The sequence below is a fragment of the Pseudonocardia sp. NPDC049154 genome (assembly GCF_040648315.1).
GTDB lineage: Bacteria > Actinomycetota > Actinomycetes > Mycobacteriales > Pseudonocardiaceae > Pseudonocardia.
The window spans coordinates 57,385-114,434 of sequence record NZ_JBEZDN010000006.1; the positions used below are offsets into that span (position 1 = coordinate 57,385).

Sequence of the window (57,050 nt, forward strand, 5' to 3'; positions counted from 1 at the left end):
GCGCGAACAGCGCCGCGGAGATCACCGGCAGCGGGACGGCGTGCTGGATGGCCTCCTCGATCGTCCACCGGCCCTCGCCGGAGTCGTCGACGTAGCCCTCGAGGTCGGCCAGGTGCGGGTCGTCGCGCAGCGCGTTGACCAGCAGGTCCAGCAGCCAGGACCGGACGACGGTGCCGCGCGACCACGCCTGGATCACCCCGGGCACGTCCTCGACCAGCGGCGAGGCCTCCATGAGCTCGAAGCCCTCGGCGTAGGCCTGCATCAGGCCGTACTCGATGCCGTTGTGCACCATCTTCGAGAAGTGGCCGGCGCCGACCGGGCCGGCGTGGGCGAAGCCCTCCTCGCGCGGGCCCTCCGGGCGCAGCGCGTCGAAGATCGGCATGGCGAGCTCGATGTGCTCCGGGGCGCCGCCCGCCATCAGGCCGTAGCCGTTGTCCTTGCCCCAGATGCCGCCGGACACGCCGCAGTCGACGTAGCCGATCCCCTTGCCGTGCAACAGCTCCGCGTTCGGGGCGTCGTCGGTGTAGCGGGAGTTGCCGCCGTCGATCACCAGGTCGCCGGGTTCGAGGATGTCAGCCAGCGCGCGAACCGTGGAGCGGGTCGGCTCGCCGGAGGGCACCATCACCCAGACCACCCGCGGCGCGGAGAGCGCCTTCGCGAGGTCCTCGAGCGACGGCACGTCGGTCACCTCGGGCCGCGGGTCGAACCCGACGACCTCGTGACCCGCCGCGCGCACCCGGTCCCGCATGTTCCCGCCCATGCGGCCCAGGCCGATCAGTCCGAGTTGCACGTCCCGCTCCCTACAGCTCGCTCGAGGGTCCCGCGCCGGCCGGCGCCGGGACCCATCGTGCCGCATCGGACGGCGCGACGATCAGTCGGAGCGCGCTCCGCTCACGCGCTGACAGTCGCTCCGCGGGCTCCGCTCAGCCCGGCAGGCGGACCGGCATCAGCAGGTGGAGGTACCCCGGATCGCCGGGTACGTCGCCCGCGTCCTCGCCGTCGGCCGGCGGGACGACCGGGCGCACCAGGGCGGGCCGGTTCGGCGTGGTGAAGGTGAGCTGCGCCTTCTCGGTGTGCAGCGCGCCCAGCGAGTCGAGCAGGTAGCCGGGGTTGAACGCGATGGTCAGCGCGGAGCCGTCGAGCGCGCACGGCAGCTCCTCCTCGGCGCTGCCGACGTCCTCACCGCCGGCCGCGAGCCGCAGCCCCTCCTCGCCGAACTCCAGCCGGATCTGCGCGACCCGGTCCGCGACCAGCGAGACGCGCTTGATCGCCTCGACGAGCGCCGCGACCTCGAGCTCGGCCGCCGTGGTGTGCTCGGCCGGGATCAGCTGGCGGAAGCGCGGGAACTCGGCGTCGAGCAGCCGCGTGGTGGCGCGGCGGCCGCCGCCGGTGAGGCCGAGCATGCCGTCGCCCGCGGAGAGCGCGATCTCGACGGTGCCGGTGCCGGCCAGCGTCTTCGCGACGTCCGAGAGGGTCTTCGCCGGGATGAGCACGGCGGTGGAGACGCCGGAGTCCTCGGGCTGCCAGTCGAGCTCGCGGACCGCGAGGCGGAACCGGTCGGTCGCCGCCAGGGTCAGCCGCGAGCCCTCGATCTCGAGCCGGACGCCGGTGAGCATCGGCAGCGTGTCGTCCCGGCCCGCGGCGACGGCGACCTGGGCGACCGCCCCGGCCAGCTCGGCGGCGTCGACCGTGCCGGCGCGCTGCGGCATCGCCGGCAGCTGCGGGTAGTCCTCCACCGGCATGATCGGCAGCGAGAACCGGCTGTTCCCGCAGTTGATCGTGGCCCGGGCGCCGTCGACCACGAGGTCGACCGGCTTGTTCGGCAGGGCGCGGGTGATGTCCGCGAGCAGCCGGCCGGAGACGAGCACCTGGCCCGGGTCGCCGATCGTCGCGTCGAGCTCCACGCGGGCCGAGGTCTCGTAGTCGAACCCGGAGACGGTGAGCCGGTCGCCGCCCTCCCCCGAGGCGGCGTCGATCAGGACACCGCCCAGGACCGGAACCGGCGGCCGCGCGGGCAGGCTGCGTGCCACCCAGGCGGCAGCGTCGGCGAGGACGTCGCGTTCGACCCGGAACTTCATGGCGAGGGAGACCTTTCACCGGTGGTCACTGGGTGTGACCAGGAGGCGGGCACACGGGACGGGCTGTGAGGAGCCCGGACGAGGTGGGTCCCCGACGGGTCCGGCGGCTGGGCCGCGAACGGCTCCCCCGGGGATCCCGCCGACGACCCGGCGGTCCGGGATCGGCCGACTCACCGTAGAGCCTCCCGCGGCCGGGTGTCACGTCGCCCGGTCGCCGTCCGGCGAGCGGTGGGCGGAGATCCGCTCGTGCCCCGTCCGTGTCCTCCATCCACCCCCTTCTTTCTCTTGTAGTTCTTCGAAGAGAGAACTCCAGAAGCAGAGACAGGTCCTGTGCACAGTGTGGATGGGCGACGTCGTCGCAGGTCGCGCGGTGCGGCGTCCTGGGGACCGAGCCTCGGGACCGAGTCGGGACGGACGCGGCGGGCCGTGGATGGCCGGCGTTCTCGCGAGGTTGTCCGACGCCCATCCCCGTCCCGGCGGGGAGTTGTCCACTGTTCTCGGGGCGTCCGTCCACGGGCTCCGGCACGACAATCCACAGAGTTGTCCCCAGATGTGGGTGAAGCGTGGCCGTGCGTCCACGCTGTGCGACCGGTCGGCGTCGTCGCGGCAACCCGGTGGCGACGGGCGGCACCCTCAGAAGTCCCGCCCTGCACACGTTCCGCAACGGAATGTGAGCGGAGCGGTCACGCTGGGAGCGCGCCGCTGGGCCGGCCGTGCGCCGAACGCCCACTACCGGACGACGAGCGGTGAGTGCGGGAGCGACACGCGGGCGATTTCGATCTCTACCGGATGGAGATCACGGCCGGGAGGTGTGGGAGGCGCCGGAGCGGAAGTGGATCTCCGTGGCGGTCACTCCGCATGCTGCGGAGAGGCGCTGAGACGGCCGCTGGGGCCCGTTCGCGATGAGCCGTGTGGGTGCAGGTGGTCCGGCGCAGGCGGTGACGGTGCGAGATCGGGCGGCTCGGGCCATCGGGTGGTGTCCGGCGCTCCGGAAGCTGGGGATGGCTGGGGACAACTCGGCATCACGGCTGCTCGGAGGCCCTCCCGAGCCGGGAGTCGTGGGGCCGCGAGTCGGGAGAAGCGGGGCCGCGAGTCGGGAGAAGCGGGGCCGCGAGTCGGGAGGTGCGGGAGCGCGACTCGGGCGGGCGTGGCGTCGGTGATCACGGTCGGGCGCACTGCCCGGACGGCGCTCGCGAACGCCGGCTCGGACACGGGCGTGAGGAGGGTTCCGGACGGTGCTCGCAGAAGGTGTCGTCGCGGTCGATCGGTCGCGCATCCACACGGCGGTCGAGTGGAGGCGGCACCCGCGGACGGTCAGTGCCGGGCGCGCTGCTTGATGCGGGCGGTGAGCTCCTGCACCTGCTCGAAGGTCTTGCGACGCAGCGAGATCTCGTTGCGGATCTTCTTGTCCGCGTGCATGACCGTGGTGTGGTCGCGGCCGCCGAAGGTCTGTCCGATGCGCGGCAGCGAGAGGTCGGTGAGCTCGCGGCACAGGTACATGGAGATCTGGCGGGCCTGCGCGAGGGCCTTCGTCTTCCCCGGCCCGCAGAGCTCCTCCATCGTCACGTCGAAGAACTCGGCGGTGACCGCCATGATCGTCGGCGCGGTGATCTCGGAGGCGGCCGAGTCGGGGATGAGGTCGCGCAGCACGATCTCGGCGAGCTGGGTGTCGACCGGCTGCCGGTTGAGCGAGGCGAAGGCCGTCACGCGGATCAGCGCGCCCTCGAGCTCGCGGATGTTCCGCTCGATGCGCTCGGCGATGAACTCCAGGACGTCCCCGGGCACCGCGAGCCGGTCCTGCGCGGCCTTCTTCCGGAGGATCGCGATGCGCGTCTCCAGCTCGGGCGGCTGGATGTCGGTGATCAGGCCCCACTCGAACCGCGTGCGCATGCGGTCCTCGAGGGTCTCGAGGCGCTTCGGCGGCCGGTCGGAGGAGACGACGATCTGCTTGTTCGCGTTGTGGAGGGTGTTGAAGGTGTGGAAGAACTCCTCCTGGGTCCCCTCCTTCCCCTCCAGGAACTGGATGTCGTCGACCAGCAGGACGTCGACGTCCCGGTAGCGACGCTGGAAGGCGACCTTGCGGTCGTCGCGCAGCGAGTTGATGAAGTCGTTCGTGAACTCCTCGGTACTGACGTACCGCACCCGCATCCCCGGGAAGAGCCGCTGCGCGTAGTGCCCCACCGCGTGGAGCAGGTGGGTCTTGCCCAGCCCGGACTCGCCCCAGATGAAGAGCGGGTTGTACGCGCGCGCCGGCGCCTCGGCCACCGCCACCGCGGCCGCGTGCGAGAAGCGGTTCGACGCCCCGATGACGAAGGTGTCGAAGGTGTACTTCTCGTTCAGCCGGGTCTGCGAGCGCGGCGCGACCGGGTCGCCCGCCTGCGGGGCCGAGTAGGTCGGCCACACCTCGGGACGGCCGGGGGTCAGCGGGCCGGCTTCGCCGGGGACAGGCGGCTCGGCGTGGTCGACGCCGGCGGGCTCGGGGAGCGCCGCGGCCGCGCCCGGGTCCACCGGGATGCCCGACGGCGGGGTGGGCGCGTCCTGCACCGCGCCGTCCGGCCCGTGCGGTGCAGGGGGCGCCATGCCGGGCAGAGGGGCCGCCGCGACCGGGCTGCGGCCGTCGGCGATCTCGCCGAGCGACGGGGCGCCGGGCCGCACGCGCGACGGCGGGTCCGGGACGTCCGTCCCGCCCGAGGCGGCGTTGGCGTCGACCACGACCGCGAGGTTCACCTGCACGCCCATGTGACGGCCGATGGCGTCGCTGATCGGGCGCCGGAGGATCCGCTCGATCGCGTCCTTCGCGAACTCGCTGGGCGCGGCGAGCAGCGCCGTGCCGTCGAGGAGCCCGAGCGGGCGGGTCAGCCGCAGGAAGGCGCGCTGCTGCGCGGACAGCCCGGGCGAACCCGGATCCGTCGCGGGTCCGGCGAGGTCGGCGATGACCAGGCTCCACACCTGGGCGAGGTCACCGGGTTCGGCCACCGCTCGGCCCCTCTCCGCGTGCCGACCGTGGGGAGCGGTGGGCACGACCTCGTTCGTCGTCTCGTCGGCATGGGCTGGGCATCCCCAGACTTATCCACACATGTGCGTAGACCGTACGCAGGGGAGTACGGCGGGCCGCGACCACCCTCCTGTCGGGCGCGCGCCCGCAGCGTCCGTCGTGGTGACAGTCGGAGAAGCCCCGATCCCCCCGGATGGAACTGCGAAGCCCGCACGCTAACAACGACCGGCCCGAGGTCACAAGATGCGCAGGTCGGGAGCCTGTACGGACCCGTCCGACGCCCCCGTCCCAACCTGCGGCGATCACGCAGCGCACCCTCGTCGTCACAGGGCTCGGGGCCGCCGCGGGGGTGGTTTGCACCGCTCGGAAGCGGCTGCGTACCCTGGTCTGCAGGCGCGGCCCGTCGCCGGCACGTCCGCGTGCCCCGACACAGCAGACGCTGCCGCCGCGCACGACCGAGATCAGAAGCTACCGACGGCCCGAGCACCCCGCGGCGCCGTCGACCGGGAGAGTCGACCGTGAGCAAGCGCACCTTTCAGCCGAACAACCGCCGCCGGGCCAAGACGCACGGCTTCCGGCTTCGGATGCGCACGCGCGCCGGGCGCGCGATCATCTCTGCGCGCCGCCGCAAGGGCCGCTCGCAGCTCTCGGCCTGATCCCCGCGCCGTCGGAGTGCTGCCCGCCGGCGCCCGGCTGACCCGTCGGGACGAGTTCGCCTCGACGATCCGCCACGGCCGCCGTGCGGGTCGCTCCCGGCTCGTCGTCCATCTGGACATGGCGTCCACCACCGACCCGGCCTCGCAGGCTCCGCCGCGGGCCGGGTTCGTCGTGAGCAAGGCCGTCGGGAACGCGGTGGTCCGCCACCGCGTGGCCCGGCGGTTGCGTCATCTCGTCGCGACCCGGCTCGGCACCCTGCCGACCGGGTCGTCGCTCGTCGTGCGGGCGCTCCCGCCCGCCGCCGCGGCGACCTCCGCCGAGCTCGGCGCGGACCTGGACTCCGCGCTGCGCTCCGCGTCGAAGAAGCTGCGGGGCCGGGAGCCCGCCCGGTGAGCCCCTCCCCCCTGGCCCGCGTCCTGATCGGCGCGGTGCGCGTCTACCAGCGCTGGATCTCCCCCGCGCTGCCCCCGACCTGCCGCTTCTACCCGAGCTGCAGCGTCTACGCGCTCGAGGCCGTGCAGGTGCACGGCGCGGCGCGCGGCACGTGGCTGGCCGTGCGACGGCTGCTGCGCTGCCACCCGTGGCACCCTGGCGGGGTGGACCCGGTACCACCCCGGGCCCCGGAACAGGCCCCGGAGCCCGAGGAACCCGATCGCCCCGCCCGCCCCGACGACCGTCGAGCCGCCGACTGCACTGAGAAGTGCGAGGAGCAAGCGCCGTGCTGAACTTCATCTACTACCCCGTGTCGTTCATCATGTGGGTCTGGCACAAGGCGTTCGGCTACGTGTTCGGCGCGGACTCGGGCATCTCCTGGGTGCTCGCGGTGATCTTCCTGGTCTTCACCCTGCGCGCCATCCTGTACAAGCCCTTCGTCGGGCAGGTCCGCTCCATGCGGAAGATGCAGGAGATGGCGCCGGAGATGCAGAAGCTCCGGAAGAAGTACGCCAACGACAAGCAGAAGCTCGCCGCGGAGATGCAGAAGCTCCAGTCGGAGAACGGGGCGAACCCGCTCGGCGGCTGTCTGCCGGTCCTGGTGCAGGTCCCGGTGTTCATCGGTCTGTTCCACGTCCTGCGCGAGTTCAAGCCGGGCAAGACCGAGAACTACTTCTTCGGCGCGGACGAGGTCCGGTCGTTCGTCGACTCGACCTTCTTCGGCGCCAAGCTCGGCGCCACCGTCATCAACACGCAGTACTCCACGACGACCCTCGCCGAGCTCGGCGGCAACCTCACCAGCCAGCTGATCGTCATGATCCCGCTGATGATCCTCGCGGGCATCTTCACGCACATCACCGCGCGGCACTCGGTCGCTCGCCAGGCGGCCAACCCCGCGGCCATGGCGAACCCGCAGACCGCGATCATGAACAAGCTGATGCTGTACGTGTTCCCGATCGGTGTCGTGGTCGGTGGCCCGTTCCTGCCGCTGGCGATCCTCTTCTACTGGGTCGCGAACAACCTCTGGACCCTCGGCCAGCAGTACGTCGTCTACAAGAAGATCGACGCCGAGGAGGCCGAGAAGAAGGAGCAGGCGACCGCGCAGCGCAACTCCCTCGCCCCGAAGCCGGGCCAGAAGCCGCAGCGCGACGTGCGCGGCGTGACCGACGGGGCCACGAACGGTGCGGCGCCCGCCGACGAGGTGGAGATCGACTCCAACGGCAGCGGCGACGGCGACCCGTCGGCCGCGCCCGCGAAGAAGCCGGGCGCCAAGCCCGTGAACAAGCCGAAGCCGGGAGCGAAGCCCGTGGGCGGGAAGCCGGCGAACCGGCCGGCCGGCCAGGGCGGGCGCCCCGGTGGCGGCGGCAACCGGACGCAGGCCCGGAAGGGCAAGAAGCGTCGGTGACACGAGGTCGGCGGGCGCGGCGACGCGACCCCGACCTCGACGGACCTTCGAGCGGGCGGCCGGGCGACGCCGCCCGCTCACCTCGTCCGACCCGCCCGGGCGGAGCGGACGAGCGCAACGTGGAGAGGAGACACACGTGCCGAAGACCGCGGAAAGCGGGTCCGAGGACCAGCTGATCAAAGAGGGTGACATCGCGGGCGACTACCTCGAGCGCCTGCTCGACATCCTGGACTACGACGGCGACATCGATCTCGACGTCGAGGCCGGCCGGGCCATCGTCAGCATCGACGGCGGCGAGGACCTCGTGAAGCTCGTGGGCGACCGGGGCCAGGCACTGGAGTCACTGCAGGAGCTGACCCGGCTCGCCGTGCAGCAGGCGTCGGGCAATCGCAGCCGGCTGATGCTGGACATCGCCGGCTGGCGGCAGACCCGCCGGGACGAGCTCACCGAGCTCGGCACCCGGACCGCGCAGGAGGTCAAGGACTCGGGGCAGTCGGTGCGGCTCCGCCCGATGACCCCGTTCGAGCGCAAGGTGGTGCACGACGCGGTCGCCGCGGTGAAGGGCGTCTCCAGCGAGAGCGAGGGCGAGGAGCCGCGCCGGCAGGTCGTCGTCTTCCGCGACAAGTGAGGCCGGGTCCCCCGGGACCCGCACCCCAGCACCCGCCCGCGCCCTCCGTGTCCGCATCGGACCGGAGGGCGCGGGCGTGTCCGGCCCCTCCAGAATCTGGACGGTTTCACGTGGAACATCCCCCCGCCCCGGCGGAGAAGGTCTTCGGCGACCGCCTCGACCTCGCCGCCCGGTACGTCGAGCACCTCGCGACGTCCGGTGTCGAGCGCGGCCTCATCGGCCCGCGCGAGACCGACCGCCTGTGGGACCGGCACGTCCTGAACTGTGCCGTCGTCGCGGAACTCGTGCCGGACGGCGCGAAGGTCGTCGACGTGGGTTCGGGAGCGGGCCTTCCCGGGATACCGTTGGCGCTGGCTCGCCCGGATCTTCGGATCGTGCTCGTGGAGCCGCTCGCCCGCCGGGTGGAGTGGCTCGGCGAGATCATCGACGATCTGGGCCTGTCGCTCACCGTGGAGCGGGGGCGGGCCGAGGAGAATGCGATCCGGCGTCGATGGGAGGGGGCGGACGTGGTGACCGCTCGTGCCGTCGCGCCGCTCGCCCGGCTCGCCGGCTGGTCGATCCCCCTGCTCCGGGTCGGTGGCAGGCTGCTCGCCGTGAAGGGTGCCTCGGCGCCGGACGAGATCGCCCGGGACGTCGACGAGGTCCGCAGGCTCGGCGGCGGCACCCCGGTGATCGAGCGGTGCGGGGCCGGCGTCGTCGACCCGCCGAGCACCGTCGTCTCGGTCGAACGGGAGAGCCGGCCCGCCGGCAGGCCGCGGAGGAGGCGCTCGTGATCCCGCCGTTCCACGTGACACGTCGTCAGGAAGGCCCCGCACGATGAGCATCGGCTGGACCCCCATCGCCGAGGAAGCGGAGCGTGCCGCCCGCCTGCGGCACCCCGACCGGCACTCGATGCCGAAGCCGGCGCACCGGCGGATCCTCACCGTCGCGAACCAGAAGGGCGGCGTCGGCAAGACCACGAGCACCGTCAACATCGCGGCGGCGCTCGCGATGCACGGCCTCCGAGTACTGGTCGTGGACCTCGACCCGCAGGGCAACGCGAGCACGGCCCTCGGCGTCGAGCACCGCGCCGGCACCCCGTCGATCTACGAGGCGTTGCTCGGTGAGATCGGGATCGTCGAGGCCGCGGCGGTGAGCACGGCGTCGGACAACCTGCTGTGCGTGCCCGCCACGATCGACCTGGCCGGTGCCGAGATCGAACTGGTCAGCATGGTCGCCCGGGAGTCCCGGCTGCGGCAGGCGCTGTCCGACGAGGTACTCGACGAGCTCGCCGTCGACTACGTCCTGATCGACTGCCCGCCCTCGCTCGGCCTGCTGACGGTCAACGCGCTCGTCGCGGCCGCCGAGGTGCTGATCCCGATCCAGTGCGAGTACTACGCGCTGGAGGGGCTCGGCCAGCTGCTGAGCAACATCGACCTCGTGCGGTCGCACCTCAACACCGCGCTGCACGTGTCGACGATCCTGCTGACCATGTACGACGGCCGCACCAAGCTCGCCGACCAGGTCACCTCGGAGGTGCGCCAGCACTTCGGCGGCACCGTGCTGCGGACGGTCATCCCGCGCAGCGTGAAGGTCTCCGAGGCCCCGGGCTACAGCCAGACGGTGCTCGCCTACGACCCCGGGTCGCGCGGCGCGATGAGCTACGTCGACGCCGCCCGGGAGATCGCGCAGTACGGCTCGCGGATGGGCGGGCCGGAGACGAACGGGGCGTAGATGGCCGAGCGCAAGGGCGGGCTGGGCCGCGGCCTGGCCGCGCTGATCCCCACGGCGCCTCCGGGCGAGCCCCCGACCCGCCTCTCTCCCCCGACGCCGTCGGCGCACGTGCCGGAGTCGTGGGACCGGGGCGCGCCCACCGACGGGGCCGCACCGATCGGGGCCGTCGCCGAGGCGGGCGCGGTCTACCGGGAGATCCCGGTCGCGTCGATCCGGCCGAACCCGAAGCAGCCGCGCAGCCAGTTCGACGAGGAGCACCTCGCCGAGCTGGCGCACTCGATCCGCGAGTTCGGGCTGCTGCAGCCCATCGTGGTGCGCGAGAAGGGCTCCGGGAGCTACGAGCTCGTCATGGGCGAGCGGCGGTGGCGGGCATCGCAGCAGGCCGGCCTCGAGGTGCTGCCGGCGATCGTGCGGCGCACCGGCAACGACGAGATGCTGCGTGACGCGCTGCTGGAGAACATCCACCGCGTCCAGCTCAACCCGCTCGAGGAGGCCGCCGCGTACGAGCAGCTCCTCGCGGAGTTCGGCGTGACCCAGACCGAGCTGGCCGACCGCATCGGCCGCAGCAGGCCCGTGGTCACCAACATGATCCGGCTGCTGCGCCTCCCCGTGGCCGTCCAGCGCCGGGTCGCCGCGGGCGTACTCTCCGCCGGCCACGCGCGCGCCCTCCTCGGGCTCGACGACGCCGAGGCCCAGGAGGAGCTCGCCGCGCGGATCGTCGCCGAGGGCATGTCGGTGCGCGCGACCGAGGAAGCGGTCGTGCTCGCGCGCAACGAGCGGTCGCCGGGCAAGCAGCGGCAGTCCCGCTCCCGTCCGGCGCCGACCGAGGGGATGACCGAGCTGGCCACTCGCCTCTCCGACCGCTTCGACACCACCGTCAAGGTGGAGATGGGCGCCCGGAAGGGACGGCTCGTCGTCGAGTTCGGGTCCGCGGAGGACCTCGAGCGCATCGCCGGGTTGATCGAGCGGGGCTGAGCCCTCGCACGGGGAACGGCGCGGCGCCGTTCCCCGTGGAACATCATCCCCGCTCGACGGCGCGCTCCACGAGGGCCGCGAAGACGGTGCCCAGGTCGCTCCCCTCGGCCGCGACGGCGGTGGGGAGCAACGACGTGTCGGTGAGGCCGGGCGACACGTTCACCTCGAGGATCTGGACGCGCCCGTCGGCGTCGACGACGGCGTCCATACGGGAGACGTCGCGGAGCCCGAGCAGGGCGTGCGCCTGGAGGGCGGTCTCGCGGAGGCGGTCCAGGACGTCGTCGGGCAGCCGCGCCGGGCAGTGGAAGCTCGCGGCCCCCTGCGTGTAGCGGGCGGTGTAGTCGTAGACGCCGCCGGGGACGTCGACCTCGACCGGCGGCAGCGCGCGCGGCTCGGCGCCGTCGTGCACCACGGACACGGCGACCTCGGTGCCGGTGGCGAACCGCTCGGCGAGGACCGTGTCGGCGTAGGCGAGGCAGCTGACCATCGCCGACGGCAGCTCGGCGGCCGAGCGGACCACCTGAGCCCCGAGAGCGGAGCCGCCCTGGTCCGGCTTGAGCATCAGCGGCAGCCCGAGCCGGTCCACCATCGCGTCGAGCACGGCCTGGGCGCCCAGCTCGCGGAAGGTCGTGTGCGGCAGCGCGACCCAGTCCGGGGTGTCGAGGCCGGAGCGCGCGAGCTCGGCCTTCGCGGTCGGCTTGTCCCAGGCGCGGCGGCACGCCGAGGACGTCGTGCCGACGAACGGCACCCCGAGGAGCTCCAGGACGGCCTGCACCGCCCCGTTCTCGCCCTCTCCCCCGTGCAGCGCGACGATCGCGGCGTCGGGGCGCTCGGTGCGCAGGCGCTCGAGCAGCGCGGCGTCGGCGTCCCACTCGCGGACCTCCAGCCCGCTGGCGCGGAGTGCGCCGGCCAACCGGCGCCCGGATCGCAGGGACACCTCACGCTCGTGGGACAGCCCACCCGCCAGCACGGCCACGCTTCGATCGCTCACCGGGGCATTCTGCGCCACGCCTCCGGCCACCCCCGCGCCCGGTCCGCGCTGTTTCACGTGAAACGGCGCGGCCCGGAGGCAACACGGCATGCCCGTGGGCGAGCCCCGCCCACTCCACGGCAGCGTTTCACGTGAAACACCGCTTCAACGCCGAACGCCCCGCGGAGGGGACCGCGGGGCGTTCGGCGGAGCGGAGATCAGGCCGTGTCGGGGCTCGGAGTGTGGGACCCCCTCCGGAGCTCGGGCGCCGGCGCGGCGGGGAGGCCGAAGGTGCGCCGCACCTCCAGCTCGGCCTCGATGACCCCGGCGAGGCGGCGGACGCCCTCGGTGATGCGCTCCGGCGTCGGGTAGCAGTACGAGAGCCGCAGCTGCCGGCTGCCGAGCCCGTCGGCGTAGAACCCGGTGCCCGACGCGTACGCCACGCGGGCGGTGACGGCGCGCGGCAGCATCGCCTTGGCGTCGACCCCCTCCGGCAGCGTGACCCAGACGTAGAAGCCGCCGTCCGGCACGGTCCACGTGCAGCCCTCGGGCAGGTACGTGTCGAGCGCGGTCAGCATCGCGTCCCGCCGCTCGCGGTACTGCTCGGTGTAGGCCTTCACCTGCGCCCGCCAGTCGTGCTTCTCCAGGTACCGGGACACGACCATCTGCGTGAAGCTCGGCGGGCAGAGCGTGGCGGACTCGGCGGCCAGCACCAGCCGGTCCCGGACCGCCGGCGGCACCAGCGCCCACCCGACCCGCAGGCCGGAGGCGAACGTCTTGGAGAAGGACCCGAGGTAGATGACCGAGCGGTCCATCGACCGCAGCGCCGGGTACAGCGTGCCGCTGAAGCCCAACAGCCCGTACGGGTTGTCCTCGACGACGCCCACCCCGTACTCCGCGCAGAGGTCCAGCACCCGCTGCCGCCGCTCGACGGCCATGGTCACGCCGGCGGGGTTGTGGAAGTTCGGGATCGTGTAGAGGAACTTCGGGGTGATGCCGCGCGCCGCGAGCGAGCGCAGCGCCTCCTCCAGCAGCGCCGGGACGAGCCCGTGCTCGTCCATCGCCACGTGGACCACGCGCGCCTGGTAGGCGGCGAAGCTGCCCAGCGCGCCGACGTACGAGGGTCCCTCGGCGAGCACCACGTCGCCCGGGTCGCAGAACAGCCGGGTGACGAGGTCGAGGGCCATCTGCGACCCGACGGTCACGACGACGTCGTTCGGGTCGGCCTCGATCCCCTCCTCACGCATGACGTCGCAGATCTGCGCGCGCAGCGCCGGCACGCCCTGGGCGGAGCCGTACTGCAGCGCGACCTGCCCCTCGCGGGCGACGAGGTCGCCGATCTCGGCGGACAGCTCGTCGAGCGGGAGGGCGGCGAGATTGGGCATGCCGCCCGCGAGCGAGACGACCTCGGGCCGGCTGGCGACGGCGAAGAGGGCGCGGATCTCGGAGGCGACCATCCCGGAGGTCCGTGCTGCGAACCGCTCCGTGGGAGGGACCGGCGCGGCTGCCGCCGCCCGCTCGACGGAGACGTCGGGCTGCTGCGGGGACGGCGGGATCGTCACGGTGGATCCTCCAGGTCGACGGCTGAGCGGAGCTCGCGGAGCGAACATCGGCGCCGATCGCCGCCCTGCGGCCACGCGCGCGCAGCCTCGGGGAGCGAAAGTGGCTCCTGAGTGTAACCGGGACGGGTGTACAGCCTGCCCTTCGGCGAGGCTGAGACACCGGTCGCAGCAGCCGGGGTGTCGCAGGGGCCCGGACCGACCTACCATCGAACGGCCTTCGTGATCACGCGGGGGCTCTCGACCACGCGGAACCCGATCGGGTCGGCCGCCCGGAGGTAGCACGTTGTCCTGGCACGTCGCCGCGGTCAACCTCGACAACCTGGGGGACCTCCCTAAGCGTTGTCGCTCCTGCGTCTTCTGGGAGCTCGCACCGCACCTCGCCAAACAGGCCGAGGAGTTCGGCACCACCGATCTCGAGAAGGAGGCCTGGGTCTCGGAGATCCTGCTCGAGTGGGGTTCCTGCGGGAAGATCGTCTACGTTCGCGGTGCGCCCGCCGGCTACGTCATGTACGCGCCGCCCTCCGCGGTCCCCCGCGCCACCGAGATGCCCACCGGCCCCGTGAGTGCCGACGCCGTCCTGCTCACCACTCTCCAGGTCATGCCGGAGTACGCCGGCGAGGGCCTCGGCCGCATGCTCGCCCAGTCCGTGGTGAAGGACCTCACCCGCCGTGGCGTGAAGGCCGTCGAGGCGTTCGGCGAGGCGCGGCCCGGCTCCGAGCCCGGCTGCATCATCCCGGCCGACTTCCTGCGCAGCGTCGGGTTCAAGACGGTCCGGCCGCACCCGCGCTGGCCCCGGCTGCGGATGGAGCTCCGCTCGGGGATCACGTGGAAGGAGGACGTCGAGCACGCGCTCGAGCAACTCCTCGGGACCGTCACGATCCCGATGCAGGCCGCGGCGCCCGTCGGGCAGCCCGGGTACCGGGTACCCACCCCGGCCGGTGCGCGCGTACGCGCGATCTGAGGGCGCGCTGTACGGGCCGCTGAGCGACTGAACTACATCGGTGTGACCCAGGGGCGCGGGAACCGGCGATCGGCCGTTCCCGGCCCTGAGATCGATTCTCCCGGCCTCAGATGGCCTGGGCCTGGTTCCGGTTGATCTCGTGGGCCAACACGTCGGAGAACGTGAACGTGCCCGTCGGCTGGTCGTTCTGACCGAGCAGGTACAGCCGCTTGACGGCCACGAGGATGCCCTCGGCCACCACGTCGCGGAAGCCGGGGTCGAGCAGCTTGGTCCGGTCGCCGATGTGCGTGAGGTAGCCGAGCTCCACGCGGACGGCCGGCATCTGCGTGAGCCGCAGCAGCTCCCACGTACGGGCCTGGCTCCCGCAGTCCAGCATCGCCGTGCGGGTGAGCAGCTCGCGCTGGATCAGCCCGGCGAGCGCCTCCCCCACGGTGGAGGTGGCGCCCGAGCCGTTGCCGAAGTGGAAGGTGGCGAGGCCCTGGGCGTACATGCTCCGGTTCGCGTCAGCGTGAAGCGAGAGCACGAGGTCGGCGTTCGCCTCGTTCGCGAACGCGGCGCGCTCGGCCTCGGCCGGGCAGGTGTCCTCCCGGCGGGAGAGCAGCGCCTCCATGCCGGTGGCGGACATGCGCCCGACGAGCCGGCGGGCGAGGTCCCACATCAGGTCGGCCTCGCACACCCCCGCGACCTGGACGCCGCGGTCGAGGCCGCCGTGCCCGGGGTCGACGACGATCCGCTTGCCGCGCATCCGCGGCCCGGCGCGCCGCAGCAGCTCCTGCTCGCGCAGCAGGCCGGGACGCCCGCCGACGACCTTGCGGCCGAGCTGGCGCAGGGCACGCAGGGTGCCGGGGCCGCACACACCGTCCGCGGCGAGGCCGTAGTCCCGCTGGAAGCCGCGCAGGGCCTGCTCGGTGCGCTCGTCGAACACCCCGGAGGGGCGGCCGGGATCGTAGCCGAGCTCGAGGAGGCGGGTCTGGAGCTGGCCGACGTCGTCCCCGCTCATGGGCGCGGACACCATCAGCGCCAGCATCCGGTCGCCGAGCTTCCAGCCGGCCTCACGCAGCGCGCGGTAGGTGTCCGGGCCGACGATCCCGTCGGTGATCAGCCCGCGGCGCTGCTGGAACGCCTGGACGGCCCGCTCGACGGCACCGTCGAACACGTCGTCGGAACCGGGGGCCGGGGCGGCGGCCAGGAGGCCGAACCGCCGCAGCGTGGTCCTGATCTCGACGACCGCCGGGCCGCGGTCCCCGCGGCGGAGCAGCTGCATGCACCCCTCGCTCGATCTCCGTCGCGCCGAACCGGACGGCGCGTCTCGATGGCCCGGGCCCGCACGCCGGGACGCGGCGCACTCCGGCATGTCCGGCCCGGTTCTCGGCCGCCGACCATTCTGCCCTGCTGTGCCACGTCCGGGGGACAGCGGGGCGTGCACGGGCGTGTCCAGGCAGTCAGCGGGCGGGAAGGGCGCCGAACGGCCGAACGGCCCGTCGACCGATCGCCGGACGTACCGGGCGATCGACGACAGGCCGTGTCGGATCGGTTGCGGAGCGACCTACAGGTAGTCGGACAGGTCGTTCAGCAGGGCGGCCTTCGGCTTGGCGCCGACGATGGTCTTCACCGGCTGGCCGTCCTTGAACAGGATCATGGTCGGGATCGACATGACCTGGTACTGCTGGGCGGTCTTGCCGTTGGCGTCGATGTCGAGCTTCGCGACGGTCAGGTTGTCCTTGTGCTCGCCGGCGATCTCGTCGAGCACCGGGGCGACCATCTTGCACGGCCCGCACCAGGTCGCCCAGAAGTCGACCAGCACGGTCTTGCCGCTCTTGAGGACGTCCTGCTCGAACGTGGCGTCGGTGACGTCCACGGTGTTGTTGCCCATCGCGTTGCTCTCCTCGTTCGGTACTGCGCCAGGAAGAATGGTGCCAGGAAGTACGGGGACGGTCAGTGGACCGCGGCCGCGACGTCCTCCGCGTCGCTGCCGTAGCCGCCGCCAGCCATCTCGGGGTCGATCGGCTCCTCGGCCAGCCAGCGTTCGGCGTCAATGGCCGCGGAGCAGCCCGACCCGGCCGCGGTGACGGCCTGCCGGTAGGTGTGGTCGACCAGGTCACCGGCCGCGAACACGCCCGGCAGGTTGGTGTGCGTCGAGGGGGCCGTGGTCTTGACGTAGCCCTCGTCGTCGAGCTCGACCTGGCCGCGGACCAGCTCGCTGCGCGGGTCGTGCCCGATCGCCACGAACATCCCCGACACCTCGAGGAGCGACTCCTCGCCGGCCACCGTGTCCTTCAGCTTCAGCGCGGACACGCCGTTGTCGCCGACGACCTCGGTGACCGCCTTGTTCAGCTCCCAGCGCATCTTCGGGTCGTTCTGCGCCCGCTCCAGCATGATCTTCGAGGCGCGGAACTCGTCGCGGCGGTGCACCACCGTCACCGAGGAGCCGAACCGGGTCAGGAAGGTGGCCTCCTCCATCGCCGAGTCCCCGCCGCCGACCACGGCGATCGGCTTGTCCCGGAAGAAGAACCCGTCACAGGTCGCACACGCCGACACCCCGCGGCCGAGCAGCTCCTGCTCCCCGGGCACGCCCAGGTAGCGGGCCGCGGCCCCCATGGCGAGGATGACCGCGCGGGAGCGATAGGTCACGCCATTGGAGGTGACCTCCTTGACCGGCCCCTCGAGCTTCACGGACTCGACGTCCTCGGCGCGCAGGTCGGCGCCGAACCGCTTGGCCTGCCCGCGCATCTGCTCCATCAGCTCCGGGCCCATGATCCCGTCGGTGAAGCCGGGGAAGTTCTCCACCTCGGTCGTGGTCATCAGGGCGCCACCGAACTGGGTCCCCTCGAACACCAGGGGCGCCAGCTGGGCACGCGCGGCGTAGACCGCTGCGGTGTACCCCGCCGGTCCGGAGCCGATGATGATCAGCTCGTGGATCTTCTGTTCGGTGCTCACCGATGCCTCTCCTCCCGCTCTCCGGCCCAGTCAACACGATCCTAGGAGCGGGCATTCCCCCGGCGGAGCGGCGCACGGCAGGGCTGTGGCTCCGGTCACCCACCCGTGGTGAGGTCGGCCAGGATCGCGCCGCAGCCCTCTTCCGGGACGACGGCACGTACCCGGCCGAGCACGCCCGTGCCCAGGACGAGCAGGGTCCCCCGCCGCCCCTCGACGACGACCGTGCGTCCGGCGAGGAGCGGGCCGCGGGCGGGCGCGGCGCCGGCGCGGTCCAGACACGACGCGAGGGCCGCCGGCTCCCGCAGCTCCCCGACGTCGAGGGTGCCCTCCGCGAGCACGCGCACGGCGGCGGAGGCGGGGTCGACCGCATCGCCCTCCGGCCGGCTGGACGGCCCGACGACCGCCACGGCGACCAGCGCGGCCGCCGCGGCGGTGAGCAGGAGCGGGCGGCGCCGGCGAACCCGTCGTGAGTGGTAATCGTCGCTATGACGACTATTGCCACTCACGGGGCCGTCCAGCGCGTCGAACCCCGCCGCCAGCCTCGCGGCGACGACGGTGGGCAGGCGTACCGGCGGCACCGCGGCGAGTTCGGCGCGGGTGGTCGCGAGTGCGGCCAGCACCCGGTCGCGGCCCGGGCCGGCCGCCGCGATCACGCGGCTCGCCGTCTCCTCGTCGGGCAGGCCGGCCTCGGCCTCGGCCAGCCGGGTGAGCCACCCGCCCCCGGCCGCGAACTCCTCAGCCGCGAACCCCTCGGCCACGAACTCGTCAGGGCCGCTCACGCGCCCTCCTCCCGCAGGTGCCCGAGCAGCCCGGCGAGCCGGACCCGGCCGCGGGCGCAGCGGCTCTTCACGGTGCCCGTCGGCACCTGCAGGATCGCCGCCACCTCGGCCACGGGATATCCCATCACATCGACGAGAACGACGGGAACGCGCTGGTCGGCGGGGAGATGCGCCAGCGCGTCGAGCACCGCGAGCCGGGTGGTGGCGCCCTCGGCGGGATCGCGCCCGACCGGCACCCGGTGGGTGCATCCGTACCCGGATGGCGGTCGCGCCCGGTCGTACCGGATCCGGTCGACGCACTTGTTCACCACGATTCGGTGCAGCCACGTGCTCACCGACGCCTCCCCGCGGAAGCCCGCCGAGCGGCGGTAGGCCGACTCGAGCGCGTCCTGCAGGACGTCCGCGGCGTCCTCCGGGTCGCGGAGCACCCGCAGCGCCACCGACCACAGCCGGTTGCCGTGCCGGCGCACCAGCTCGTCGAACGCGCGGCGCTCGCCGGACCGGTGCGCCTCCAGCAGCTGCAGGTCGGACCGCGCGTCGAGCAGGGGCACGCGGCGGACGCTAGGAGCCGGGCGCCCCCGCCCGGTCCGGAACGGCGCAACCGTTCACAGGAGTGATCTACAGGCCTGCGCGGTAGAAGGTGAGCTCGTCGATCTGGCTGACGTTGGTGTCGCCCCCGCCGCCGAGCTTGGTGATCCACACCAGCACGTGCTGGGTCGGCTGGCTGTCGGCCAGCGAGATCGTGCTGGTACCGGCGGTGAGGGTCTGCCTGGTCAGCAGCTGGGTGTCCTCGAGGTCGGCGTCGGCCGAGGGCGCCGAGCGGATCTCGACGACCGTCCCGGCGCTCGGCGACTGCACGCTGATCCGGGACAGCTGCTCGACCGAGGCGAAGGAGGCCATCAGGCCCACGCCCGGCTTGAGCGCCGGCAGCTGCTGCCTGTAGGTGAAGGTCGACCAGCTGGTGGTCGGGTTCCCGTCGACCGCCCGCTCGACGTCGACGGCGTTGTCCCGGTCCCCGGTGCGGTCGTACACCTCGAGCGAGACACCGCTGACCGCCACGCTCGCGGCCGGGCCACCGGGGGCGGTCGGGGCGGGCGCCCCCGCCGCGTTGTCGCCGACGACGATCGCCGGGCCGCTCGACTCCCCGAACATCGAGCCGAGCTGCACGCCCAGGTACCCGAGCACCACGAGCACACCCGCGCCGAGCACACCCAGCCCGATCAGCAGCTTCCGCCGCCGGTCCGGGTCCTGCGGGGCGACCTTGCGCGTCTTGTTCTGCCAGACGTCACCGGGCTCGGCCGGCACGCCGTCGTGCTCCGGGGGGAAGATCGCGGCCCGGTCGTCCTCGAGCACGACCTCGCCGATCATCTGCTTCACCGCGGCGGCCGTGTGCACGCGACCGACGGCGGGCCCCGCGGCGTGCGACCCGAGTGCGGCCGTGCAGACGGCGTCGAGCTCGACGGGCACGCCCGGGCGCAGCGCCGACGGCGGCACGGGGGCGCCGTGCTCGTCCCGCTCCGGGGAGGGCAGGCCGGCGCGCGCGGCGTCGGACCCCGACAGCGGCCAGCGCGAGGTCAGCAGGGTGTAGAGGACGGCGCCGAGCCCGCGGACGTCGTCCTCGGGCGTGAGGCCGGGCCGGGGCAGCACGAACGCGACCTGCGCGCGCCCGTCCCGGGTGACCCGGATCCGCTGCGGGTGGTCGGTGCCGAGCACCAGGCCCCGCCCGTGCGCCTCCTCGGCGGCCGAGGCGAGCTGCTGGACCATCCGGGCCGCGCGCAGCGGCTTGATCAGCCCGCCGGCCACGGCCTCGGTCAGGCTGTGTTCGGCGACCCACTCGGTGACGGCCGCGCCCAGCACGTCCGACGGGACGCCGGGCGAGCCCGCGGCCAGCACGTCGAGCAGCCGGGCGCACCCCGCGTGTTCGAAGCCGCCGGAGCGCAGCGCGCGGACGATCATCTCGCCGGCGCGGGCGGTGCCCTCCGGGTCCTCGTCCGCCTCGTCGGCGGGGAGCCGGCGCAGCACGGTGACGCCGACGTCCCGCTGCAGGATCGTGTCCTCGGCCCGCCAGAACTCGGCGCCCGCGCTCAGGTCCGAACCGACCCGCAGGACGAGCCGGTAGCGGTTGCCGAGGACGGTGCCGGGGCCGGTCGCCGCCGTGGACCGGACGGCGCTCTCGGCGCGACCGACCGGGGCGCCGTTGACCGGCGGGGCGGACTGAACCGAGCGGACCGTGGCCGCGTCGGGCGGGACGGCGGGACTCGGGATCGCGGTACCGGGGACCGCGGGGACGGCGGCGGTGGTCGACGTGGCGGATGCGGCCGCTGTGGAGGCTGTGGCGGATGTCGTGGCACCGGTGCCCGGGCCGGGCACAGGGCTCTCCTCCGTCTGCCCGCTCACCGGTCGCGACCTCCACCCCGTGCGCCACGCGCGACTGTCGTACCCCCTGCCGCCAGGTCGTCAGCCTACGGCAGATCGCCGTCGGGCGCGGACACCCCGCGCCGTGACGCGCGCCGGAGTCCGGGCGGGAACTCCGCGGGCCCGACGGACGTTCCCGCCGGCCGCTCGCCGGGACGAACCGCAGGTCGGGGACCTTCCGGACCGCCCGTGACCGGCGGCTCGGGCGGTCCGCCCACGGAGCCGTTCGGTGCTCCGCCGCGCGGCGGGCGCACCGGGACCGGCGGCCGGACCGGCCCGGTGGGCGGGCCCGTGCCGGATCCGTGCGGCCCGGTTCCCCTGTCCGGACCTGACCGGTCGCCCCGGATCCGCCGGACGATCCGGCGGGCGGCGAGCAGCACGAGCAGCACGCCGGCGACCGCGGTGAGCCAGATCGTGACCGTGCCGTAGACCGTCGAGCGGACCTGCAGCCGGGTCGGCTCGCCGAGCGCCCCGCCGTCCGGCGTGCGGACCGAGGCCTCGACGGTGAACTGCCCCGCGCGCAGCACCTCGGCGCTGACCCGGACCTGCACCCGGCCGAGCGGGGGCACGCGCTGCACCGGGATCGGGGCGACCCGCAGCCCGGCCGTGCTGGCCAGCTCCACTCTTACCGTCATGGTGATGGGAAGTCCGTTGGCCACGGTCAGCGGCACCGGCGCGTCCCGCGTGCCCAGCGAGAACGGCCCCGGCGGCTCCAGCACCCGCACCGAGCCGACCAGCTCGTCGATCCGGGCCCCGACCAGGCCGGCCTGTGCCCGGGCCGCGGTCGGGTCGCCGCGCCACCAGCCGGAGACCGCCCGCAGCATCCCGCGCAGGAGGGGGTCGAAGACCTGCTCCGGCGGCGCCCCGACGCCCGTCTCGTAGTCGGCGGCCGCCCGCAGCCGCTCGACGTCGTCGCGGTCCTCGGCCACCGAGGCGACGACGGCCGGCGGGATCTCCAGCGCCCCCATCCGCACGGGGTAGGTGAGCCGCTGCCGGTCCGCCCCGGGCGGGGCGCCCGCCGCCACCGACGCCCCGAGCGCCCGCGGCTCGGCCAACCCGGCCGTGATCAGCCGGGAGGCGCCGTCGAGCAGGGCGTCCGCGCCGCGGCCGTCGATCGCCCACCGGTGCGGCGGGGCGAGGACCAGCGGCCCGTCGGCGCGCTTGCCGCCGGAGAGCGCCCGGAAGGCCAGCGCGCCGAGCGCGTCCTGCGTCCCGAGGGCCCCGGGGCCGCCGGCCGGGCTGGTGCTGGTGGTCGACGCGGTGTTGCCGCCGGCCGCCAGGGTCAGCAGCGGGTCGGTGAGCACCCCGACCGTGGACGTGCCGCCCGCGGTCGGGTCGGCCAGCGGGACGACGCCGGAGACCTGCGCGGCGCCGGGCTGCTCCACCGAGTCGGCGGAGAGCACGGCGGCCGACGACCCGTCGCCGGCCTGGCCGACGTCCGCCAGGGTGGCCTCGTCGAGCGCCCCGTCGACCGGCCACACCGTGTCGGCGAGCACCGGCGTCCCGAGCAGCCGCCCGGTGAGCTGCCGGCCGTCGTCGACGGCCCGCCGGGCGAGGTCCGACGCGCCGGAGCGGACCAGGGCGACCAGGTCGGCGTCGTCCTGCGCGAGGGCGAGCACGCAACTGCCGCGCAGGGTGGCGGAGAGCCGGGCGAGCCAGGCCCGGGCCGCGTCGGCACCGGCCCCCGGCGTGACGGTCCCGTCCGGGGCACGCACCTGGTAGCCGTCGGCCATCTGCGCGGCGGTCTCGACGAGGTCCGGGTCGATCGCGACGCACACCCCGGCCCGCAGCGGCGAGCCGACGGGGGCGCGGGCGGCCAGCGCCTCGACCAGCCCGGCGAGCCGGCCGCCCGGGGCGAAGGAGGCGGCGAGGCCGTCGTCGGTGAGGGTGACCGGCTCGCCGGGCACGGTCGGCAGCCGCCGCGGCGGCTCGACCATCGGGTAGAGCAGCGTCAACGGCGTCGACCCGGCCGGTGGCGCGGTCGATCCCCCCGGGGCGCTCCCGGGCAGCGAGAGCACCGGCAGCAGCAGGCGCACCGCCGCCATCCGGGACCGGAGGCCGTCCCGGGTGCCGTTGACGTTGACCAGCAGGGCGTGCACACCGGTGCGGGCCAGGGCGAGCGACGAGGTGGGCGGCCCGGTCAGCGGGACCGAGAGCGTGACCGGCTCGGACGCTCCGGCGGCCAGGTCGGGCAGGTCGGTGAAGACGGGGGTGACGGCGTCGGCCGCGTCGTCGCCGGCCAGGGCCTCGCGCACCGCGGCCTCGCTGCGCAGCGGGTCGCTGCGCTGGACGCGGGCGCCGAGGCCGGTCACCGGGCTGGACCCGGTGTTGGTCAGCGTGCCGGTGAGGGTCAGGGTCGCCGGCCCGTCCGCGGTGACGACGCGGGGCGAGGCGGCCGTGACGTCGAGGCGCAGGCCGGTGTCCGTGGCCGGCGGCGCGTCGGGCTGCGCCGCGGCCGTCCCCGCCGCCGCTCCGACCAGGGTCGCGAGCACGGTGAGGATCGCGGCGGCCGCCGCGACCGCTCTCACGCGGTCTCCTCCAGGAGTTCGGTCGCCCGCCGGATCAGCCGCCGTTCGTCGGCGTAGGCGAGCCGGCCCTCCAGCTCCCCGAGCGGCACCCAGGCGACCTCGGCGACCTCGACGTCGTCGTCGCACAGGTCGCCGCCGAGGGCCCGCATCAGGAAGTGGTGCACGGTCTTGTGCACCCGGCGGTCCTCGGCGACGAACCAGAAGTCGATCGTGCCCAGGGGTGCGACCACGCGCCCGATGATGCCGGTCTCCTCCTCGACCTCCCGCACCGCCGCCTCCTCGGCGGTCTCCCCGGCCTCGATGTGCCCTTTCGGCAGGGACCACAGCAGCCGGCCGCGGCGGTCCAGCCGGCCGATCACGGCCGCGCGGCCCAGCTCGTGGTCGACGACGAGGCCACCCGCGGACGTCTCGTCGACCGTCCGCAGGCGACGGCGCCGGTCGGCGGGCCTCCCCGCGCGGCGCCCCCCTGAGCGGCCGCGGGAGGAGGACATGTGGCGATGGTAACGAGGGGACGGTCCCGGGGCGGGGTTCTGCAGGACGCGCGTGCGTCACGCCCCGTTTCGTCCCGCCGTCGGAGCCCCGGAGCGGCGCCCGCGGGCGCCGCCTACACTGGCCCGCCGTGTCTTCCCCGCTCGTGATCTCCGGTACCGCCGTGGCCGCGGCACCGGATCGGCCGGACGCACTCCGGCGCGCCCAGGAGAATGCGCTCGTGGAGCTGCTCGACATCCCCGCCGTCGCCGACGAGCTCGGCGACCGGTTCCGTGCGGCCGGGCACACGCTCTACCTCGTCGGGGGCAGCGTCCGTGACGCCCTGCTCCGCCGCGGCGGTGCGGACCTCGACTTCACCACGGACGCCCGGCCCGAGCGCATCCTCGAGATCGTCGCCGGCTGGGCGGACGCTACCTGGGACACCGGCATCGAGTTCGGGACCGTCGGCGTGCGCCGGGGCGACGACACGCTCGAGATCACGACCTTCCGGGCCGACGCCTACGACCGCGTCGGCCGCAAGCCGCTCGTCCGGTTCGGGGACTCGCTCGAGGGCGACCTGGTCCGCCGCGACTTCACGGTGAACGCGATGGCGGTCGAGGTGCACACCGCGCCCGGCGACCGCCGGTTCGTCGACCCCTACGGAGGCCTCGCCGCGCTGGCCGCCGGGGTCCTCGACACCCCGGCCGCGCCGCAGGAGTCCTTCGCCGACGACCCGCTGCGGATGCTGCGGGCCGCCCGGTTCGTCTCCCAGCTCGGGTTCACCCCGGCCGAGCGGGTCACCTCCGCGATGACGGCGATGGCCGGCGAGCTCACCCGGATCACCAAGGAGCGGATCCAGGCCGAGTTCTCCAAGCTGCTGCTCGGCGCACACCCGCGGCGCGGGATCGAGCTGCTGGTCGACACCGGGCTGGCCGAGTACGTGGTGCCCGAGGTGCCGGCGATGCGGCTCGCGATCGACGAGCACATGCAGCACAAGGACGTCTACACCCACTCGCTCGTCGTCATGGAGCAGGCGATCGAGCGGGAGGAGAAGCCGGACCTCGTGCTGCGCCTCGCGGCCCTGCTGCACGACGTCGGCAAGCCGCCGACCCGGCGCAAGGAGCCGGACGGCCGGGTGAGCTTCCACCACCACGAGGTGGTCGGCGCGAAGATGGTCCGCAAGCGGCTGCGCGAGCTGCGCTACCCGAGGCACGTGGTCGACGACGTCAGCCAGCTCGTCTACCTGCACCTGCGGTTCCACGGGTACGGCAAGGGCGAGTGGACGGACTCGGCCGTGCGCCGGTACGTCGCCGACGCCGGGCCGCTGCTCGACCGGCTGCACACGCTCGTCCGCTCCGACTGCACCACCCGCAACCGGCGGCGGGCCGCGGCGCTGCAGCGCTCGTACGACTCGCTCGAAGACCGGATCGCCGAGCTGCGCAAGCAGGAGGAGCTCGACGCGATCCGCCCCGACCTCGACGGCAACGCGATCATGCAGATCCTCGGCATCCCGCCGGGCCCGCAGGTCGGCAAGGCCTACAAGCACCTGCTGGCGCTGCGGATGGAGAACGGGCCGATGAGCGCGGAGCAGGCCGAGGCCGAGCTGCGCCGGTGGGCCGCCGAGAACCTCTGAGTCAGGTGCGCCGGCGCAGCTGCGCCTCGTGCGCGGCGAGGCCCAGCAGGTAGACGACGGCGGCCGAGCCGAGCAGCCAGGGGGAGTTCCCGTCGGGCGGGGCGAGGAGGGCCGCCGCGGCCACGGCCACGACGTAGCAGGTGTTGAACAGCGCGTCGTAGAGGGCGAAGACCCGGCCGCGGGCCTCGTCGGCGGTCTCCTGCTGGATGGCCGCGTCGGCGCACAGCTTCACCACCTGCCCGGCGGTGCTGAGCACGAAGGCCGCGGCCAGCACCGTCGGGATCGTCGTGACGGCCGCGACCCCGACCTGCGCCAGCGCGGCGACGACGAGGCCCGTCCGAATCGCGGTCGCGCGGCCGAGGCGGTGGGTGAGCCACGGGGTGAGCAGGGCCGCCACGCCGACACCGGCGCCGGCGGCGATCACGACCTGCCCGACCCCGGCCAGCCCGGCCCGCCAGATGCCGGAGCCGTGGAAGGCGTAGCGGAAGAGCAGCAGCGACAGCAGCGTGCTCATGCCGAAGGCGAGCCGGTGCGCGCCGACGGCGCAGAACGCGGCGCTCGCCGTGGGGACCCGCACCACCGCGCGGGCCCCGTCCAGCCACCCGCGGGCGACGGCGGCGACCCGGCTGCGCGCCTCGGTCCCGTCCGGCCCGAGCACGCCCCTGGCGAACCCGGCCGCCGCGACGGCCGCGAGGAGCGAGCCCACGATCGCGAGCGCCGTGGTCACCCCGGAGCCGGCGTCGCCCGCCCCGATCAGCTCCCGGAGCCCGATCGCCATGGCCCCGCCCAGCGCGGCCGAGGCCGCCCCGGCGGTCGACGCCACGACGTTGGCCTCGACGAGGTTGCGCGGCTCGACGACGTGCGGCAGCGCCGCGGACAGCCCCGCCCCCACGAACCGGCTGACCCCGACGACGGCGAGCGCGCCGAGGTAGAGCGGCGGACCCGCCACCCCGGTCCCGACCGCCGCGGCGACGATCGCGATCAGCACCCCGCGCAGCAGGTTCGCCAGGAGCAGCACCCGGCGGCGGTCCCAGCGGTCGAGCAGCGCGCCGGCGAAGGGCCCGATGAACGAGTACGGCAGCAACATCACCGCGAGCCCGGCCGCGACCGCGAGCGGATCGGCCTGGCGCTCCGGGTTGAACAGCACCGCGCCGCCCAGCGCAGCCTGGAAGAAACCGTCCCCCCACTGGGCCGGGACCCGCGAGAGCAGCAGCCTGCGGAATCCGCGGCCGCGCATCAGCGCGCGGACGCCCACCTTGACGGCGGCCGCCTTCCCCACCGCCGGTGTCAGGGGCGGAGCGGGGTTCGGGACGGACACGGGTGGAGCGTACGTCCCGGGGAGGGGGTGCGAATATGGGTGAGTGAGGGACGACCGCCCCGGCAGGCAGGCCACCGCTCCGGTCGGACCGGGCACCCTTCTGGTGGCCGCACCCAACCTCACCGATCCCAACTTCTCCCGCACCGTCGTCTACCTCGTCGAGCACCGCGAGCACGGCAGCCTCGGCGTGGTGCTCAACCGGCCGTCCGAGGCCTCGGTGCGGGACGTCCTCCCCCGCTGGGCGGCGCTGGCGTCCGGTCCCGGCACCGTCTTCGTCGGCGGGCCGGTCGACGGCACCACCGCGCTGTGCCTGGCCAGCCTGCGGCCGGGCCAGCGGCCCGACGGCGTCGAGGGCGTCGTCGGGGTGAACGGTCCGGTCGTGCTCGTGGACCTGGACAGCGAGCCGGCCGCCGTCGCCTCGCGGGTCCGTGGGCTGCGGGTGTTCGCCGGGTACTCGGGCTGGGACTCCGGGCAGCTGGCCGGGGAGATCGCGCGCGGGGACTGGTTCGTGGTCCCGGGCCTGCCCGACGACGTCACCACCGACCGGCACGCCGACCTCTGGGGCCGGGTGCTGCGCCGCCAGGGCGCCCCGCTGGCGCTGCTCTCGACCTTCCCCGTGGAGATCGGGCTGAACTGACGGCGGTCCGGTAGGTCCCGATCCCGCCGTCGGTCCCGGTCGGCCCTGCTCGGCAACGCGTTCGTGATCTGCGGGACCTTCCGCCGGTGCGGCCCTGCGAGCACCCTGGAGGCCCGCACGGACCGAGGAGGCCGGATGTCCGCCCGTCGTGCCCCGTCCCGCGCCGGCCTCGCCGTGACCGCGGCCCTCGCCCCGCTGCTGGCCGCCTGCTCGGTCCTGGTGACGGGCACCCCGACCCCCGCCCCGCCCCGCACCCTCGACGGGGCCCAGGTCGAGCGGGACGTGCGGGCGGTGCTGGCCGCGGATCCGTCCACGGCGGCGCTGGCCACGGCCCCGGTGCTGTGTCCGCAGCAGGTCGTCGTGTACCCGCAGCTCGTGCTGTTCTGCCAGGCCCAGCTGGGCAACGTCATCCGCTCGGTCCCGGTCACCGTCCTCGACCGGGACGGGAACTACCAGGTCGGCAGGCCGTTCTGACGTCCGTCTGTCGTGAGACGTACGTCTGATACGAACGTCCATAAGCCCGACGGCAAGCGGATGGGGCACCGCGACCCGGTGGTTGCCACGAGGTCATCGGTTGTGCCGTCCGGTCGGGCTGGATGTGCCGGGTCCGAACGGGTGTGCGGGTCGGCGTGGACGTGCCGGTGCGGTCAGCGCAGGGCGGTGCGGCAGCCCGCGACCAGGTCGCAGCCCGCGCAGGAGCCGGTGCAGCCGTTGTCCGCCTCGGCCTCGGTGGCCCGGGTGGCGGTCTCGATCCGCGCGGCCCGGTCGCCGAGCGCCCCGCCGATCCCGACCAGCACGAGCGCACCGACGAGGGCGATCGCCGTGACGATCCAGCCGAGCACCGCGGAGGGGCCGGCCAGCAGCACGACGCCGGCGAACAGGCAGACCGCCCCGGCGGCGGCGAGCGGCGGGGCCGCGACGCGGTTCGCCGAGACCCAGGCGGGCGCCGACTCGAGGGTGGCGGCGGTGCGGACGCCGGCCCAGCGGTTGCGCGGCAGCGCCGAACGCGCCCCCAGCACGGCGACCGTGACCAGCGCGACGCCGGCCAGGACGAAGAGCACACCGAGGACGAGGCGCAGGGTCGCGGGCACGTCACCAGGGTAGATCGGGCCTCCGGGCGTGCCGCGCGGCCCCGCCCCCGCGCAACCCCGTCGAAGCCCGTCGGCCAGCGGCGTTACCCTGGGTATCGCGTTCCACGGCCCGCCGGAAGCCCGGCCTCACCCGGCGCCGCGCCGAGCCGCACGCCGAACCGACCACCCGGGCCGTCCGGGACGGGCGCGATCCGGCCGCGCGGCTCCCGGCGACCGCACCAGCAGGCCGACCGGCGAACCGTCGCGGGACGGTTCATCCTCGAGGTAGAGCGGGATCATGAGCACGGAGAGCACCACCATCGCGCCCGGAGACGCTCCCGCGTCCCCGCCCCACCGCTACGACGCGCGCCTGGCCGGCGAGATCGAGCGCCGCTGGCAGGACCGGTGGGAGGCCGAGGGGACGTTCCACACGCCCAACCCGGGCGAGCCGGGCTCGGAGAAGCCCAAGGCGTACGTCATGGACATGTTCCCGTACCCGTCGGGCGCGGGCCTGCACGTCGGGCACCCGCTCGGCTTCATCGGGACGGACGTGCTGGGCCGCTACCTGCGGATGACCGGGCACAACGTGCTGCACCCGATGGGCTTCGACGCGTTCGGCCTGCCCGCCGAGCAGTACGCCGTGCAGACCGGCACGCACCCGCGCACCACCACCGAGGCCAACATCGCCCGGTACAAGGAGCAGCTGCGGCAGCTGGGCCTGGCCCACGACCCGCGCCGGTCGATCGCGACCACGGACGTCACCTACTACCGCTGGACCCAGTGGATCTTCCTGCAGATCTTCGAGTCCTGGTACGACACCGCGGCCGACCGCGCCCGTCCGATCGCCGAGCTGAAGGCCGAGTTCGAGTCCGGTGCCCGCCCCACGCCGGACGGCCGCCCCTACGCCGAGCTGGAGGAGGGCGAGCGCCGCGCGCTGATCGATTCCTACCGCCTGGCCTACATCTCCGAGGCGCCGGTGAACTGGTGCCCCGGCCTGGGCACCGTGCTGGCCAACGAGGAGGTCACGGCCGACGGCCGCTCCGAGCGCGGCAACTACCCCGTCTTCCGTCGCAACCTCAAGCAGTGGATGATGCGGATCACCGCGTACGCGGACCGGCTGGCCGCGGACCTGGATCGCGTCGACTGGCCCGAGTCGGTCAAGGCGATGCAGCGGAACTGGATCGGCCGCTCCGAGGGCGCCCGGGTCCGCTTCCCCGCCCCCGCCGGCGAGATCGACGTCTTCACCACCCGTCCGGACACGCTGTTCGGCGCCACCTACATGGTCCTGGCCCCGGAGCACCCGCTGGTCGACCGGCTGACCCCGGCCGCCTGGCCGGAAGGCACCGACGGGCGCTGGACCGGCGGCGCCGCGACACCCGCGGAGGCCGTCGCGGAGTACCGCGCCGCGGCCGCGCGGAAGTCCGAGCTGGACCGGCAGGAGAACAAGGAGAAGACCGGCGTCTTCACCGGCGCCTTCGCCACCAACCCGGTCAACGGCGAGGCGATCCCGGTCTTCGTCGCGGACTACGTGCTGATGGGCTACGGCACCGGCGCGATCATGGCCGTGCCGGCGCAGGACCAGCGCGACTGGGACTTCGCCACGGCGTTCGGCCTGCCGATCGTGCGCACCGTCGACCCGGGCGAGGGCTGGGAGGGCGAGGCCTTCACCGGCGAGGGCGCGGCGATCAACTCGGCCAACGCGGAGATCAGCCTGAACGGGCTGGGCGTCACCGAGGCCAAGCGCGCGATCACCGACTGGCTGGCGGCCAAGGGGTTCGGCGAGGGCGTCGTCCAGTACAAGCTGCGGGACTGGCTGTTCTCCCGGCAGCGGTACTGGGGCGAGCCGTTCCCGATCGTGTGGGACGAGCACGGCCCCGTCGGGCTGCCGGAGGACCAGCTGCCGGTCGTCCTGCCCGACGTCGAGGACTACTCCCCCAAGACCTACGACCCGGACGACGCGGACACCGAGCCGGAGCCGCCGCTGTCGCGGGCCGACGAGTGGGTGAACGTCGAGCTGGACCTGGGCGACGGGCCGCGGAAGTACCGCCGCGAGACCAACACGATGCCGCAGTGGGCCGGCTCCTGCTGGTACTACCTGCGCTACCTGGACCCGGAGAACTCCGAGCGCTTCACCGGCGTCGAGGCCGAGAAGTACTGGATCGGCAAGAAGCCGGAGCTCTCGCCGGTCGACCCGGGCGGCGTCGATCTGTACGTCGGCGGCGTCGAGCACGCGGTGCTGCACCTGCTGTACTCGCGCTTCTGGCACAAGGTGCTGTTCGACCTGGGGTACGTGACCAGCGAGGAGCCCTTCCGGAAGCTGTTCAACCAGGGCTACATCCAGGCCTACGCCTACACCGACTCGCGCGGTCTGTACGTGCCGGCCGAGGAGGTGGTCGAGGACGACAACGGCCGTTTCACGTGGAACGGCCAGCCCGTGAACCGTGAGTACGGGAAGATGGGCAAGTCCCTGAAGAACGTCGTCACGCCGGACGAGATGTGCGACCGGTACGGCGCGGACACCTTCCGGCTGTACGAGATGTACACCGGCCCGATGGAGGCCTCGCGGCCCTGGTCGACGCGGGACGTCGTCGGACCGCAACGGTTCCTGCAGCGGGTCTGGCGCAACCTGGTCGACGAGAACACCGGCGAGTCGCGGGTCGCGGACGTCGAGCCGGACACCGACACCCTGCGGGCGCTGCACAAGGCGATCGCCGGTGTGCGCGAGGACTACCCGGCGCTGCACTACAACACGGCCGCGGCGAAGCTCATCGAGCTGAACAACCACCTGACCAAGGCGTACCCGGGTGGCGCGCCGCGGTCGGTGGCGGAGCAGCTGGTCCTGATGCTGGCGCCGCTCGCCCCGCACATCAGCGAGGAGCTGTGGAGCCGGCTGGGCCACGGGGGCACGTTGGCCTACGAGACCTTCCCGGCGGCCGACGAGCGGTACCTGGTCCAGGACACGGTCGAGTACCCGATCCAGGTCAACGGCAAGGTGCGTTCCCGCGTCACCGTCCCGGCCGACGCGGACGGGGCGGCCGTGCAGGCCGCCGCGCTGGCGGACGAGAAGATCGTCGCCGCGCTGGCCGGGGCCGAGCCGCGGAAGGTCATCGTGGTTCCCGGCCGCCTGGTGAACGTCGTCCGCTGACGGCCCGTCAGCCCGTCTCCGACGCCCGGCGCCGCTTGAGCGGCCGCACCGCCCGCCGCGTCGCCCCGGTCCGGGGCGGCGCGCTGCGGGCCGGGTCGTCGAGCCACTCGTCGACCTCCTTGACGACGAGGGTGGCGTCCGCCAGTGCGGCCCGCGCCTCCTCGACCGGCACGGCCGCCCAGGAACGCTCGGCGAGCGCGGCGCGGTTGAGCAGCGAGCGGAGCTTCCGCCCGGTGACCGGGTCCATCGCGCGCTCGCGCACCACCCGGCGGACGTAGGCGGAGACCACGTCGGACGGCTTGTCGCGGGTCTCGTCGAGCGCCGCCAGCGCCACCTGCGCGGACTCGAGCGCGGCCCGGGTGGCGGCGACGACCGCCTGGCCGGCGAAGCCGCTCCCGGCGAGGAGCTCGGCGGCCGCCAGCTCGCGGCGCGCCCGGGCCATGCCCGGCCGCGGGCCGGGCGAGGGTGCCACCGCGTTCACCGCAGCCGCACCGCCTCGGCGCGGGCCCGGACCAGCCACGGCTCCTCGGGGTGCGACAGCTGGGCCTGGGTCACGGGGTAGGCGCACACTGTGATGCCGGAGCGCTCGGTGTGCCGCCACAGCACGGGCTCGACGGCGCGCAGCTCGGCCCACGGCGACTCCAGGTCGCCGAGCACCAGGAGCAGGTCCAGCTCGGACTCGACCGACCCCTCCCCGCTCGCCCACGGCCCCACCAGCAGGACCTGGTGCAGGCGGTCGCCGTAGTGCGTCGCGAGCTCGGCGGCGACGGTGGCGGGCAGGTCCTCGTTCTCCGGGGCCGGGTCCGGGTAGCCGGCCGCCGCCTGCTCGGCGGCCTCCGGGTCGACGAGCCCGGCGCCGGCGAGCCAGTCCAGAGCGCGGCGGCGGGCCCGGGCGTCGCGGAACCGGAACCACTGGTCCCGCACCTCGGGGAACTCGAAGAGGGTGTTCTTGAAGCGGCGGAAGGCACCGCGGCCGTTGAGCGCGCGGTCGAGCAGCTCGGCCGCCCGCCGGTGCTGGACGCCGGCGGTGAAGTCCGCCATGTCCTGGTAGCCCGCGCGGGAACCGGTCTGTTCGATCGCGACCCAGCCCTGCGCCTCGAGCTCCCCGGAGCCGTCGGGCTCCCCGGAGAGGGCCTCGGGCACGGTCGGGACGATCCGGCCCGACCGCGGGTCGATCCACCACTGCACCTCGGGGGTGCGGTCGTCCAGGGCGTCCGCCAGCTCGCCGAGATCGACCTGCGCCGGATCGAGCATGGACCGCAGCCTACCGAGGCACGGGCCGCGCGAACCCGTCGTCGCCCGGCCGGATCAACGCGCCGGATCGGGGGGACCCGATCAGCGGGGCCGGATGACGACCTCGGGCAGGTGCGCGTCCTCGCCGGCGGTCACCGCGGCGAGGATCGCGGCGGCGACGCTCTCGGGCCGCAGGAACTTCGACCCGTCGTACTCCCCGCCCTCGTGCGCGACGACGGCGCGCTGCATGTCGGTGTCGACGCGGCCGGGGTGCACGGAGGTCACCCTCAGGTCCGGCTCCTCCGCGCGCAGCGCGTCGGCGAAGGCGCGCAGCGCGAACTTGCTGGCGGCGTAGGAGCCCCAGCCGGCGCGGGCGGTGAGCCCCGAGCCGGAGTTGACCAGCACGACGTCGCCGCGGGCCGCCCGCAGCGCGGGCAGCAGCAGCCGGGTCAGCCCGGCCACCGCGACGACGTTGACCTCGAACTGGTGCCGCCAGGTGTCCGGCTCGGTCTCCGCGATCGTGCCGAGGAGACCGACACCGGCGGAGTGCACCAGGACGTCGAGGCGCGGCAGGTCGAGCCCGGCCACGGCTGTGGCGACGGACCCGTCGTCGGTCAGGTCGACCGGCCAGGCCCGGGCGCCGCCGAGCTCGGCGGCGAGGGACTCGAGCGCCACCGCGTCGCGCCCGCCCAGCACCAGGTCGTGCGTGGGCGCGAGGGCGCGGGCGACGGCGGCGCCGATCCCGCGGGAGGCACCGGTGACGAGGGCGAGCGGCCGGGAGTCCACGGCCGCCACCCTAGGCCGTGTTCAGAAAGGCCCGTCGACCAGGACTTTCCGAACACACGGCCGAGGTCCGCTGATCGCGGACCGTCGTATCAGACCCGGCGGGCGCCGCTGAACGGCATGGCGTTCAGCGAGCTGATCTTCACCGGCTGGCCGCTGGTGCTCGCGTGCACGACCTGGCCGTTGCCGATGTACATGGCGACGTGGCTGACCGGCTTGTAGAAGAAGACCAGGTCGCCGGGCTGCAGGCTGCCCTTCGAGACCGGGGTGCCCACGGCCGACTGGGCGCGGCTGGTGCGCGGGATCGAGACGCCGGCATTCTTGAACGCGAAGCTGGTCAGGCCGGAGCAGTCGAACGCCGACGGGCCGGAGGCGCCGTAGCGGTAGGGCTTGCCGACCTGGGCGAGCGCCGTCGAGAGCGCGGAGGCGCGCTTGACGGCGGGCGAGAGGCCGGCCGAGGCGGCCTCGACGGCCTGGGCGGGCGCGGTGAACGCGACCGTCTGCACCGCGGCCTCGACGGGGGCGGCGGGAGCGGCGGCGGGGGCGGCCGCGGTGACGGCCGGGGCCTCGGCGGCGGCCCCGGTGGAGGCGGGGGCCAGGGAGAAGAAGGCGGCCGCCGCGGCGGTGGCGGCGACCAGGGTGGAACGCAGCAGCGCAGGTTTGTGCTCGGGCACCGGTGTGCATCCTCGTGAATCGCACCGCCCACGGCCGCCGGCGTGCGCTCGGGGGAGAGCGGGCAGCCGGTGCGACGGGTGCGGTGGGGAGTACTCCGGCCGTGCTGAGGGAGCTGTTGGGAGCCCGGGCCGGCGACGCACCCGCCCGTCGGGCGGTGACCCCGTGCCCGTCCTCCCGGGTGGAGGGCGGTGGCGCGGAGGCCGCGAAGGAAATTACGAACGCATTAAGGTCGCCGCCATGACGCAGATTACATTCCTGCCCGGAAAATCGGGTGACCGTGCTCACCGAATTGGTGACACGTTCGGCGCAGCGTCGACGTGATGAGCCCGTGATACACCGTTGAAACTCGTCGGTGCAGGTGAGGCGAGCGGGCGTTGGTCACGTGATGTCGCCGTGATGGGTCCGTCCGGGTGAAACCATTTCCGGTCCGGAAGCTCCGCGAACATTTCCGGAAAGGAAGCAAAAAGGAACCCCGGCCGGAGACGGGCTCCGACCGGGGTTCCGACGAGGGTGGGAGGTCAGCGCTCCCGCTCGCCCCGGATGAACTCCTCGACGGCCGTGCGGGCCTCGGAGTCGCTGTACTGCTCCGGCGGGGACTTCATGAAGTAGCTCGACGCGGAGAGGATGGGACCGCCGATCCCGCGGTCCTTCGCGATCTTCGCGGCGCGCACGGCGTCGATGATGATGCCCGCGGAGTTGGGCGAGTCCCAGACCTCGAGCTTGTACTCCAGGTTGAGCGGGACGTCGCCGAACGCGCGGCCCTCGAGCCGGACGTAGGCCCACTTGCGGTCGTCGAGCCAGGCGACGTAGTCCGACGGGCCGATGTGCACGTTGTCCTTGCCCATGTCCCGGTCGACCTGGCTGGTCACCGACTGGGTCTTGGACACCTTCTTCGACTCGAGCCGCTCCAGCTCCTTCATGTTCAAGAAGTCCATGTTCCCGCCCACGTTGAGCTGCATCGTGCGGTCGAGCTGCACACCGCGGTCCTCGAACAGCTTCGCCAGCACCCGGTGGGTGATGGTCGCGCCGACCTGGGACTTGATGTCGTCGCCGACGATCGGGACGCCCGCGTCGCGGAACTTCTGCGCCCACACCGGGTCCGAGGCGATGAACACCGGCAGGGCGTTCACGAACGCCACGTTCGCGTCGATCGCCGCCTGCGCGTAGAAGCGGTCGGCCGCCTCGCTGCCCACCGGGAGGTAGGACACGAGGACGTCCGCCCGGGTCTCGCGCAGGACCTGCGCGACGTCGACCGGCTCCTCGTCCGACTCGGTGATCGTCTCGCGGTAGAAGCGGCCCAGCCCGTCGAGGGTGTGGCCACGCTGCACCGGGACGCCGAGCGGCGGCACGTCGGCGATCTTGATCGTGTTGTTCTCGCTGGCCGAGATGGCCTCCGAGAGATCGCGGCCGACCTTCTTCGCGTCGACGTCGAACGCGGCGACGAACTTCACGTCGCGCACGTGGTAGCCGCCGAAGTCGACGTGCATCAGGCCGGGGACGCGCGTGGCCGGGTCGGCGTCCGCGTAGTACTGCACGCCCTGGACCAACGACGCCGCACAGTTGCCGACGCCGACGACGGCGACTCGCACCTCACTCATGCCGGCTCTCCTTCTTTCTCCGTCGGGGGACCTCGACCTTCGTCAAGGCCTCGTGGGTCCGGCCTCGTCGCCGGGGTGACGCTCCCGCTCGATCAGCTCGTTCAGCCACCGCACCTCGCGCTCGGTGGTGTCCAGGCCGAGCTCGTGCAGCTCGCGGGTGTACCGGTCGATCTGCTCGCCCGCTCTCGCGAGCGCCGCGCGCAACCCCTCGCGGCGCTCCTCGACCGCCCGCCGCCTGCCCTCCAGGATCCGCATCCTGGTCTCGGCGGGGGTGCGGGAGAAGAACGCCAGGTGGACGCCGAAGCTCTCGTCGTCCCACGTCTGCGGGCCGGACTCGGCCAGCAGCTCGGCGAACCGCTCCTTGCCGTCGGCGGTGATCCGGTAGACGCGCCGGGCGCGCCGGGACCAGCCGCCGCCCGTCGCCGGGGGGCTCCCGGACCGGTCCGGATCCTCGACGATGAGGCCGGCGCGGACGAGCCTGCGCAGCGCCGGGTAGAGCGAGCCGTAGGAGAAGGCGCGGAACCCGCCGAGCCGCAGCCCGAGCTGTTTGCGCAGCTCGTAGCCGTGCATCGGGGCTTCCAACAGCAGCCCGAGGATGGCGAACTCGAGCATCCGCCTCCCTCCTCCCACGTGCCGCCGGGGACCCCGATGTCCCCGGCGATCGGTCGGGTCACTATATCGGCCCGATACATCCGGGCGCAGTGTCGAGATTCCGGTCACGCTCCCGACCTGCGGGTGCGCCGGGCGGTCCCGCCCGTCCGGGCGGTTCGGGAACCGCACGGGCGGGTGGCTGAGTACCCTGGTCGGGTGCTCACCCCGCGACAGGTCGTCGACTACGCGTTGCAGCGCCGTGCGCTGCTCGCGGACGTCTACGCCGGTCGGGTGGGAACCGCGGAGGTCTGTGACGCGAGCCCGTACCTGTTGCGGGCCGCTCGGTTCCACGGCCGGCCCACGCAGCAGCAGTGCCCGGTGTGCCGCAAGGAGCGGCTGACCCACGTCTGGTGGGTGTTCGGCGAGGAGCTCCGTCAGGTGTCCGGCTCGGCCCGCGACCCGGAGGAGGTCGAGGAGCTGGCGGCCCGGCACGGCGAGTTCTCCGTCTACCTCGTGGAGGTCTGCCGCACGTGCAGCTGGAACCATCTGGTCCAATCGTCGGTGCTGGGCACCGGCGTCCGGCCCGACCGCCCGCGTCGCCGGAGGACCGCCGCCGAGTGACCACCCCCGCCCGATGAGCCCCCACCCCGTGAGCCGTACAGCGCCCGCACCCCACGCCCCAGCCCGGTACGCCCCAGCCCGGTCCGCCTCTGCTCCCCGCCGGCGGACCGGAGAAGCACGGAGCCCGCGGTGACCGATCAACGCCACGACCGACCCGCAGCCGGCGGCCCGCCGCCCCGGCCCGGCGTCCCGGACGTCTGGGACATCCGTCCGACCCAGGGCCCCCCGCCACGCGGCGCGGGGCCCTGGCGCGGTCGCGCGGCCCGGTCCGGTCCGCCGCAGCAGGGTCCGCACCAGGGCCCGCCCGGTCCGCCGCAGGGCCCGCCGCCCGGGGCCCGTCCGGGCCCGCCCGTGCAGCAGGGGCCCTACGGCCCGCCGAACCGGCCGATGCCGCAGCGCGTCGGGCCGGGGCCCCAGGGTCCGCAGGGTCCGCCGATGGCCGGCCCGCCGCCCCTGCTGACCCACGACCCGAGCACGTCCGGCCCCGACGACCGGCCCACCTCGCTCGCCCTGGCCGACCCGCCCGGTCCCCCGCCGCGGCGCCCGGGCACCGGCGGGGGCGGCGACGGCGACGGCGGTGGTGGCCGGCCCGAAGGACGGAAGCGGCTCGTGCGCAGGATCGTGCTGTGGAGCCTGGCGGCCCTGATCGTCGGGCCGTTCCTGGCGTTCGCGATCGGCTGGGTGGCGTTCAAGGTGCCCAGCGCCGACGACGTCGCGAACACCCAGGTGGCCACGTTCACCTTCGCCGACGGCAGCCCGCTGGCCACGGTCCGGCCCAACAACATCAACCGGGTCAACGTCACCCTCGACCAGGTGCCGGAGCCGGTGCAGCACGCCGTGCTGTCCGCCGAGGACCGCTCGTTCTTCTCGAACCCGGGCTTCGACATCTCCGGCATCGGCCGCGCCGTGTGGAGCCAGCTGACCGGCGGCATCGGCGGCGGCTCCACGATCACCCAGCAGTACATCAAGGTGACCACCGGCCAGGACCAGTTCTCCCTCTGGCGCAAGTACAAGGAGATCGTGCTCGCCGCGAAGATCTCCAAGGAGCAGACCAAGCAGGAGATCCTGGAGAACTACCTCAATGCGATCTACCTGGGCCGCGGCGCCTACGGCATCCAGGCCGCCAGCCAGGCGTACTTCGGCAAGGACGTCCAGCAGCTGAACGCGTCCGAGGGCGCGATGCTCGCCGGCCTGATCCAGTCGCCGTCGCGCTGGGACCCGGCGAAGAACGAGGACAAGTCCCGCGAGCGCTGGAACTTCGTGCTCGACGGCGAGGTCCAGATGGGCTGGATGACCCCGGCGGAGCGGGCGCAGCAGCAGTACCCGAGGTGGGTGCCGCCGTCGTCGGCCGAGGGCGGCATCCCCGGCGACGCCAACGGTCACATCTACAACCAGGTCCGCGCCGAGCTGGAGCAGAACGGGATCTCCGAGGCGGAGATCAACACCGAGGGCCTGACCGTGCAGACCACGATCGACCCGGACAAGCAGAAGGACGCCGTCGACGCGGCCAACCAGGTGCTGAAGGGTCAGCCGGACAACCTGCGCACGGCGCTGGTGTCGGTCGACCCGAAGACCGGCGCCGTGCTCGCCTACTTCGGCGGCAACGACGGCGTGGGCCTCGACTACGCGCAGGCGTCCAAGCAGCCCGGCTCGTCGTTCAAGCCGTTCGTGCTGGCCGCGGCCCTGCAACAGCCGGAGCCGATCGGCCTGGGCACGCAGTACGACGGCTCCTCGCCGCAGACTCTCGCCGGCCAGAAGGTGTCCAACTCCGAGGGCGTGAGCTGCGCCCGGTGCTCGGTCAAGACGGCGATGACGCAGTCGATCAACACCGTCTTCTACAAGATGGCGCTCGACATCGGCCCGCAGAAGGTGGCCGACGCTGCGATCAAGGCGGGCATCCCGGCCGCGCCGCTGGCCAACCCGACCGGCGGCATCTCGCTCGGCGACAAGAACGTCACCACCGAGAACATGGCGGCGGCCTTCGCCACGTTCGCGGCCGACGGTGTCGCCCGGCAGCCGTACCTCGTCGCGAAGGTGACCACCAGCGACGGCCGGGTCATCTACGACCACGGCGCCGGTTCCTCGGCCGGGACCCAGGCGTTCAGCCAGCAGGTCGCGCGCAACGTCACCGAGTCGATGACGGACGTGGCGAGCTCGTCGCGGATCGGGCTGCGGGACGGCCGCCCGGTGGCCGCCAAGACCGGCACCGTGCAGAGCAGCATCGAGGGCCAGAACAACGACGCCTGGACCGTCGGCTACACCCCGCAGATCGCCACCGCGGTGTGGGTCGGCACGGACGACAACTCGCCGATCAAGAACTCGGCCGGCCGTCCGGTCTACGGGCGCATGCTGCCCGGCTCGATCTGGCAGCAGTACATGTCCGACGCGCTGCGCGGGACGGACGTCGAGCCGTGGTCGAAGTTCACGCCGATCGGGCAGGCCCCGGTCTCCGACTACGCCGGCCAGTCCCCCGCGCCCACGCGGTCCGCCGACTCGAACGACGACGGCGAGGACGGCCGGCAGCGGAGCGGCCGCGACAGCGGGGACAACGGCGACAGCGGTAACAACGGCAACGGCAACTCCGGCCGCGGCAACAACGGCAACGGCAACGGGAACGGCGGCGACTCCGGGGACAGCGGGGACGGCGGCGACCGCGGCGACGGCGGCGACGGCTAGGTGACGCCGCGGCCGGTCGCCCCCGAGGACACCCGGTCCGCCGCGGCCCGGCGGCCGACGCGCCGGCCCGAGCCGCCGCGCGCGCCCGCACGGGTGGTCCCGACGTGGACCGAGCCGCTGGTCGCCGCCGCGAGCCGGGTGATCGGCGGCCCGCTCGGCCGGCACGCCCTCGTGGGCCGCGCCGCCTTCTGGACCCCGCTGCGGGTGGTGCTGCTGCTCGCGGTGATCACGCTCGCCCTGGGCTGGCTCGGCAAGTCGCCGTGCCTGCAGCAGTACCGCACGGACGACGGGCAGCTGGCCCTCGACTGGCAGAACAACCGGCAGTACGTCGCCATGTGCTACTCGGACACGGTGCCGCTCTACGCCATCGAGCGGCTCGACGACCCGTCGGCCGTGCCGTACCGGGACGCCTGGACCGACACCTCCGCCGGCGGCGCCCCGCAGACGCGGTACATGGAGTATCCGGTGCTCACCGGCTTCTACCAGTGGGCGTCGGCACGGCTGACGGACGGGTGGCAGGCCGCGGCCGCGGTGCTCCCGCTGCCGACGGCGCTCCCGGTCGTCGTGTACTTCGACCTCGTCGCGTTCGGCCTGGCCCTCGCCTGGATCGTCGCGGTGTGGTCCGTGGTGCGGCTGCGGCCCGCCCGGCCGTGGGACGGCGCGCTGGTCGCGATCTCCCCCCTCGTCGCCGTGCACGCCTTCACCAACTTCGACGCCCTGGCCGTCGCGCTGGCCTGCGCCGGGCTCCTGGCGATCGCCCGGCGCCGGCCGCTCCTCGGCGGGGTGCTGCTCGGGCTCGGCGGTGCGGCCAAGCTCTACCCGCTGCTCCTGCTGCTGCCGGTGCTGCTCGTCGCCGCCCGGCGCCGCGAGCTCGGCACCGCGTGGCGGACGATCGGCGCCGCCGTCGTGACCTGGCTGGCCGTGAACCTGCCGGTCGCGCTGGCCTGGCCCACGGGCTGGTGGGAGTTCTTCCGGCTCAACCGGACGCGCCCCGCCGACCCCGACTCGCTCTACTACGCGCTCTCGTACTTCACGGGCTGGAGCGGGTTCGACGGCCCGCTGCGCGCCGACCAGGCGCCGAACACGCTCAACGCCGTCACGGCCGCCCTGCTCGTGATCGCCTGCGCCGGGCTGGTCGTGCTCGCCGCCAAGGCCCCCCGACCGCCGCGGCTGGCATCCCTGGCGTTCCTGATCGTCGCGGCGTTCCTGCTGGTCAACAAGGTGTGGAGCCCGCAGTACTCGCTCTGGCTGGTGCCGCTGGCCGTGCTCGCGCTGCCGCGCTGGCGGCTGCTGCTCGCGTGGATGGCCGTCGACGCGCTGGTCTGGGTGCCGCGGATGTTCTTCTACGTCGGCACGGACAACAAGGGCCTGCCCCCGGACTGGTTCCTGGGCGCGGTCCTGCTGCGCGACGCCGTCGTGGTGCTGCTGTGCGTGCTCGTGGTGCGCTCGATCCTGCGGCCCTCGCGGGACCCGGTGCGCGCCCGCGACCCGGACCGCGACCCCGACTGGCCGGTGCGACGGCGGTCACAGGGGCCCGCGCACCGCGTGCCGGTCAGGCAGAGTCCGGAGCATGGCACCGGGTAGTGGTCGCGTCGCGGAGCTGCGCGCGGCGGTCGAGCAGCGGCTGGCGGGGTTCGAGCGGCGGGCCGTCGATCGGCCGGACCTGAAGCGCTCCGCCGTCACGATCACGCTGGTCACCACCGGGGGCGCGGGCCTCGCCGACGGGCTCGCCTTCCTGCTCACCCGGCGGGCCGCCACCCTGCGCCGGCACGCCGGGCAGTGGGCGCTGCCCGGCGGGCGCTCCGACCCGGGCGAGACCATCACCGAGACCGGCCGCCGCGAGCTGCTCGAGGAGATCGGCCTCGGGCTGGGCGAGGACGCCGTGCTCGGGCTGCTCGACGACTACCCCACCCGCTCCGGATACGTGATCACGCCGGTCGTGCTCTGGGGCGGCGAGGTCGGCGAGCTCACCCCGAACCCCGACGAGGTCGGGGAGCTCCACCGGATCCCGCTGGCCGACATCGACGTGGAGCCGCGCTTCCTCACCATCCCGGAGTCCGAGGCGCCGGTCATCCAGGTGCCGCTGTTCGACCGGTTCGTGCACGCGCCGACGGGGGCGGTGCTGTACCAGGTCCGGGAGCTGCTGCTGCACGGTCGTCCGACGCGGGTGGACCACCTGGAGCAGCCGGTGTTCGCCTGGCGGTGAGGCCGTCGGCCTCCCGGGCGTCGACCGTGCCGGGCACGCGAAGGAACAGCACGAACAGGATCGCGAGGAGGGCCGCCTTGCCCCACACCCCGAGCACCACGGACTGGGCCGCGAAGCCCGCGCCGATCCCGGCGTCGGCCCGGACGTCGAGGAGGTAGAACCAGCGGAAGATGCCGACGCCGATCAGCGCGTCGGCCGCGAGGTACGCCGCGATCCAGCCCCAGCGGACCCGCAGCAGCACCAGGAACGGCAGCAGCCAGAGCGTGTACTGCGGCGAGTGCACCTTGTGCAGCAGCAGGAAGCCGCAGAGCATCGCGCCGCTGACCCCGATCCACGGGTAGACCGCGCCCCGCCGCCACCGCAGCAGGCCGACCCCGGCGGCGACCACGAAGGACAGCAGGACCAGGGCCGGCGACAGCACGTCGGACGCCGGGGCGAACGACTCGCCCAGGCCCAGGTCCGCCATCAGCGGCCGGACGCCCCAGAACCAGATCGAGTTCGTGCTGACGTCGATCGGGCGCTGCTGCTGGAAGGTGAACGACGCGGCCCAGCCGGGGAAGCCGAGCACGGCGAACGGGAGGTTCGCGGCGGCCGCCGTGAGCGCGCCCGCCAGGCACACGCGGACCGCACCGGGGACGTCGAGGCCGGCGCCGGGCGGGCGGCCCCGGGTCAGGACGTACAGCGCCAGCGGCAGCAGGAAGGCCCCGGGGTAGAGCTTCACCGCGAAGCCGAGGCCGAGCAGCACCGCGGCCACGGTCGCCCGCGTGCCCAGCGGCACCTCCCGGCGCAGCCCGTGCATCACGAACACCGCGCCGACCGCACACGCGACGGCCGGCAGGTCCCAGTTGTGGAAGGCGTAGAGCACCAGCGGTGGGCCGAGCGCCCAGAGCAGCGCCCGCCAGCGCGCGAGCCGGCCCAGCATCCAGCCGGTGACCAGGCCGAACGGGGCGAGGATCAGCGCGGAGGCGAGCAGGAAGCCGGCGTCGGTCGAGGCGCCGAGCGCGCCCAGCCACATCAGCACGCCGGTGAGCACGGGGTACTCGACGGTGCCGCCCTGCAGCTGCCCGTCCGGCGTGATCGAGCCGTGGACGTAGGGGAAGACGTGCTGGTCGACGTCCCGGCCCAGCCACAGCTTCTGGATGTCCGAGTAGCAGACGTCCCGGTACTGCCGGACGGTGTGGTCGGGCGTCGAGCGGCCCGCCGCGTCGAACTCCGGCCCGGTGCAGCGGGCCTTGTTCGCATAGCCCAGCAGCAGGGTCAGGCCGGTGAGCAGGACCAGCAGGACCAGGCCCGCGGTGCCGAGGGGGCGTGCGGTGGGGCCGTCGGGCGGGGCGGGATCGGCGGGTGGCGCCACGGTCTCGTGCGCGGCGGGGCCGGCGGGCCGCGCGGCCGGGGAGCCCGCGGCCGCGCTCTCGCTCACCGTCCGAGCTTCTCGCGCAGGAACGCGATGTCCGCCGACTGACCCTCGGCGGGGGTCTCCACGACGACCGGGGCGCCCGCCGCGGCGCACACCGCGGCCAGGACCGCGGGCTCGATGGTCCCGGAGTCGACGTTGGCGTGCCGGTCGCGGGCGGAGTCGAACTCGTCCCGCGAGTTGTTCAGGTGCACCAGGTCGATCCGGCCGGTGATGGCCTTCGCCCGGTCCACGACGTCGACCAGGTCCTCACCGGCGGCGAAGGCGTGGCAGGTGTCGAGGCAGAAGCCGACGCCGAACTCGCCCACCGCGTCCCACAGCCGGGCCAGCGCGTCGAACTTGCGGGCCATCGCGTTGTCGCCGCCCGCGGTGTTCTCGATGAACACCGGCACCGCGAAGCCGCCCTCGTCCTGCTGGCGCTCCACGAACTTGCGCCAGTTGTCGACGCCGACGGCCGGGTCCTCGTCCTTCGTGACGTGCCCGCCGTGCACCACCAGCCCGATCGCGCCGACCGCCTTCGCGCCCTCGGCGTGCTGGACCACCAGCTTCCGGGAGGGGATGCGGATGCGGTTGTTCGGCGAGGCCACGTTCACGACGTACGGCGAGTGGACCACCGTGGCCACCTCGGCGGCCGCGAGCGCCTCGGCGTGCGGGTGCGGCTGCGGCTTCTTCCACCCCTGCGGGTCGGCGAGGAAGAACTGCACGATCTCCGCCCCCCGCTCGGCCGCCGCGGCGAGGGGGTCGTCGTCGCGGACGTGGGCACCGATGAGCATGCCGACGAGGGTAGTGACCCCCACCGACACTCCCGCACTCCCGCCGCGGGCGGGTCGACCCACCGGAGGCCCGCGCACCCCGGCACCCGGCCGCGCCCACCGCGGCGGACCACACCGGGGATGTTCACACCCGGGAAGGATCGCGGGGGCGGGGCCGGAGCGGCGAAAACGCGCTGGTAACCTCGTGTGCAACCGCTCCGACCGGTGGCCACCCGGGCCGCCGCGACGAGCCGACCGCGGGCCCCGTGTCCCGCGGCCGGCCCGATTCTGTCGGTGCGGGGTGAGAACCTCCTGCCGCGGAAGCGCCGCGGCCGTTCCAGTCCACAGGAGGTGAGTGGTTCTCATGCGTCACTACGAGCTCATGGTCATTCTCGACCCGAGCCTGGACGAGCGCACGGTGCAGCCGTCGCTGGAGACCTTCCTGAACGTCGTCCGCTCCGACGGCGGTTCGGTGGAGAAGGTCGAGGTCTGGGGCAAGCGTCGCCTCGCCTACGAGATCGCCAAGAACGCCGAGGGCATCTACGCGGTGCTCGAGGTGCAGGCGGAGCCGGCCACCGTGGCCGAGCTCGACCGCCAGCTGGGTCTGAACGAGTCCGTCCTGCGCACCAAGGTGTTGCGCAAGGAGCCCAAGCAGGCCGCGAAGGCCGCCCCCGCGCGCACGCCCGCCCCCGCCGCGAGCTGAGGAGGCCCCCATGGCCGGCGAGACTGTGATCACCGTGGTCGGCAACCTCACCGCCGACCCGGAGCTGCGGTTCACCCCCTCCGGGGCGGCCGTCGCCAACTTCACGGTGGCGTCCACGCCGCGCACCTTCGACCGCCAGTCCGGCGAGTGGAAGGACGGCGAGGCGCTGTTCCTGCGCTGCAACATCTGGCGCCAGGCCGCGGAGAACGTCGCGGAGACGCTCACCCGCGGTGCGCGCGTCATCGTGCAGGGCCGGCTGCGGCAGCGGTCGTTCGAGACCCGCGAGGGTGAGAAGCGCACCGTCATCGAGATGGAGGTCGACGAGGTCGGCCCCTCGCTGCGGTACGCCACGGCCAAGGTCAACAAGGTCAGCCGCGGCGGTGGCAGCGGCGGCTTCGGTGGCGGCGGTGGTGGCGGCGGCGGTTTCGGTGGTGGCGGCGGCCAGGGTGGTGGCGGCGGCTACGACGACCCGTGGGGTTCCGCCCCGCCGGCCGGCAGCGGCCCCGCCGCGGACGACGAGCCCCCCTTCTGACCTCGATCCACACCCCCCCGCCTGAGCGCGGGGACCAGTACATCCAGGAGCACCAGCAATGCCCAAGCCCGTCCTGCGCAAGCCGAAGAAGAAGGTCTGCGCGTTCTGCAAGGACAAGGCCCAGGAAATCGACTACAAGGACACCGGCCTGCTGCGGAAGTTCATCTCCGACCGCGGCAAGATCCGGGCCCGCCGCGTGACCGGCAACTGCCGGCAGCACCAGCGGGACGTCGCCGTCGCGGTGAAGAACAGCCGCGAGGTCGCCCTCCTGCCGTACACCTCGACCGCTCGCTGACCTGAGGAAGGAGTAGCACCGTGAAGCTCATCCTCACGGCCGACGTGCCGAACCTGGGCGCGCCCGGCGACATCGTCGAGGTCAAGGACGGCTACGGCCGCAACTACCTGCTCCCGCGCCAGTTCGCGATCGTCGCGACCCGGGGCGCCGAGAAGCAGGTCGAGCAGATCCGCCGTGCCCAGAAGGCCCGACAGATCCGCGACCTGGGCCACGCCCAGGAGGTCGCCGGCTCGCTCAAGGAGCTGTCGGTCACCGTCAAGGCCAAGGCCGCGGGCGACTCCGGCCGGCTGTTCGGCTCGGTCACCCCGGCACAGATCGTCGACGCCGTGCGCGCCGCCGGCGGCCCGGCCCTCGACCGGCACGCCGTCGAGATCGGCGAGCAGATCAAGTCGGTCGGCACCCACCCGGTGAAGGTGCGCCTGCACCCGGAGGTCACGGCCGACCTGCAGGTGGCGGTCGTCGCCGCCTGACGTCCGGCATCGGCGGACTCCGGTCCGTCACGTTCCGTCACGAGGGCGGGATCGCGGTCGCATCGACCGGGTCCCGCCCTCGCGGCGTTCTCGGGCCACGGATCGCGCTCGGTGTCGATCGCGGCGGGGCGTCCCGGGAGTGCTCGCGGCGAGCGGAGGCACACCGACCGTCCGGCGCGTGGGAACGACACGCAGAGGTTGCGTCCGCGTCGCTCGGTGACCTTTCGGATGCGCCGGGTGGACGGGTGACGGAGGGGTCCGACACGCCCGTCACGGGACGCGCCGGGCCGCTCGAAAAGAAAGTTGTCCACACCGGCCACAACGGGTCTGATCTGCGGAAAGGCGCCCTGATCAGGGGTTGTCCCCACGGTGTCCACAGCTCGGTGGGGAGGGCGGCCTGCTCTGTCCCCGATCCGTCCCCACGCCCTCCCCAGGGTTGTCCACACGCCGGTTTGGGCCCTGGCGCGGACTGGCCTAGCGTCACGTGCCCGGGCCGCGTGGACGATCGCCGGCCGCCCCGCTGACCGTTCGTCGCACGCCACCCGAGGGCGTGACCCCGGACGGGCCCGGGTCGGGGCGGGATGCTCGCCACGCGGCCGGGAGAAACGGCTGCGGATCGAACTCATGTTCGATACCATGAGGCCGGGTGGTGACAGGGGGTGACGTCGGGCATGGCGGTGACGGATGACCGTCCCAATCGGCCGCGAGCCGTCCGCGAGGGCGAGGGCCGGCAGGGCGGGGACTCCGCCGGCGGCGCCGTCCCGAACCCGTTCGACCGTCAGCCGCCGCAGGACCTCACGGCCGAGCAGTCCGTGCTGGGCGGGATGCTGCTGAGCAAGGACGCGATCGCGGACGTGGTGGAGGTGCTGCGGCCGGACGACTTCTACCGGCCGGCGCACCAGACGGTCTACGACTGCATCCTCGACCTCTACGGCCGGGGCGAGCCGGCGGACGCGGTCACGGTGTCGGCGGAGCTGCAGCGCCGCGGGGAGCTGATCCGGCTCGGCGGCGCGCCGTACCTGCACACGCTGATCGCCACGGTGCCCACGGCGGCGAACGCGGCGTACTACGCCGAGATCGTCGCGGAGAAGGCCACGCTGCGCCGGCTGGTCGAGGCGGGCACCCGGATCGTGCAGCTCGGGTATCACGGGGCCGAGGGCGCGGAGGTGGAGGAGGTCGTCGACCGGGCGCAGGCGGCGATCTACGAGGTCACCGAGCGGTCCACGAGCGAGGACTACGTCCCGCTCGAGGAGCTGTTGCAGCCGACCATGGACGAGATCGACGCCATCGCCTCCCGCGGTGGTGTCTCGCTGGGCGTGCCCACCGGGTTCTCCGACCTCGACGCGTGCACCAACGGGCTGCACCCGGGGCAGATGGTCGTCGTCGCGGCCCGCCCGGGTCTGGGCAAGTCCACCCTGGGGCTGGACTTCGCGCGCTCGTGCTCGATCAAGCACCAGATGACCAGCGCGGTGTTCTCGCTGGAGATGAGCAAGACCGAGATCGTGATGCGTCTGCTCTCGGCGGAGGCGCGGATCCGGCTGGCGGACATGCGTGCGGGCCGGATGAGTGACGACGACTGGACCCGGATGGCGCGGCGGATGAGCGAGATCTCCGAGGCGCCGCTGTTCATCGACGACTCGCCGAACCTCACGCTGATGGAGATCCGGGCCAAGGCGCGCCGGCTCAAGCAGCGCAACGACCTGAAGCTGATCATCCTGGACTACCTGCAGCTGATGACCTCGGGCCGCAAGGTCGAGTCCCGGCAGCAGGAGGTGTCGGAGTTCTCCCGGCAGATCAAGCTGCTGGCCAAGGAGCTCGAGGTGCCGGTGGTGGCGATCTCGCAGCTCAACCGTGGTCCCGAGCAGCGCACGGACAAGCGGCCGATGATCTCGGACCTGCGTGAGTCCGGCTCGATCGAGCAGGACGCGGACATGGTCATCCTGCTGCACCGGCCGGACGCGTTCGAGCGGGACGACCCGCGCGCGGGCGAGGCCGACCTGATCCTGGCCAAGCACCGTAACGGCCCCACCAACACCATCACGGTGGCCCATCAGCTGCACTACAGCCGCTTCGCTGACCTCGCGCACGGCTGATCCCCGGCGCCCACCGGGGCGCGGTCAGTGGCAGGTGTGCTCGTGGCCCACGTGGGCGTGCCGCTCCAGCTGCAGGGTGCTGTGGGTGAGGCCGAAGCGCTCCCGCAGGGCCGCGCCGGCGCGGTCGAGCACGGTCGCCCCGCAGCCCGTCGCGTCCTCGGCCTCCCCGGTGACCACCAGGTGCGCCGACATGGAGGGCGTGCGGTCGTTGATGGCCCACACGTGCAGGTCGTGCACGTCGGCCACGCCGGGCACGGCGAGCAGCGCGGTGCGGACCTCGGCGACGTCGATCCCCGCCGGCGCGCCCTCCAGCAGCACGTGCCAGACCTCGCGCAGCAGGCCGATCGCCCGGGGCAGGATCAGCGCGGCGATGAGCAGCGAGGCCAGCGTGTCGGCGTAGGGCCAGCCGGTGGTGACGAGCACGATCGCCGCGACCATCACGCCGACGGAGCCGAGCGCGTCCCCCAGGACGTGGAGCATCGCCCCGCGCAGGTTCATGTTGCCGCGGTCCCCGCCGGCGAGGATCACCAGCGACACGACGTTGCCGGCGAGCCCCACCGCACCGATGACGAGCAGCGGCAGCCCCGGGATCTCCGCAGGCCGGAACAGCCGGGCCACGCCCTCCACTGCGACCCACACCACCACCGCGACCAGCGCCACGGCGTTCAGCCCGGCCACGAGCACCTCGACCCGGCCGAGGCCGAAGGTCCGGTGGTGGCAGGCCGGCTTGGCCGCGAGCACCGACGCGACGACGGCGGCGGCCAGCGCACCGGCGTCCGTGAGCAGGTGGCCCAGGTCGGCGAGCAGCGCGAGCGAGCCGGTGAACAGGGCGCCGACGCCGCCGAGGACGGCGCAGGCCAGGGTCACGAGCAGGGCGGCGACCAGCCGACGGCGGTCGCTCCCCGCGCCGTGGCCGTGCCCGTGTCCGTGACCCGTTCCCATGGCCCGCACGCTACCCATACGTGATCGCGCATGTAAAGGGGAAGGGTCCCCTCACCGGGCGCGGCGGCGATCACATCCCTGGTCCCGTCACAACCCTGTCCAAGGTCACGATTCGGTCACCTACACTGGTGGTGGTGCACCCGGATCAACGGCGAGCGGGACGCCGTTCCCCAGCCAGGCCTTCGCGAACCCGGGGGTACCCCGAACGATGCTCAGCGACCGCGAGCGAAGCCAGTTCGCCCTGATCGAGCAGGGCCTCATGTCAGGCGATCCGCTGTTCGTGGCGCGGTGCAGCGCGCTCGGGCGGAAGGTGCGCCGGCACCGGCCCCCGCAGATCCGCACCGCCCGCCCCGCGGACCGCCGCTCGGTGCACGCCGCGGGCTTCGTCCCCATGATCCTGCTCGGCGGCGGCCTGCTGCTGCTGGTGCTCGGCGGGGCGGCGGCCGCGGTCCCCATCGTCGTGGCCGGGATCCTCATGGCCATGGCCGCGCTCGGGCTGGCCCTCACCACGCCCCAGCGGGCGCGGCCGGACACCCCTTAGGTCAGGTGCCCGAGGAGGAGGTGGTTGGTCTCCTCCGCGCTCTCCAGCGTCGCGAGGTGCCCGCCGTGCAGCACCTCCAGGTGCGCCCCCGGGATGCCCGCGGCGATGGTCCGGGCGTGCGGCTCGACGGGCGTCGGCTTGTCCTCGTCGCCCGCGATCACGAGCGTCGGCGCGGTCACGGCGCCCAGCCGGTCGCGGTGGTCCCACACCTCGATGGCCTCGCAGCAGGCGATGTAGCCGTCGTCGGGGGTGTCGGAGACCCACCCGACCGCCCGCTCGACGACGTCGGGGTGCTTCTCCGCCCACTCCGGCGTGAACCACCTCTCGACGACGCCCGGCGCGATGCCCGCCGTGCCCCCGGCTTCCACGGCCTCGATGCGCTGGCGCCAGATCGAGGGGTCCGGGAAGTTCGAGGAGGTGCAGCACAGCACGAGCCGGGCGATGCGGTCCGGGTGCTCGGAGCCGAGGTACATCCCGACCATGCCGCCGAGCGAGAGCCCGCACCAGTGCACGCGGTCCACGCCGAGCGAGTCGAGCGTGGCGAGGACGGCCTCGGCCAGGGTCCGCATCGTGTAGGGGCCCGGGGGGTTGGGCGAACCGCCGTGTCCGAGGTGGTCCATGCGGATGACCCGGAAGTGCCCGGCGAGGGCCGGGATGTTCGGCTCCCACATCTCGAGGGTGCTGCCGAGCGAGCCGAGCATCACGAGCACGGGCCCGTCCTCGGGCCCGTCCGTCCGGGTGTGGAGCAGGTCGGTCATGGGCCGATCCTGTCATCCGGCCCGCAGCGCGGCGAGCTCCTCCGCGGTGGCCGGTTCCGTGACACCCACCTCGTCGGCGACCTCGAGCGGCCAGCCGGTCTCGGCGCGCACCCGGTCGACGGAGACGCCCGGGTGGACCTGGGTGAGCACGAGCTCGGCCGTGGCCGGGTCGGGCCGCAGGATCCCCAGGTCGGTGACGACGGCGACCGTGCCCACCCCGCGCAGCCCCAGCTGGGCGCGGTCGAGCGGACCGGCCAGCGCACCGGGCGCCGTCACGAAGTCCACGCGCTCCACGAAGGCGGTGAGCCGGTGCGGCAGCAGCACGACGACCCGCCCCGCGCCGGCCGCGATCTCCGCGGCCGCACCGGCACCGGCGAGCCGCGTCGTCGGCTCGTCGTACTCGCCCAGGACGGTGGTGTTGACGTTGCCGAAGGCGTCGACCTGGTCGGCGACGAGCAGGCCGACGTCGACCCGCCCGCCCTGCAGCCAGCAGGTCGTGTCGGCGATCCCGGCGGTCGCGGCGGGAAGGCCGTCGACGGTGCCGTCGTCGCCGAGCACGGTCAGCCGGGGCGCGTGCACGGCACGGGCGAGGCGGGCGGCACGCCGGGCCGCCCCGCAGCCGGCCACGCACACCTCGCCGTCGACGAGCAGCCGCGCCGCCGTGACGAGCATCTGGTCGCTCACGCGCGGATCTCCTCCAGCCAGCTCGTGAAGCGCGCCCGCTCGCCGGAGACGCCCGCCCAGGAGCGCCCCACGGTGTCGTCGCAGGGGTCGGCGCGCGGATCGCCGTCCGGCGCGACGGCGGGCACCACCGCGATCCGGGTGACCGCGAACGCGGGGAGGACGACCGCGCCGTGCTCGGGCTCGAGCTCGTCGACGACCTCCTCGACCGTGACGAGGGCGTGGCGGGCGGCCAGCACGGCCTCCTTGCGCAGCCCGGGCACCCCGCGGAGCTGCACGTTGCCGGCCCGGTCGGCGCGCTGGGCATGCACCACGGCGAGATCGGGGCGCAGGGCCGGCAGCGCGGTGAGCTCGGCGCCGGTGAACGGGCAGCGCACCGTCGCGAGGTGCGTGACGGCCGCGAGGTCGGTGCCGGTGTAGCCGTCCCGGACGGTCGCGAAGGGCAGGCCGGAGGCGCCCGCGAGGTACCGCGCAGCCATCCCCGACTGCGTGTGCTCCTCGATCTCCAGCGGCGCCGGCCAGCCGGTGACCAGCGCGTCCCGGATCCGGTGGAGGCCCGGGTCGAGCCGGGAGAACACGAGCTTCCGGACGCATCCCGCGCCGACGAGCTGATCCCCGGCCGGGCCGGGCGCGGTGCCGACGAGGGTGAGGTCGCGCGGCCTCCGCCGCAGGATCGCGTGGGCGGCGGCCGCGGGGACCGACGCGCCGAGCCCTTCGAGGGCGATCTCCGCGCCGTCGTGCACCAGGGCGTCGACGGCGTCGGCCAGCGGCGAGATCGTGGCCACGGCGCGAAGTTAACGGGCGCGGGCAGGGGCGGCAACCGGACGCACGTGACCGCCGTGACCCCTGCGGTGCTGGTCACGATCGGGGGCGGCGCGGACACCGACGGTGCCACCCTCGTGCCATGACCAGCGTCATCTCGCAGAACGAGGCCGCCGAGGGCGCCGGCCCCGCGGCTGCCGCCGGCACGTTCCGGATCGGCGAGGGGCCCGTGGTCCACCGCCTGGGGTTCGGGGCGATGCGGATCACCGGGCCCGGGGTGTGGGGCCCGCCCGCCGATCCCAAGGCCGCGATCGACGTGCTGCGCCGCGCCGTCGACCTCGGTGTGAACCTGATCGACACCGCCGACTCCTACGGCCCGGAGACCTCCGAGGAGCTGATCCGCGAGGCCCTGCACCCGTACGAGGGGCTGACGATCGCCACCAAGGCGGGCCAGCTGCGGCCGGGGCCGGGGCAGTGGACGCCGTGCGGGCGGCCGGAGTACCTGCGCCAGCAGTGCGAGCTGAGCCTGCGCCGGCTCGACGTGGAGCGGATCGACCTGTTCCAGCTGCACCGCGTGGACCCGACTGTCCCGGCCGCGGACCAGTTCGGCGTGCTCGCCGAGCTCGCGGCCGAGGGCAAGATCGCCGAGGTCGGGCTGTCCGAGGTCTCCGTCGAGACGATCGAGCAGGCCCGCGGGATCGTCGAGGTCGCGACGGTGCAGAACCGCTACAACCTCGTCGACCGCGCGAGCGACGACGTCCTGCGCTACTGCACCGAGAACGGCATCGGCTTCATGCCGTGGCACCCGGTCGCGGCCGGCGCCCTCGCCGAGCTCGGCGGCGCCGTCGCCGAGATCGCCTGGGCGCACGGCGTGACGGCGCCGCAGGTCGCGCTCGCCTGGCTGCTGCAGCGCTCGTCGGTCATGCTCCCGATCCCGGGCACTGCGGACCTCGCCCACCTCGAGGACAACTGCCGCGCCGCGGAGCTGGAGCTCGACCTCGCCGAGATCGACCGCCTCGACGCGGGCCTCACCGAGCTCTGAACTACGACGCCCTCCGCTCGGCCCCGGTGACCGCCGGGGCCGCGCGTTCGGCGGTGCGGGTGATGTTGCGGACCATGCCGCCGAACACGATGCCGTGGAAGGGCGCGACCGACCACCAGTAGAGGTGGCCGGCGAGCCCGTGCGGCACGAAGACGGCGCGCTGGGCGTAGCGGGAGCCGCCGGGGTCGGGCCCGACGCCCATCTCCAGCCAGGCCAGGCCGGGCACCTTCATCTCGGCCCGCAGCCGGAGCAGCGTGCCCTCCTCGAGCTCCTCGACGCGCCACCAGTCCAGCGCGTCGCCGGTGTGGAGCCGGTCGGGGTCGCGCCGGCCGCGGCTCAGCCCCACCCCGCCGACGAGCCGGTCCATCCACCCGCGCACCGACCAGGCCAGCGGGAACGAGTACCAGCCGCGCTCGCCGCCGATCCCGGTCACGACCCGCCACAGCTCCTCGGGCGGCGCGGAGCAGGGCCGTTCGCGGTCGTCGGTGTACACGCTGCCGCCGGACCAGGCCGGGTCGCTCGGTAGCGGGTCCGACGGCGCGCCCTCGACGGCGGCGCCCGACCAGTGGGTCTCGACCTCGCCGGACCGGATCCTCGCCAGGGCCAGCTCGACGGCCCGGTCGTAGCCGATGCGGCCCTCGGGCGGGTCCGGCACGTACTGCAGGATGTCCTGCTCGCGGCACACCACCTCGTGCACCAGCGACTCGATCAGGGGCGCCGCGATGCCCTTCGGCACCGGCGTGACGACGTTGACCCAGTGCGCCGACAGACCCGGCGTGAGCACCGGGACGCCGATCACCCGGCGCCGCCGCAGGCCGGCCACCGCCGCGTAGCGCTGCATCATGTCCAGGTAGGTGAGCACGTCCGGGCCGCCGATGTCGAAGGTCCGGTTGACGTCGGGCGGCAGGTGGGCGGCGCCGACGAGGTAGCGCAGCACGTCGCGCACCGCGATCGGCTGGATCCGGTTGCGCACCCACTTCGGCGTGAGCATCACGGGCAGCCGCTCGGTGAGGTAGCGCAGCATCTCGAAGCTCGCCGACCCCGACCCGAGGATCACCGCGGCCTGCAGGGCCGCCGTCGGCACCCCGCTGCGCAGCAGGACCTCGCCGACCTCGGCGCGCGAGGTGAGGTGCTCGGACAGCGGTCCGTCCGGGTGCAGCCCGCCCAGGTAGACGATCCGGCGCACCCCGGCGGCACGCGCCGCCTCCCCGAGGATGAGCGCCGCCCTCCGGTCGATCGAGGAGAAGTCCCGGTCGGCCAGGGAGTGCACGAGGAAGTAGACGACGTCGACGCCCTCGCACGCCGCCCGCACGCTCTCCGGGTCGAGCAGGTCGCCGCGCACGATCTCCGCGTGCCGGGCCCACGGCACGTCGCGCAGCTTGGCGGGGTCGCGGACCAGGCAGCGCACCGCGGAGCCGGCGCCGCCCTCCTCGATCAGCCGGGGGGCCAGCCGTCCGCCGATGTACCCGGTCGCACCGGTGATCAGGTATCGCACCCGACCGATCCTCCCGCCGCCGGGCCGGATCGGCACCTCAGGCCGCGCCCGGTCCGGCCTTCAGCCCGATCGGTGCAGTCGGCTCTGCACGCGGCTCCACCACGACGGCACCCGGATGCGGTGCGCGGTCTCGGCGTTCGCCTCGTGGGGGTCGACGGCGTTGATCGTGCGGGCCGGGGGCTCGTCGTCGCGCACGAAGGAGCGGATCGCGGCGCTGAGCACGGCGAGCAGCGGGACGGCCAGCAGGGCGCCCGGGATCCCCGCGATGACGACGCCGCCGGCCACCGCCAGGACCACCGCGAGCGGGTGCAGCCGCACGGCCCGCCCCAGCAGCAGCGGCTGGAGCACGTGCCCCTCCAGCTGCTGCACGGCGATGACGACGGCCAGGATGATCAGGGCCGGGATCGGCCCGTTGGCCACCAGCGCGATGAGCACCGCCACCGCGCCGCTCACCACCGCACCGACGGTCGGCACGAACGCGCCGAGGAAGACCAGCGCCGCCAGCGGGACCACCAGCGGCACGCCGACGGCCCAGAGCCCGATGCCGATACCGATCGCGTCGACGAAGGCGACGAGCACCGTGGCGCGGGTGTAGCCGACGAGCGTCGCGAAGGCCCGCCTCCCGGCGATGTCGACCTTCTCCCGCCGGGCCCGCGGCGCGGCCTTGAGCAGGAACGTCCAGATCCGCCGGCCGTCGTACAGGAAGAAGATCAGCGTGAAGATCGTGAGCGCGAGCCCGGCGCCGACCTCGGTGATCGTCGCGGCGGTCGTGAGGGCGCCGGACGTGAGGTTGGCCTGGTTGTCCGTGATCGCCTGGCCGATCTGCGCCGGGATGTTCCGCAGCTGCTCCGAGCTGAGGTTGAACGGCGGCCGCGCCAGGAACTGCTGGATCGACGTGAGGCTCGCGGTGAGCTGCTGCTGCAGCTGCGCGAAGCCGCCGATGAACGTGTTGACCACGAAGGACAGCAGCCCGCCGATGATGCAGAAGCCCGCGACGATCGTGATCGCCACGGCCGGCCCGCGCGGGACCCGGCGGGCGACGAGCCAGTGCACGACCGGGGCCATGAGCGCGGAGATCAGCGTCGCGATGGCCACCGGGATCACGACGACCCGGAGCTGGATCACGAGGAAGACGAGCAGGCCCGCCGCGGCGGCGATGATCAGGGCTCGCGCCGCGACCTCGGAGGTCACGCGCAGGGGCGTGGGCACGTAGGACGCCGCGTTCCGTCGGCTGCGCTGCTCGGGGACGACCGGCGACGGCGGGGGGACCGGGGTGCCCACCGGTTCCGGGATGCGCGGCGGAGGCTCCGGAGCGACCTCCGGGCCGGACCCGGCCGCCCGATCGTCGGTCATGGGCGCACGGTAGCCCTTCGTCGATCGCGGCGCGGCCGGATCGTGCGTGACGTCGTCCGAAGAGGGCCACTGCTCCGTTTCGGTGGCACGGAGTGGCGACGTCCACCGCGTTGGCCTAGTGCGATTACTGAGCGTCGAATTACACCCGTGTAGTTGACCTTCTCCTGAGCGGGCACTGCATCAGCTGGGTGAGAAGGTGGTGACGTTACGGAGTACCCGGTGGTTGCGGTGACACGCAGAACCGTAGTGATCTTGGGTTCGCGCCCGCCCGGTCGACACGCCGGACGACGTCGATCACGCCCGAAGGTGTGGTGGCCACGGGGACCCGGGTCGATCGTGTCGGCACCGCCGGTACCAGCGGGGACGGGGCCGGCCGGAGCCGGGGGCCGGCGCGCGGCCCCGGCTCCCGTGAAGATCGCCGAGGCGGGCCGGACGGCCGCCCGCGGAGCCGCCCGTCCCGAACGGGTGAGGTCGGGCCGGAGATGCAGGTCCCGAGGTCCCGCGGGGCGCCCCGGCGGCCTCGCACGCCCCGACGGGGCGTCACTGAGCGTCTCGAAAGTGGCTCGGCCGGATGCGAAGAGCGACGATCGCTGCACCGTGGCGCTGTCACACCACCCGAACGGCTGGAGATGGCCCGAAAGCGGGTAACGACCGCGCCCGACCCGTTTCCCCGAGAAGGTGACCCCGTTGTGGGTGGTGTGTGCGGCCGAACGGCCCTGTGGGGACAGGGCCGATGGCAGCATCGCGCGGCACACGGACGACGCGAGGTACAGAGATGACGGAGGTGCGGGGCGTGACCGACAGGGAGCGAGCCCTCGACGGGGCGGTCGGCCGGCGGAAGGCCACGGTGCGGGTGCGGGGCGTCGAGGACACCGGTCCCTTTCCGGGCCGCCACGCGAGCCGGACCGAGATCGCGGCGGAGACGCCGATCTTCCACGCCCTCACGGTCGGCGGCTGGCGCGGCCGGCAGAGCGAGCAGACCCCCCGGCAGGCCCCGGCCCGCCGGCCCGGCCGCCGCTCGGCCGAGGCGCTCGACGACTTCCGCCGCGACCCGCTGACCGCGCCGATCCCGGTGCAGGCCTACACCACGCTGACGGCCCGCACCGCGCCGGCCGTTCCCGTCGCGCCGCCGGCGCCGCCCGTGCGGCAGCCGGAGCCGGCCCCGGTGTCCGCGGGCTACGACCGCGCGCCGCTCTACGCCGCGCACGTGCCGACCTATGCGCCGGCCGCACCGGCGTACACCTCGCTGACGGACACCGGCCCGCAGGCGCTGGGCGAGCTGTCCTCGCGCACGGGTCGCCACCACCGGCGGGCCGTCGGGTCCGGGTCGGGGCACCACCACCTGGCGTACTGACGCCGGGACGCAGGACCCCGGGGCTGGGGAGTCCCGGTGATGAAGGAAGAAGGACCCGGGACCGGAAGGCCCCGGTGCTCAGGAAGAACGGACCGCGGCAGCTTCGGGCCGCGGCGGACGTCGGTCGGCTGGGGAGCGGATCGGCGTCGACCAGGGGCCGGTGGCCCGGGGTCC

Annotated in this window: 53 protein-coding genes (1 of these 53 running past the window's edge); 25 read left to right on the plus strand and 28 right to left on the minus strand. The window is 73.9% G+C overall.

Annotation, left to right across the window (positions count from 1 at the left end; translation table 11 throughout):
* From gnd to dnaA, 3 genes are all read right to left on the minus strand, one after another.
* Positions 1–790, minus strand: the 5' portion of a protein-coding gene (gene gnd / locus AB0B41_RS05645; protein ID WP_358199326.1) for a phosphogluconate dehydrogenase (NAD(+)-dependent, decarboxylating). The gene continues 158 nt to the left of window position 1, outside the view; the window shows 790 of its 948 coding nt (coding positions 1–790); it begins with the start codon at positions 788–790; its stop codon lies beyond the left edge, outside the window.
* A gap of 133 nt (positions 791–923) precedes the next feature.
* A complete protein-coding gene (dnaN, locus tag AB0B41_RS05650) occupies positions 924–2,078 on the minus strand; it encodes a DNA polymerase III subunit beta (RefSeq protein ID WP_358199328.1) in 1,155 nt (384 codons plus the stop codon).
* Positions 2,079–3,392: 1,314 nt separating this feature from the next.
* Positions 3,393–5,027 (minus strand): chromosomal replication initiator protein DnaA, encoded by a 1,635-nt coding sequence (gene dnaA / locus AB0B41_RS05655; protein WP_358199471.1) that lies wholly within the window; start codon positions 5,025–5,027, stop codon positions 3,393–3,395.
* Positions 5,028–5,591: 564 nt separating this feature from the next.
* Between dnaA and rpmH the strand changes: the two genes are divergently transcribed.
* The 8 genes from rpmH to AB0B41_RS05695 all read left to right on the plus strand — a co-directional run bounded on the left by rpmH (position 5,592) and on the right by AB0B41_RS05695 (position 10,883).
* On the plus strand, positions 5,592–5,729 hold the full coding sequence (gene rpmH, locus AB0B41_RS05660) for a 50S ribosomal protein L34 (RefSeq protein ID WP_037042106.1): 138 nt from the start codon (positions 5,592–5,594) through the stop codon (positions 5,727–5,729).
* A 16-nt stretch (positions 5,730–5,745) separates the two neighbouring features.
* Entirely contained in the window at positions 5,746–6,123 is a 378-nt protein-coding gene (gene rnpA / locus AB0B41_RS05665; RefSeq protein WP_358199331.1) for a ribonuclease P protein component, read from the plus strand.
* Positions 6,120–6,455: a membrane protein insertion efficiency factor YidD gene (yidD, locus tag AB0B41_RS05670; RefSeq protein ID WP_358199333.1), complete on the plus strand. Its 336-nt coding sequence runs from the start codon at positions 6,120–6,122 to the stop codon at positions 6,453–6,455. Before rnpA ends, yidD begins: the two co-directional genes overlap by 4 nt.
* Positions 6,449–7,567, plus strand: a complete 1,119-nt coding sequence (gene yidC / locus AB0B41_RS05675; protein WP_358199335.1) for a membrane protein insertase YidC — start codon at positions 6,449–6,451, stop codon at positions 7,565–7,567. Before yidD ends, yidC begins: the two co-directional genes overlap by 7 nt.
* Positions 7,568–7,703: 136 nt before the next feature.
* Positions 7,704–8,195 (plus strand): R3H domain-containing nucleic acid-binding protein, encoded by a 492-nt coding sequence (locus AB0B41_RS05680; RefSeq protein WP_358199337.1) that lies wholly within the window; start codon positions 7,704–7,706, stop codon positions 8,193–8,195.
* 110 nt (positions 8,196–8,305) lie between these two features.
* Positions 8,306–8,968 (plus strand): 16S rRNA (guanine(527)-N(7))-methyltransferase RsmG, encoded by a 663-nt coding sequence (rsmG, locus tag AB0B41_RS05685; RefSeq protein ID WP_358199340.1) that lies wholly within the window; start codon positions 8,306–8,308, stop codon positions 8,966–8,968.
* Between the two features lie 43 nt (positions 8,969–9,011).
* Positions 9,012–9,908 carry a ParA family protein gene (locus tag AB0B41_RS05690; RefSeq protein ID WP_358199342.1) on the plus strand — a complete coding sequence of 299 codons (897 nt, stop codon included), beginning with the start codon at positions 9,012–9,014 and terminating at the stop codon, positions 9,906–9,908.
* Complete coding sequence (locus AB0B41_RS05695) at positions 9,909–10,883, plus strand: ParB/RepB/Spo0J family partition protein (RefSeq protein WP_358199344.1); 975 nt, start codon at positions 9,909–9,911, stop codon at positions 10,881–10,883.
* A 43-nt stretch (positions 10,884–10,926) separates the two neighbouring features.
* Here the strand turns inward: AB0B41_RS05695 and AB0B41_RS05700 are convergent, their stop codons facing one another.
* Positions 10,927–11,874, minus strand: coding sequence for a D-alanine--D-alanine ligase (locus AB0B41_RS05700; RefSeq protein WP_358199347.1), 948 nt, complete (start codon positions 11,872–11,874; stop codon positions 10,927–10,929).
* Between the two features lie 197 nt (positions 11,875–12,071).
* Positions 12,072–13,463 (minus strand): PLP-dependent aminotransferase family protein, encoded by a 1,392-nt coding sequence (locus tag AB0B41_RS05705; protein WP_358199349.1) that lies wholly within the window; start codon positions 13,461–13,463, stop codon positions 12,072–12,074.
* A gap of 235 nt (positions 13,464–13,698) precedes the next feature.
* Here AB0B41_RS05705 and AB0B41_RS05710 point away from each other — a divergent pair, with 235 nt between their 5' ends.
* Complete coding sequence (locus AB0B41_RS05710) at positions 13,699–14,376, plus strand: GNAT family N-acetyltransferase (protein WP_358199352.1); 678 nt, start codon at positions 13,699–13,701, stop codon at positions 14,374–14,376.
* Between the two features lie 106 nt (positions 14,377–14,482).
* On the opposite strand, the gene AB0B41_RS05715 is transcribed toward AB0B41_RS05710, so the two are convergent.
* From AB0B41_RS05715 to AB0B41_RS05750, 8 genes are all read right to left on the minus strand, one after another.
* Positions 14,483–15,640, minus strand: coding sequence for an N-acetylmuramoyl-L-alanine amidase (locus AB0B41_RS05715; RefSeq protein WP_037042096.1), 1,158 nt, complete (start codon positions 15,638–15,640; stop codon positions 14,483–14,485).
* Between the two features lie 282 nt (positions 15,641–15,922).
* Complete coding sequence (gene trxA, locus AB0B41_RS05720) at positions 15,923–16,249, minus strand: thioredoxin (RefSeq protein ID WP_037042095.1); 327 nt, start codon at positions 16,247–16,249, stop codon at positions 15,923–15,925.
* Between the two features lie 62 nt (positions 16,250–16,311).
* On the minus strand, positions 16,312–17,313 hold the full coding sequence (gene trxB / locus AB0B41_RS05725) for a thioredoxin-disulfide reductase (protein ID WP_358199354.1): 1,002 nt from the start codon (positions 17,311–17,313) through the stop codon (positions 16,312–16,314).
* A 95-nt stretch (positions 17,314–17,408) separates the two neighbouring features.
* On the minus strand, positions 17,409–18,092 hold the full coding sequence (locus AB0B41_RS05730) for a hypothetical protein (RefSeq protein ID WP_358199356.1): 684 nt from the start codon (positions 18,090–18,092) through the stop codon (positions 17,409–17,411).
* Complete coding sequence (sigM, locus tag AB0B41_RS05735) at positions 18,089–18,643, minus strand: RNA polymerase sigma factor SigM (RefSeq protein WP_358199359.1); 555 nt, start codon at positions 18,641–18,643, stop codon at positions 18,089–18,091. The genes AB0B41_RS05730 and sigM overlap by 4 nt, the downstream gene beginning before the upstream one ends.
* Positions 18,644–18,710: 67 nt before the next feature.
* Positions 18,711–20,489 (minus strand): protein kinase family protein, encoded by a 1,779-nt coding sequence (locus AB0B41_RS05740; protein WP_358199361.1) that lies wholly within the window; start codon positions 20,487–20,489, stop codon positions 18,711–18,713.
* Between the two features lie 65 nt (positions 20,490–20,554).
* Positions 20,555–23,035, minus strand: a complete 2,481-nt coding sequence (locus AB0B41_RS05745; protein ID WP_358199363.1) for a DUF6049 family protein — start codon at positions 23,033–23,035, stop codon at positions 20,555–20,557.
* Positions 23,032–23,526: an NUDIX domain-containing protein gene (locus AB0B41_RS05750; protein WP_037042079.1), complete on the minus strand. Its 495-nt coding sequence runs from the start codon at positions 23,524–23,526 to the stop codon at positions 23,032–23,034. Before AB0B41_RS05750 ends, AB0B41_RS05745 begins: the two co-directional genes overlap by 4 nt.
* 143 nt (positions 23,527–23,669) lie before the next feature.
* On the opposite strand from AB0B41_RS05750, the gene AB0B41_RS05755 reads away from it, so the two are divergent.
* A complete protein-coding gene (locus AB0B41_RS05755; RefSeq protein WP_358199474.1) occupies positions 23,670–25,136 on the plus strand; it encodes a CCA tRNA nucleotidyltransferase in 1,467 nt (488 codons plus the stop codon).
* 1 nt (position 25,137) lies between these two features.
* Here AB0B41_RS05755 and AB0B41_RS05760 read toward each other — a convergent pair whose 3' ends face one another.
* Positions 25,138–26,454, minus strand: a complete 1,317-nt coding sequence (locus AB0B41_RS05760; protein ID WP_358199365.1) for an MFS transporter — start codon at positions 26,452–26,454, stop codon at positions 25,138–25,140.
* 43 nt (positions 26,455–26,497) lie between these two features.
* Here AB0B41_RS05760 and AB0B41_RS05765 point away from each other — a divergent pair, with 43 nt between their 5' ends.
* Positions 26,498–27,091: a YqgE/AlgH family protein gene (locus AB0B41_RS05765; protein WP_358199367.1), complete on the plus strand. Its 594-nt coding sequence runs from the start codon at positions 26,498–26,500 to the stop codon at positions 27,089–27,091.
* Between the two features lie 135 nt (positions 27,092–27,226).
* Entirely contained in the window at positions 27,227–27,565 is a 339-nt protein-coding gene (locus tag AB0B41_RS05770) for a DUF4333 domain-containing protein (protein WP_358199370.1), read from the plus strand.
* 173 nt (positions 27,566–27,738) lie between these two features.
* Here the strand turns inward: AB0B41_RS05770 and AB0B41_RS05775 are convergent, their stop codons facing one another.
* On the minus strand, positions 27,739–28,182 hold the full coding sequence (locus tag AB0B41_RS05775) for an SdpI family protein (RefSeq protein WP_358199372.1): 444 nt from the start codon (positions 28,180–28,182) through the stop codon (positions 27,739–27,741).
* Positions 28,183–28,459: 277 nt separating this feature from the next.
* Between AB0B41_RS05775 and leuS the strand changes: the two genes are divergently transcribed.
* Positions 28,460–31,306, plus strand: a complete 2,847-nt coding sequence (gene leuS / locus AB0B41_RS05780) for a leucine--tRNA ligase (RefSeq protein ID WP_358199374.1) — start codon at positions 28,460–28,462, stop codon at positions 31,304–31,306.
* Positions 31,307–31,313: 7 nt separating this feature from the next.
* On the opposite strand, the gene AB0B41_RS05785 is transcribed toward leuS, so the two are convergent.
* The 6 genes from AB0B41_RS05785 to AB0B41_RS05810 form a co-directional block, all read right to left on the minus strand.
* Entirely contained in the window at positions 31,314–31,778 is a 465-nt protein-coding gene (locus AB0B41_RS05785; protein ID WP_358199376.1) for a hypothetical protein, read from the minus strand.
* Between the two features lie 5 nt (positions 31,779–31,783).
* Positions 31,784–32,560: a UPF0158 family protein gene (locus AB0B41_RS05790; protein WP_358199378.1), complete on the minus strand. Its 777-nt coding sequence runs from the start codon at positions 32,558–32,560 to the stop codon at positions 31,784–31,786.
* An 81-nt stretch (positions 32,561–32,641) separates the two neighbouring features.
* On the minus strand, positions 32,642–33,325 hold the full coding sequence (locus AB0B41_RS05795) for an SDR family oxidoreductase (protein ID WP_358199380.1): 684 nt from the start codon (positions 33,323–33,325) through the stop codon (positions 32,642–32,644).
* A gap of 89 nt (positions 33,326–33,414) precedes the next feature.
* Positions 33,415–33,996: a C40 family peptidase gene (locus AB0B41_RS05800; RefSeq protein WP_358199382.1), complete on the minus strand. Its 582-nt coding sequence runs from the start codon at positions 33,994–33,996 to the stop codon at positions 33,415–33,417.
* Positions 33,997–34,515: 519 nt separating this feature from the next.
* Positions 34,516–35,595, minus strand: a complete 1,080-nt coding sequence (locus tag AB0B41_RS05805; RefSeq protein WP_358199384.1) for an inositol-3-phosphate synthase — start codon at positions 35,593–35,595, stop codon at positions 34,516–34,518.
* A 42-nt stretch (positions 35,596–35,637) separates the two neighbouring features.
* The gene (locus tag AB0B41_RS05810) at positions 35,638–36,207 is read right to left on the minus strand and encodes a PadR family transcriptional regulator (RefSeq protein ID WP_358199386.1); all 570 of its coding nucleotides are present in this window, start codon (positions 36,205–36,207) and stop codon (positions 35,638–35,640) included.
* Positions 36,208–36,402: 195 nt separating this feature from the next.
* On the opposite strand from AB0B41_RS05810, the gene AB0B41_RS05815 reads away from it, so the two are divergent.
* From AB0B41_RS05815 to AB0B41_RS05830, 4 genes are all read left to right on the plus strand, one after another.
* On the plus strand, positions 36,403–36,807 hold the full coding sequence (locus AB0B41_RS05815) for a DUF5318 family protein (RefSeq protein WP_358199389.1): 405 nt from the start codon (positions 36,403–36,405) through the stop codon (positions 36,805–36,807).
* A 435-nt stretch (positions 36,808–37,242) separates the two neighbouring features.
* Positions 37,243–39,483, plus strand: a complete 2,241-nt coding sequence (locus AB0B41_RS05820) for a transglycosylase domain-containing protein (protein ID WP_358199391.1) — start codon at positions 37,243–37,245, stop codon at positions 39,481–39,483.
* Positions 39,484–41,067, plus strand: a complete 1,584-nt coding sequence (locus AB0B41_RS05825) for a glycosyltransferase 87 family protein (RefSeq protein ID WP_358199393.1) — start codon at positions 39,484–39,486, stop codon at positions 41,065–41,067.
* Complete coding sequence (locus AB0B41_RS05830) at positions 41,054–41,689, plus strand: CoA pyrophosphatase (protein ID WP_358199395.1); 636 nt, start codon at positions 41,054–41,056, stop codon at positions 41,687–41,689. The genes AB0B41_RS05825 and AB0B41_RS05830 overlap by 14 nt, the downstream gene beginning before the upstream one ends.
* A 1,416-nt stretch (positions 41,690–43,105) precedes the next feature.
* On the opposite strand, the gene AB0B41_RS05835 is transcribed toward AB0B41_RS05830, so the two are convergent.
* Complete coding sequence (locus tag AB0B41_RS05835; RefSeq protein WP_358199397.1) at positions 43,106–43,876, minus strand: deoxyribonuclease IV; 771 nt, start codon at positions 43,874–43,876, stop codon at positions 43,106–43,108.
* A gap of 343 nt (positions 43,877–44,219) precedes the next feature.
* Between AB0B41_RS05835 and rpsF the strand changes: the two genes are divergently transcribed.
* The 5 genes from rpsF (at position 44,220) to dnaB (ending at position 47,948) form a co-directional block, all read left to right on the plus strand.
* Positions 44,220–44,558 (plus strand): 30S ribosomal protein S6, encoded by a 339-nt coding sequence (gene rpsF, locus AB0B41_RS05840; protein WP_358199476.1) that lies wholly within the window; start codon positions 44,220–44,222, stop codon positions 44,556–44,558.
* 10 nt (positions 44,559–44,568) lie between these two features.
* Positions 44,569–45,090 carry a single-stranded DNA-binding protein gene (locus AB0B41_RS05845; RefSeq protein WP_358199400.1) on the plus strand — a complete coding sequence of 174 codons (522 nt, stop codon included), beginning with the start codon at positions 44,569–44,571 and terminating at the stop codon, positions 45,088–45,090.
* A gap of 58 nt (positions 45,091–45,148) precedes the next feature.
* Positions 45,149–45,385, plus strand: a complete 237-nt coding sequence (gene rpsR / locus AB0B41_RS05850; RefSeq protein ID WP_037042067.1) for a 30S ribosomal protein S18 — start codon at positions 45,149–45,151, stop codon at positions 45,383–45,385.
* A gap of 20 nt (positions 45,386–45,405) precedes the next feature.
* Positions 45,406–45,855 (plus strand): 50S ribosomal protein L9, encoded by a 450-nt coding sequence (rplI, locus tag AB0B41_RS05855; protein ID WP_358199402.1) that lies wholly within the window; start codon positions 45,406–45,408, stop codon positions 45,853–45,855.
* 671 nt (positions 45,856–46,526) lie between these two features.
* On the plus strand, positions 46,527–47,948 hold the full coding sequence (dnaB, locus tag AB0B41_RS05860) for a replicative DNA helicase (protein WP_358199404.1): 1,422 nt from the start codon (positions 46,527–46,529) through the stop codon (positions 47,946–47,948).
* Positions 47,949–47,972: 24 nt separating this feature from the next.
* Here dnaB and AB0B41_RS05865 read toward each other — a convergent pair whose 3' ends face one another.
* Positions 47,973–48,890: a cation diffusion facilitator family transporter gene (locus AB0B41_RS05865; protein WP_358199407.1), complete on the minus strand. Its 918-nt coding sequence runs from the start codon at positions 48,888–48,890 to the stop codon at positions 47,973–47,975.
* A 208-nt stretch (positions 48,891–49,098) separates the two neighbouring features.
* Here AB0B41_RS05865 and AB0B41_RS05870 point away from each other — a divergent pair, with 208 nt between their 5' ends.
* The gene (locus AB0B41_RS05870) at positions 49,099–49,431 is read left to right on the plus strand and encodes a DUF3040 domain-containing protein (RefSeq protein ID WP_358199409.1); all 333 of its coding nucleotides are present in this window, start codon (positions 49,099–49,101) and stop codon (positions 49,429–49,431) included.
* Here AB0B41_RS05870 and pcaD read toward each other — a convergent pair.
* The 3 genes from pcaD to AB0B41_RS05885 are packed head-to-tail and all read right to left on the minus strand — an operon-like array spanning position 49,428 to position 51,655.
* Positions 49,428–50,189, minus strand: coding sequence for a 3-oxoadipate enol-lactonase (gene pcaD, locus AB0B41_RS05875; RefSeq protein WP_358199411.1), 762 nt, complete (start codon positions 50,187–50,189; stop codon positions 49,428–49,430). The genes AB0B41_RS05870 and pcaD overlap by 4 nt on opposite strands.
* Before the next feature lie 12 nt (positions 50,190–50,201).
* Positions 50,202–50,873, minus strand: coding sequence for a CoA-transferase (locus AB0B41_RS05880; RefSeq protein ID WP_358199413.1), 672 nt, complete (start codon positions 50,871–50,873; stop codon positions 50,202–50,204).
* Positions 50,870–51,655, minus strand: a complete 786-nt coding sequence (locus tag AB0B41_RS05885) for a CoA-transferase (protein WP_358199415.1) — start codon at positions 51,653–51,655, stop codon at positions 50,870–50,872. The genes AB0B41_RS05880 and AB0B41_RS05885 overlap by 4 nt, the downstream gene beginning before the upstream one ends.
* A 119-nt stretch (positions 51,656–51,774) precedes the next feature.
* Between AB0B41_RS05885 and AB0B41_RS05890 the strand changes: the two genes are divergently transcribed.
* Positions 51,775–52,674, plus strand: coding sequence for an aldo/keto reductase (locus AB0B41_RS05890; protein ID WP_358199418.1), 900 nt, complete (start codon positions 51,775–51,777; stop codon positions 52,672–52,674).
* 1 nt (position 52,675) lies between these two features.
* Here AB0B41_RS05890 and AB0B41_RS05895 read toward each other — a convergent pair whose 3' ends face one another.
* Together AB0B41_RS05895 and AB0B41_RS05900 are read right to left on the minus strand one after the other, a co-directional pair.
* A complete protein-coding gene (locus tag AB0B41_RS05895; protein WP_358199420.1) occupies positions 52,676–54,169 on the minus strand; it encodes an SDR family oxidoreductase in 1,494 nt (497 codons plus the stop codon).
* Between the two features lie 60 nt (positions 54,170–54,229).
* Complete coding sequence (locus tag AB0B41_RS05900; protein ID WP_358199422.1) at positions 54,230–55,522, minus strand: AI-2E family transporter; 1,293 nt, start codon at positions 55,520–55,522, stop codon at positions 54,230–54,232.
* Between the two features lie 793 nt (positions 55,523–56,315).
* Between AB0B41_RS05900 and AB0B41_RS05905 the strand changes: the two genes are divergently transcribed.
* Complete coding sequence (locus AB0B41_RS05905; protein WP_358199424.1) at positions 56,316–56,876, plus strand: hypothetical protein; 561 nt, start codon at positions 56,316–56,318, stop codon at positions 56,874–56,876.
* Positions 56,877–57,050 lie beyond the last annotated feature (174 nt).

Bases quoted from the DNA above. Each gene is read 5' to 3' on its own strand.
- dnaN (WP_358199328.1), bottom strand. From the start codon at position 2,078: ATGAAGTTCCGGGTCGAACGCGACGTCCTCGCCGACGCTGCCGCCTGG.
- AB0B41_RS05690 (WP_358199342.1), top strand. From the start codon at position 9,012: ATGAGCATCGGCTGGACCCCCATCGCCGAGGAAGCGGAGCGTGCCGCC.
- AB0B41_RS05695 (WP_358199344.1), top strand. From the start codon at position 9,909: ATGGCCGAGCGCAAGGGCGGGCTGGGCCGCGGCCTGGCCGCGCTGATC.
- AB0B41_RS05705 (WP_358199349.1), bottom strand. From the start codon at position 13,463: ATGTTCGCTCCGCGAGCTCCGCTCAGCCGTCGACCTGGAGGATCCACC.
- AB0B41_RS05715 (WP_037042096.1), bottom strand. From the start codon at position 15,640: ATGCAGCTGCTCCGCCGCGGGGACCGCGGCCCGGCGGTCGTCGAGATC.
- trxA (WP_037042095.1), bottom strand. From the start codon at position 16,249: ATGGGCAACAACACCGTGGACGTCACCGACGCCACGTTCGAGCAGGAC.
- AB0B41_RS05750 (WP_037042079.1), bottom strand. From the start codon at position 23,526: ATGTCCTCCTCCCGCGGCCGCTCAGGGGGGCGCCGCGCGGGGAGGCCC.
- AB0B41_RS05770 (WP_358199370.1), top strand. From the start codon at position 27,227: ATGTCCGCCCGTCGTGCCCCGTCCCGCGCCGGCCTCGCCGTGACCGCG.
- leuS (WP_358199374.1), top strand. From the start codon at position 28,460: ATGAGCACGGAGAGCACCACCATCGCGCCCGGAGACGCTCCCGCGTCC.
- AB0B41_RS05790 (WP_358199378.1), bottom strand. From the start codon at position 32,560: ATGCTCGATCCGGCGCAGGTCGATCTCGGCGAGCTGGCGGACGCCCTG.
- AB0B41_RS05805 (WP_358199384.1), bottom strand. From the start codon at position 35,595: ATGAGTGAGGTGCGAGTCGCCGTCGTCGGCGTCGGCAACTGTGCGGCG.
- AB0B41_RS05810 (WP_358199386.1), bottom strand. From the start codon at position 36,207: ATGCTCGAGTTCGCCATCCTCGGGCTGCTGTTGGAAGCCCCGATGCAC.
- AB0B41_RS05820 (WP_358199391.1), top strand. From the start codon at position 37,243: ATGGCCGGCCCGCCGCCCCTGCTGACCCACGACCCGAGCACGTCCGGC.
- AB0B41_RS05830 (WP_358199395.1), top strand. From the start codon at position 41,054: ATGGCACCGGGTAGTGGTCGCGTCGCGGAGCTGCGCGCGGCGGTCGAG.
- AB0B41_RS05835 (WP_358199397.1), bottom strand. From the start codon at position 43,876: ATGCTCATCGGTGCCCACGTCCGCGACGACGACCCCCTCGCCGCGGCG.
- rpsF (WP_358199476.1), top strand. From the start codon at position 44,220: ATGCGTCACTACGAGCTCATGGTCATTCTCGACCCGAGCCTGGACGAG.
- AB0B41_RS05845 (WP_358199400.1), top strand. From the start codon at position 44,569: ATGGCCGGCGAGACTGTGATCACCGTGGTCGGCAACCTCACCGCCGAC.
- rpsR (WP_037042067.1), top strand. From the start codon at position 45,149: ATGCCCAAGCCCGTCCTGCGCAAGCCGAAGAAGAAGGTCTGCGCGTTC.
- dnaB (WP_358199404.1), top strand. From the start codon at position 46,527: ATGGCGGTGACGGATGACCGTCCCAATCGGCCGCGAGCCGTCCGCGAG.
- AB0B41_RS05865 (WP_358199407.1), bottom strand. From the start codon at position 48,890: ATGGGAACGGGTCACGGACACGGGCACGGCCACGGCGCGGGGAGCGAC.
- AB0B41_RS05870 (WP_358199409.1), top strand. From the start codon at position 49,099: ATGCTCAGCGACCGCGAGCGAAGCCAGTTCGCCCTGATCGAGCAGGGC.
- pcaD (WP_358199411.1), bottom strand. From the start codon at position 50,189: ATGACCGACCTGCTCCACACCCGGACGGACGGGCCCGAGGACGGGCCC.
- AB0B41_RS05890 (WP_358199418.1), top strand. From the start codon at position 51,775: ATGACCAGCGTCATCTCGCAGAACGAGGCCGCCGAGGGCGCCGGCCCC.
- AB0B41_RS05900 (WP_358199422.1), bottom strand. From the start codon at position 55,522: ATGACCGACGATCGGGCGGCCGGGTCCGGCCCGGAGGTCGCTCCGGAG.